General features: G+C 68.9%; 60 protein-coding genes and 5 pseudogenes (1 of these 65 cut by a window edge). 27 read left to right on the forward strand and 38 right to left on the reverse strand.

The annotated features are described in order from the left end of the window. The 3 genes from AB0I81_RS18540 to AB0I81_RS18550 all read left to right on the forward strand — a co-directional run. Positions 1–1355 carry the 3' portion of a serine/threonine-protein kinase gene (locus AB0I81_RS18540; RefSeq protein ID WP_360657936.1) on the forward strand. Its footprint begins 547 nt before the window's first position, so only the last 1355 of its 1902 coding nucleotides appear in the window; its start codon lies off the left edge, out of view; the stop codon is at positions 1353–1355. After that, a complete protein-coding gene (locus tag AB0I81_RS18545; RefSeq protein ID WP_360657939.1) occupies positions 1355–2947 on the forward strand; it encodes a serine/threonine-protein kinase in 1593 nt (530 codons plus the stop codon). Before AB0I81_RS18540 ends, AB0I81_RS18545 begins: the two co-directional genes overlap by 1 nt. A gap of 92 nt (positions 2948–3039) precedes the next feature. Beyond that, the gene (locus tag AB0I81_RS18550) at positions 3040–3459 is read left to right on the forward strand and encodes a VOC family protein (RefSeq protein WP_360657942.1); all 420 of its coding nucleotides are present in this window, start codon (positions 3040–3042) and stop codon (positions 3457–3459) included. 12 nt (positions 3460–3471) lie between these two features. Here AB0I81_RS18550 and AB0I81_RS18555 read toward each other — a convergent pair whose 3' ends face one another. Further along, entirely contained in the window at positions 3472–4113 is a 642-nt protein-coding gene (locus tag AB0I81_RS18555; RefSeq protein WP_360657945.1) for a hypothetical protein, read from the reverse strand. A 124-nt stretch (positions 4114–4237) separates the two neighbouring features. Beyond that, positions 4238–4672 (reverse strand): RidA family protein, encoded by a 435-nt coding sequence (locus tag AB0I81_RS18560; RefSeq protein ID WP_360657948.1) that lies wholly within the window; start codon positions 4670–4672, stop codon positions 4238–4240. Between the two features lie 124 nt (positions 4673–4796). Between AB0I81_RS18560 and AB0I81_RS18565 the strand changes: the two genes are divergently transcribed. Further along, positions 4797–5618: a hypothetical protein gene (locus AB0I81_RS18565; protein ID WP_360657951.1), complete on the forward strand. Its 822-nt coding sequence runs from the start codon at positions 4797–4799 to the stop codon at positions 5616–5618. On the opposite strand, the gene AB0I81_RS18570 is transcribed toward AB0I81_RS18565, so the two are convergent. Continuing rightward, positions 5590–5985: a hypothetical protein gene (locus AB0I81_RS18570; protein WP_360657954.1), complete on the reverse strand. Its 396-nt coding sequence runs from the start codon at positions 5983–5985 to the stop codon at positions 5590–5592. The two genes, AB0I81_RS18565 and AB0I81_RS18570, sit on opposite strands and share 29 nt — an antisense overlap. Positions 5986–6189: 204 nt before the next feature. Here AB0I81_RS18570 and AB0I81_RS18575 point away from each other — a divergent pair, with 204 nt between their 5' ends. Continuing rightward, the gene (locus AB0I81_RS18575) at positions 6190–8541 is read left to right on the forward strand and encodes a right-handed parallel beta-helix repeat-containing protein (RefSeq protein WP_360657957.1); all 2352 of its coding nucleotides are present in this window, start codon (positions 6190–6192) and stop codon (positions 8539–8541) included. 113 nt (positions 8542–8654) lie between these two features. Here the strand turns inward: AB0I81_RS18575 and AB0I81_RS18580 are convergent. After that, positions 8655–8906 (reverse strand): annotated as a pseudogene (locus tag AB0I81_RS18580) (SRPBCC family protein); the annotation flags it as partial. Positions 8907–8990: 84 nt separating this feature from the next. Between AB0I81_RS18580 and AB0I81_RS18585 the strand changes: the two are divergent. The 3 genes from AB0I81_RS18585 to AB0I81_RS18595 all read left to right on the forward strand — a co-directional run bounded on the left by AB0I81_RS18585 (position 8991) and on the right by AB0I81_RS18595 (position 12542). Then, complete coding sequence (locus AB0I81_RS18585; protein ID WP_360657960.1) at positions 8991–10127, forward strand: cytochrome P450; 1137 nt, start codon at positions 8991–8993, stop codon at positions 10125–10127. 287 nt (positions 10128–10414) lie between these two features. Continuing rightward, positions 10415–11644 carry a cytochrome ubiquinol oxidase subunit I gene (locus tag AB0I81_RS18590; RefSeq protein ID WP_360657963.1) on the forward strand — a complete coding sequence of 410 codons (1230 nt, stop codon included), beginning with the start codon at positions 10415–10417 and terminating at the stop codon, positions 11642–11644. A 7-nt stretch (positions 11645–11651) separates the two neighbouring features. Continuing rightward, positions 11652–12542: a cytochrome d ubiquinol oxidase subunit II gene (locus AB0I81_RS18595; RefSeq protein ID WP_360657966.1), complete on the forward strand. Its 891-nt coding sequence runs from the start codon at positions 11652–11654 to the stop codon at positions 12540–12542. On the opposite strand, the gene AB0I81_RS18600 is transcribed toward AB0I81_RS18595, so the two are convergent. Genes AB0I81_RS18600 through AB0I81_RS18620 form a run of 5 tightly spaced genes read right to left on the reverse strand, consistent with a single transcriptional unit; the run spans position 12502 to position 15209 of the window. Continuing rightward, positions 12502–12831, reverse strand: a complete 330-nt coding sequence (locus tag AB0I81_RS18600) for an antibiotic biosynthesis monooxygenase family protein (RefSeq protein ID WP_360657969.1) — start codon at positions 12829–12831, stop codon at positions 12502–12504. The two genes, AB0I81_RS18595 and AB0I81_RS18600, sit on opposite strands and share 41 nt — an antisense overlap. Before the next feature lie 8 nt (positions 12832–12839). Then, on the reverse strand, positions 12840–13151 hold the full coding sequence (locus AB0I81_RS18605; protein ID WP_360657972.1) for an antibiotic biosynthesis monooxygenase family protein: 312 nt from the start codon (positions 13149–13151) through the stop codon (positions 12840–12842). Next, on the reverse strand, positions 13148–13606 hold the full coding sequence (locus AB0I81_RS18610; protein ID WP_360657975.1) for a cupin domain-containing protein: 459 nt from the start codon (positions 13604–13606) through the stop codon (positions 13148–13150). The genes AB0I81_RS18605 and AB0I81_RS18610 overlap by 4 nt, the downstream gene beginning before the upstream one ends. 14 nt (positions 13607–13620) lie before the next feature. Beyond that, a complete protein-coding gene (locus tag AB0I81_RS18615) occupies positions 13621–13944 on the reverse strand; it encodes a TcmI family type II polyketide cyclase (protein ID WP_360657977.1) in 324 nt (107 codons plus the stop codon). After that, positions 13929–15209, reverse strand: a complete 1281-nt coding sequence (locus AB0I81_RS18620) for an NAD(P)/FAD-dependent oxidoreductase (protein WP_360657980.1) — start codon at positions 15207–15209, stop codon at positions 13929–13931. Before AB0I81_RS18620 ends, AB0I81_RS18615 begins: the two co-directional genes overlap by 16 nt. 399 nt (positions 15210–15608) lie before the next feature. Between AB0I81_RS18620 and AB0I81_RS18625 the strand changes: the two are divergent. Further along, positions 15609–15818 (forward strand): annotated as a pseudogene (locus AB0I81_RS18625) (NAD-dependent epimerase/dehydratase family protein); the annotation flags it as partial. A 583-nt stretch (positions 15819–16401) separates the two neighbouring features. Here AB0I81_RS18625 and AB0I81_RS18630 read toward each other — a convergent pair. Both AB0I81_RS18630 and AB0I81_RS18635 read right to left on the reverse strand, forming a co-directional pair. Beyond that, on the reverse strand, positions 16402–17976 hold the full coding sequence (locus AB0I81_RS18630) for an FAD-dependent oxidoreductase (RefSeq protein ID WP_360657983.1): 1575 nt from the start codon (positions 17974–17976) through the stop codon (positions 16402–16404). Positions 17977–18048: 72 nt separating this feature from the next. Continuing rightward, positions 18049–18555 (reverse strand): hypothetical protein, encoded by a 507-nt coding sequence (locus tag AB0I81_RS18635; protein ID WP_360657985.1) that lies wholly within the window; start codon positions 18553–18555, stop codon positions 18049–18051. Positions 18556–18662: 107 nt separating this feature from the next. Between AB0I81_RS18635 and AB0I81_RS18640 the strand changes: the two genes are divergently transcribed. Then, positions 18663–19307, forward strand: coding sequence for a TetR/AcrR family transcriptional regulator (locus AB0I81_RS18640; protein WP_360657988.1), 645 nt, complete (start codon positions 18663–18665; stop codon positions 19305–19307). A gap of 322 nt (positions 19308–19629) precedes the next feature. On the opposite strand, the pseudogene AB0I81_RS18645 reads toward AB0I81_RS18640, so the two are convergent. From AB0I81_RS18645 to AB0I81_RS18670, 6 genes and pseudogenes are all read right to left on the reverse strand, one after another. Further along, positions 19630–19851, reverse strand: a pseudogene (locus AB0I81_RS18645) (helix-turn-helix transcriptional regulator); the annotation flags it as partial. Between the two features lie 358 nt (positions 19852–20209). Beyond that, positions 20210–20557, reverse strand: a pseudogene (locus AB0I81_RS18650) (DUF885 family protein); the annotation flags it as partial. A gap of 257 nt (positions 20558–20814) precedes the next feature. Further along, complete coding sequence (locus tag AB0I81_RS18655) at positions 20815–21240, reverse strand: calmodulin-binding protein (RefSeq protein WP_360657991.1); 426 nt, start codon at positions 21238–21240, stop codon at positions 20815–20817. 200 nt (positions 21241–21440) lie between these two features. After that, a complete protein-coding gene (locus AB0I81_RS18660) occupies positions 21441–22400 on the reverse strand; it encodes a hypothetical protein (protein WP_360657994.1) in 960 nt (319 codons plus the stop codon). Beyond that, positions 22397–22714: a helix-turn-helix transcriptional regulator gene (locus AB0I81_RS18665; RefSeq protein WP_360657997.1), complete on the reverse strand. Its 318-nt coding sequence runs from the start codon at positions 22712–22714 to the stop codon at positions 22397–22399. The genes AB0I81_RS18660 and AB0I81_RS18665 overlap by 4 nt, the downstream gene beginning before the upstream one ends. A gap of 296 nt (positions 22715–23010) precedes the next feature. Further along, the gene (locus AB0I81_RS18670) at positions 23011–23139 is read right to left on the reverse strand and encodes a hypothetical protein (RefSeq protein ID WP_360658000.1); all 129 of its coding nucleotides are present in this window, start codon (positions 23137–23139) and stop codon (positions 23011–23013) included. Between the two features lie 528 nt (positions 23140–23667). Between AB0I81_RS18670 and AB0I81_RS18675 the strand changes: the two genes are divergently transcribed. Genes AB0I81_RS18675 through AB0I81_RS18685 form a run of 3 tightly spaced genes read left to right on the forward strand, consistent with a single transcriptional unit; the run spans position 23668 to position 26754 of the window. Then, positions 23668–24360: a response regulator transcription factor gene (locus tag AB0I81_RS18675; RefSeq protein WP_360658002.1), complete on the forward strand. Its 693-nt coding sequence runs from the start codon at positions 23668–23670 to the stop codon at positions 24358–24360. Next, positions 24341–26116: an ATP-binding protein gene (locus tag AB0I81_RS18680; RefSeq protein ID WP_360658005.1), complete on the forward strand. Its 1776-nt coding sequence runs from the start codon at positions 24341–24343 to the stop codon at positions 26114–26116. The genes AB0I81_RS18675 and AB0I81_RS18680 overlap by 20 nt, the downstream gene beginning before the upstream one ends. A gap of 56 nt (positions 26117–26172) precedes the next feature. Beyond that, complete coding sequence (locus AB0I81_RS18685; RefSeq protein ID WP_360658008.1) at positions 26173–26754, forward strand: hypothetical protein; 582 nt, start codon at positions 26173–26175, stop codon at positions 26752–26754. Between the two features lie 517 nt (positions 26755–27271). Here the strand turns inward: AB0I81_RS18685 and AB0I81_RS18690 are convergent. The 4 genes from AB0I81_RS18690 to AB0I81_RS18705 all read right to left on the reverse strand — a co-directional run bounded on the left by AB0I81_RS18690 (position 27272) and on the right by AB0I81_RS18705 (position 30142). Continuing rightward, positions 27272–28300, reverse strand: coding sequence for an alpha/beta fold hydrolase (locus tag AB0I81_RS18690; protein WP_360658010.1), 1029 nt, complete (start codon positions 28298–28300; stop codon positions 27272–27274). Positions 28301–28314: 14 nt separating this feature from the next. Then, positions 28315–28665 carry a hypothetical protein gene (locus AB0I81_RS18695; RefSeq protein WP_360658013.1) on the reverse strand — a complete coding sequence of 117 codons (351 nt, stop codon included), beginning with the start codon at positions 28663–28665 and terminating at the stop codon, positions 28315–28317. Positions 28666–28678: 13 nt separating this feature from the next. Continuing rightward, positions 28679–29179, reverse strand: coding sequence for a TetR/AcrR family transcriptional regulator (locus tag AB0I81_RS18700; RefSeq protein ID WP_360658016.1), 501 nt, complete (start codon positions 29177–29179; stop codon positions 28679–28681). A 390-nt stretch (positions 29180–29569) separates the two neighbouring features. Continuing rightward, a complete protein-coding gene (locus AB0I81_RS18705) occupies positions 29570–30142 on the reverse strand; it encodes a TetR/AcrR family transcriptional regulator (RefSeq protein ID WP_360658019.1) in 573 nt (190 codons plus the stop codon). On the opposite strand from AB0I81_RS18705, the gene AB0I81_RS18710 reads away from it, so the two are divergent. Next, positions 30104–30883, forward strand: a complete 780-nt coding sequence (locus AB0I81_RS18710) for an NmrA family NAD(P)-binding protein (RefSeq protein ID WP_360658022.1) — start codon at positions 30104–30106, stop codon at positions 30881–30883. The genes AB0I81_RS18705 and AB0I81_RS18710 overlap by 39 nt on opposite strands. Positions 30884–31405: 522 nt before the next feature. Here the strand turns inward: AB0I81_RS18710 and AB0I81_RS18715 are convergent. From AB0I81_RS18715 to AB0I81_RS18730, 4 genes are all read right to left on the reverse strand, one after another. After that, entirely contained in the window at positions 31406–31621 is a 216-nt protein-coding gene (locus tag AB0I81_RS18715) for an erythromycin esterase family protein (RefSeq protein WP_360658024.1), read from the reverse strand. Between the two features lie 42 nt (positions 31622–31663). Then, on the reverse strand, positions 31664–33457 hold the full coding sequence (locus AB0I81_RS18720) for an APC family permease (protein WP_360658027.1): 1794 nt from the start codon (positions 33455–33457) through the stop codon (positions 31664–31666). A gap of 142 nt (positions 33458–33599) precedes the next feature. Next, positions 33600–34193: a sporulation protein gene (locus tag AB0I81_RS18725; RefSeq protein WP_360658030.1), complete on the reverse strand. Its 594-nt coding sequence runs from the start codon at positions 34191–34193 to the stop codon at positions 33600–33602. Positions 34194–34315: 122 nt separating this feature from the next. Continuing rightward, positions 34316–34981, reverse strand: a complete 666-nt coding sequence (locus AB0I81_RS18730) for a class I SAM-dependent methyltransferase (protein WP_360658033.1) — start codon at positions 34979–34981, stop codon at positions 34316–34318. Positions 34982–35256: 275 nt separating this feature from the next. Between AB0I81_RS18730 and AB0I81_RS18735 the strand changes: the two genes are divergently transcribed. The 5 genes and pseudogenes from AB0I81_RS18735 to AB0I81_RS18755 all read left to right on the forward strand — a co-directional run bounded on the left by AB0I81_RS18735 (position 35257) and on the right by AB0I81_RS18755 (position 37500). Beyond that, the gene (locus tag AB0I81_RS18735; RefSeq protein WP_360658035.1) at positions 35257–35622 is read left to right on the forward strand and encodes a PadR family transcriptional regulator; all 366 of its coding nucleotides are present in this window, start codon (positions 35257–35259) and stop codon (positions 35620–35622) included. Further along, the gene (locus AB0I81_RS18740; RefSeq protein WP_360658038.1) at positions 35619–36383 is read left to right on the forward strand and encodes an ATP-binding cassette domain-containing protein; all 765 of its coding nucleotides are present in this window, start codon (positions 35619–35621) and stop codon (positions 36381–36383) included. Before AB0I81_RS18735 ends, AB0I81_RS18740 begins: the two co-directional genes overlap by 4 nt. 10 nt (positions 36384–36393) lie before the next feature. Continuing rightward, a complete protein-coding gene (locus AB0I81_RS18745; RefSeq protein WP_360658040.1) occupies positions 36394–37158 on the forward strand; it encodes an ABC transporter permease in 765 nt (254 codons plus the stop codon). Positions 37159–37235: 77 nt separating this feature from the next. Further along, positions 37236–37337, forward strand: a pseudogene (locus AB0I81_RS18750) (cytochrome P450); the annotation flags it as partial. After that, on the forward strand, positions 37333–37500 hold the full coding sequence (locus AB0I81_RS18755) for a hypothetical protein (RefSeq protein WP_360658637.1): 168 nt from the start codon (positions 37333–37335) through the stop codon (positions 37498–37500). The pseudogene AB0I81_RS18750 and the gene AB0I81_RS18755, both read left to right, overlap by 5 nt. Before the next feature lie 35 nt (positions 37501–37535). Here the strand turns inward: AB0I81_RS18755 and AB0I81_RS18760 are convergent, their stop codons facing one another. After that, positions 37536–37991: a hypothetical protein gene (locus AB0I81_RS18760; RefSeq protein WP_360658043.1), complete on the reverse strand. Its 456-nt coding sequence runs from the start codon at positions 37989–37991 to the stop codon at positions 37536–37538. Between the two features lie 783 nt (positions 37992–38774). Here AB0I81_RS18760 and AB0I81_RS18765 point away from each other — a divergent pair. After that, the gene (locus AB0I81_RS18765; RefSeq protein ID WP_360658045.1) at positions 38775–40169 is read left to right on the forward strand and encodes a TROVE domain-containing protein; all 1395 of its coding nucleotides are present in this window, start codon (positions 38775–38777) and stop codon (positions 40167–40169) included. A 260-nt stretch (positions 40170–40429) separates the two neighbouring features. On the opposite strand, the gene AB0I81_RS18770 is transcribed toward AB0I81_RS18765, so the two are convergent. The 6 genes from AB0I81_RS18770 to AB0I81_RS18795 all read right to left on the reverse strand — a co-directional run bounded on the left by AB0I81_RS18770 (position 40430) and on the right by AB0I81_RS18795 (position 45402). Next, positions 40430–41263, reverse strand: a complete 834-nt coding sequence (locus AB0I81_RS18770; RefSeq protein WP_360658047.1) for an ABC transporter permease — start codon at positions 41261–41263, stop codon at positions 40430–40432. Further along, positions 41260–42153 carry an ABC transporter ATP-binding protein gene (locus AB0I81_RS18775; protein ID WP_360658050.1) on the reverse strand — a complete coding sequence of 298 codons (894 nt, stop codon included), beginning with the start codon at positions 42151–42153 and terminating at the stop codon, positions 41260–41262. Before AB0I81_RS18775 ends, AB0I81_RS18770 begins: the two co-directional genes overlap by 4 nt. Before the next feature lie 125 nt (positions 42154–42278). Continuing rightward, the gene (locus AB0I81_RS18780) at positions 42279–42761 is read right to left on the reverse strand and encodes a Clp protease N-terminal domain-containing protein (protein ID WP_360658053.1); all 483 of its coding nucleotides are present in this window, start codon (positions 42759–42761) and stop codon (positions 42279–42281) included. Beyond that, positions 42758–42991, reverse strand: coding sequence for a hypothetical protein (locus AB0I81_RS18785; protein ID WP_360658056.1), 234 nt, complete (start codon positions 42989–42991; stop codon positions 42758–42760). Before AB0I81_RS18785 ends, AB0I81_RS18780 begins: the two co-directional genes overlap by 4 nt. A 383-nt stretch (positions 42992–43374) precedes the next feature. Continuing rightward, the gene (locus AB0I81_RS18790) at positions 43375–44004 is read right to left on the reverse strand and encodes a hypothetical protein (protein WP_360658059.1); all 630 of its coding nucleotides are present in this window, start codon (positions 44002–44004) and stop codon (positions 43375–43377) included. 165 nt (positions 44005–44169) lie between these two features. Next, positions 44170–45402: a hypothetical protein gene (locus tag AB0I81_RS18795; protein WP_360658062.1), complete on the reverse strand. Its 1233-nt coding sequence runs from the start codon at positions 45400–45402 to the stop codon at positions 44170–44172. Positions 45403–46140: 738 nt separating this feature from the next. Between AB0I81_RS18795 and AB0I81_RS18800 the strand changes: the two genes are divergently transcribed. After that, on the forward strand, positions 46141–47391 hold the full coding sequence (locus tag AB0I81_RS18800; protein ID WP_360658065.1) for a serine hydrolase domain-containing protein: 1251 nt from the start codon (positions 46141–46143) through the stop codon (positions 47389–47391). 361 nt (positions 47392–47752) lie between these two features. On the opposite strand, the gene AB0I81_RS18805 is transcribed toward AB0I81_RS18800, so the two are convergent. From AB0I81_RS18805 to AB0I81_RS18830, 6 genes are all read right to left on the reverse strand, one after another. Further along, on the reverse strand, positions 47753–47938 hold the full coding sequence (locus AB0I81_RS18805; RefSeq protein WP_360658068.1) for a hypothetical protein: 186 nt from the start codon (positions 47936–47938) through the stop codon (positions 47753–47755). Between the two features lie 133 nt (positions 47939–48071). Continuing rightward, complete coding sequence (locus AB0I81_RS18810; RefSeq protein WP_360658071.1) at positions 48072–48545, reverse strand: NUDIX domain-containing protein; 474 nt, start codon at positions 48543–48545, stop codon at positions 48072–48074. A gap of 25 nt (positions 48546–48570) precedes the next feature. Continuing rightward, on the reverse strand, positions 48571–48777 hold the full coding sequence (locus tag AB0I81_RS18815; protein ID WP_360658074.1) for an SDR family oxidoreductase: 207 nt from the start codon (positions 48775–48777) through the stop codon (positions 48571–48573). Further along, positions 48755–48985, reverse strand: coding sequence for a hypothetical protein (locus AB0I81_RS18820; RefSeq protein ID WP_360658077.1), 231 nt, complete (start codon positions 48983–48985; stop codon positions 48755–48757). The genes AB0I81_RS18815 and AB0I81_RS18820 overlap by 23 nt, the downstream gene beginning before the upstream one ends. Beyond that, positions 48921–49265 carry a hypothetical protein gene (locus AB0I81_RS18825; RefSeq protein WP_360658639.1) on the reverse strand — a complete coding sequence of 115 codons (345 nt, stop codon included), beginning with the start codon at positions 49263–49265 and terminating at the stop codon, positions 48921–48923. Before AB0I81_RS18825 ends, AB0I81_RS18820 begins: the two co-directional genes overlap by 65 nt. Then, positions 49148–49894 (reverse strand): helix-turn-helix domain-containing protein, encoded by a 747-nt coding sequence (locus AB0I81_RS18830; RefSeq protein WP_360658080.1) that lies wholly within the window; start codon positions 49892–49894, stop codon positions 49148–49150. Before AB0I81_RS18830 ends, AB0I81_RS18825 begins: the two co-directional genes overlap by 118 nt. A gap of 124 nt (positions 49895–50018) precedes the next feature. On the opposite strand from AB0I81_RS18830, the gene AB0I81_RS18835 reads away from it, so the two are divergent. The 6 genes from AB0I81_RS18835 (at position 50019) to AB0I81_RS18860 (ending at position 54417) form a co-directional block, all read left to right on the forward strand. Next, the gene (locus AB0I81_RS18835) at positions 50019–50327 is read left to right on the forward strand and encodes a hypothetical protein (protein ID WP_360658083.1); all 309 of its coding nucleotides are present in this window, start codon (positions 50019–50021) and stop codon (positions 50325–50327) included. A gap of 53 nt (positions 50328–50380) precedes the next feature. Beyond that, positions 50381–50671, forward strand: coding sequence for a DUF6355 family natural product biosynthesis protein (locus AB0I81_RS18840; protein ID WP_360658086.1), 291 nt, complete (start codon positions 50381–50383; stop codon positions 50669–50671). A 323-nt stretch (positions 50672–50994) separates the two neighbouring features. Next, complete coding sequence (locus AB0I81_RS18845; RefSeq protein WP_360658089.1) at positions 50995–51540, forward strand: hypothetical protein; 546 nt, start codon at positions 50995–50997, stop codon at positions 51538–51540. Further along, entirely contained in the window at positions 51540–53438 is a 1899-nt protein-coding gene (locus AB0I81_RS18850; protein WP_360658611.1) for an ABC transporter ATP-binding protein, read from the forward strand. Before AB0I81_RS18845 ends, AB0I81_RS18850 begins: the two co-directional genes overlap by 1 nt. After that, entirely contained in the window at positions 53435–53992 is a 558-nt protein-coding gene (locus AB0I81_RS18855; RefSeq protein WP_360658092.1) for a MauE/DoxX family redox-associated membrane protein, read from the forward strand. The genes AB0I81_RS18850 and AB0I81_RS18855 overlap by 4 nt, the downstream gene beginning before the upstream one ends. Further along, on the forward strand, positions 53989–54417 hold the full coding sequence (locus AB0I81_RS18860; protein WP_360658094.1) for a S26 family signal peptidase: 429 nt from the start codon (positions 53989–53991) through the stop codon (positions 54415–54417). Before AB0I81_RS18855 ends, AB0I81_RS18860 begins: the two co-directional genes overlap by 4 nt. Positions 54418–54671: the final 254 nt, after the last annotated feature.

A 54671-nucleotide genomic window follows, 5' to 3' on the forward strand; every position in this document is an offset into this window, starting at 1 on the left:
TGGGGGCGCCGGCGGACGTGTTCGCGTGGGCTTCGGTCATGGTCTGGGCGGGTACGGGGACGCCGCCGTTCGGTCAGGACACGCTTCCGGCGATCATCAACCGCATCCTGAACAACGAGCCTCAACTCGGCGACCTGCCGCAGCCCCTGCGCTCCATCCTGTACGCCTGCCTGGTCAAGGATCCGCACCGCCGGCCCACTATGCGGGATGTGATCCTGCAACTGCTGAGCGGCGGCAACCCGGCCCCTGCTCCCGGCTCGGCGCAGGGCCCGATGGCCGGTTTCGGCGCGATGCCGGGTCCCGGGCCTGGGGGGATGCCGGGTGGCTGGCCAGGGCCGGCGCAGGCTCCCGGAGCCGTCGGCGTGCCATCGCCTGGGCCGATGTCGGATCCCTTCCTCGGAGCGAGGACGGGTCCGGGAGCGGCACTGGGTCCAGGAGCAGGATCAGGCGTAGGACCGGGCGCAGGGCCGTACCCGGATGGAGGGCCGGGTCCAGGCGGAGCGATGCACCCGGGCGGAGCGATGCACCCGGGCGGAGCGATGCACCCGGGCGGAGCGATGCACCCGGGCTCAGGGATGGGTCCGAGTGGAGGGCCGGGGCTTGGGCCTGGTCCTGGGCCTGGGCCTGGCCCTGGGCCTGGGCCTGGGAGGGCGAGGGCTGGGCGGGGGCGGCGCGGGCGGGAGCGGGGGCCCGGGCGGGTTGGTGTTGCGGTGGCGGCCGGGGTGTCCGGGGTCATGGTGGCGGCGCTCATTGGTGGTGTCGTCTGGCTGGTTCCGAGGTCGGGTGAGCCGGATACGGTCTCGCTCGCCGGAGCCACTCCCACCCCGTCCTCCCCCACGTCCACCAAGAGCACCTCGCGGCCGAAGACGTCCACCCCGAAGCCCCGTGAGACCCCGCGTAAGACCAAGAAGCCCACTCAGAGAGCCACCCCGACGACGCCCCGCACCCGTACCCAAACCCCCACCCAAAGCCCGACCCGAACCACGAAACGGCCCGAACCCATCCGGACCACCAAGAAGCCGGCCACGAGCGCCAAGGTCAGCATTCTGGAGATCAGGCTGGTCGGCGGCCCGGGTCAGTCGAGTGCGAGCGGCTGCTACATGCCGCCGATCGGCTTCAGCACCGACATGGAATCGAGCCGGCAGGGCGTGTGGATCTCCTACGCGTGGCTGATCGACGGCAAGACCCGTCACAGCAACAGATCCTGGGTGCCGGAAGACGCCTACACGGCCCCCGCCCTGGCCCATCAGTACATGCTGGACCCGGGCAGCCACACCATCACCCTGCGCGTCACCTCGCCCACCTCCACCAGCAAGAGCGTCAAGATCAACGTCTGCGACATCGAGCAGTACTGATGACGCCCCAGCCCGAGGCCATCGGCCCGTACAGGATCGTCAAACCGCTCGGCGAGGGCGGCCAGGGGGTGGTGTACCTGGCCAGGTCCCCCGACGGCGCCCCCGTCGCGATCAAGGTGCTGCGTGAGGGCGTGGCCGGTGACGGGCGGTTCGCCAAGGAGATCGCCGCCGCGCGGCGGGTGGAGCCGTTCTGCATCGCGCAGGTGCTGGACGCCTCGCTGGGCGCACGGCCGTACATCGTGACCGAGTACGTCGAAGGCCCTTCCCTGCACCAGGCGGGCCTGCACGCGGGCGCCGATCTGCAACGCCTGGCCGTCGCCACCGCCACCGCCCTGGCCGCCATCCACCGGGCCGGGGTCGTGCACCGCGACTTCAAACCCGCCAACGTCCTGCTCGGACGGGACGGCCCGCGGGTCATCGACTTCGGCATCGCGCGGGCCATGGACGACGCGGTGACGCGTACCAGCACCATCGTGGGCACGCCCGCGTACATGGCGCCCGAGCAGTTCCTGGGCGCTCCCGCCGGGCCCGCGGTGGACGTGTTCGCGTGGGGGTCGGTGATCGTGTACGCGGCCACCGGCGCGCCACCGTTCGGCAACGACTCGCTGCCGGCGGTGCTGCGCAGGATCCAGTACGAGGAGCCGCGCCTCGACGGCGTACCCGAGCCGCTGCGCTCCATCGTGTACGCCTGCCTGGCCAAGAACCCCGCCGCCCGCCCCGCCATGCAGGACGTGCTCTTCCAGCTCATCGGCGGCGGCCCACCACCCGCCCGCGCCCCACACCCGGCCGCCCCCGCACCTGGCCATCCAGGAAGCCGGGCGCACTCCCCCACACCCGGCTTCTCCGATAACCCGGTGCGGTCCCCGGCCCCTGGTTTCCCCGGTGGCCCCGCCCATCGGCCCAACCCGGTCTCAGATGCCCACACCGGCCCTGCCGCGCCCCGTTCCCGCAACGGGCTGGTCCTCGCCCTGCTGGCCGGCGGCACGGCGATCGTCGTGACCGGCGGGGTGGCGGTCGCGTGGGCCTGGCTGCGTACCCCGCCCGGCGCCACCGGCACCACCGCCATGATCACCACGCCCACCTCCCCACCCACCACGGACAAGGCGAAGCAGTCGGCCAGGCCCCTCCAGCCGGGCAAGACCACCAAACCCCCACGAACCACCAGCCCACGCCCGACCTCCGCACCTACCAGAAAGCCCACCGCACAGCCCACCAGAACCCCGACGAGCACACCGACCAAGCGACCGACGAGGACCCCCACGTCCAAGCCCACCACCCGCCGGCCCACCACCGGCACGGGCGGCGTGACCTCGGTGGCGTTCACCTACGAGGGCATCAGGCTGGGCGACTGCTGGCGCTACGACATGAACATCTGGGCCAAGGTCTCCGCCACCGGCACCTACAGCTACCGCTGGCTGGTCAACGGCCAGAACCAGGGCAGGCAGCAGGGCACCTCCTCCGCCAAGCCCCTGCTGCCCAGCATCACGTGGAAGAAGGCCGGCACGTACCAGGTGGTCTTCGAGGTCATCACGCCCAGGCCCTCGCGAAGGAGCCTCACGGTGAAGATCTGCGACTTCGACAAGGGCTGGTGACGCGAACCCGCTTTCGCCCGGTACGTGTTCATCTGACGGCTTCCGGGTACCTAGCGATCGTCGGGCGCCGAACCACCGGAAGGAACTTCCCGATGACCACTCTTCCGCGCTTCCACCTCGCCGTCCCCGTGGACGACCTGGACGCCGCCCGCCACTTCTACGGCGAGCTGATCGGCTGCGCCCAGGGCCGCAGCTCCGAGCGATGGATCGACTGGAACCTGCACGGCCACCAGTTCGTCACCCATCTGGCCCCCACCCGCCAGGAGAAGGTGCACAACCCGGTGGACGGTCACGACGTCCCGGTGCCCCATTTCGGGCTGCTCCTGAGCATCCCGGAGTTCCACAAACTGGCCGATCGGTTCCGCGAGGCCGGCACCACGTTCGTCATCGAGCCGTACCTGCGCTTCGAGGGCCTTCCCGGCGAGCAGTGGACGATGTTCCTGCTGGATCCGGCGGGCAACGCCCTGGAGTTCAAGGCATTCGCGGACGACGCGCAGGTGTTCGCGGTCTAGCGACGGGACGGCTCAGAGTCCGAACGCCGCCCGCGTCCACCTGTACTGGGCGTCCAGCACCTCCGCCAGCAGGTCGAACAGCGTGCCCTCCGGATCGTTGCCGACCCGGGCCGGCCGGGCGTGCTCGCCGGACGGGCTCCGCTCGGCCATGAGCAGCACCCGGCCGTCCTCCCGGTCGACGCCCAGCCCCACGGACGCCTGCCGCGCCCCGGCGCACGCCTCGGCGTCGCCTTCGCGGTAGTAGCCCTCGACCAGGTTCTCCCACAACGCGCGGGCGGGCGGGCTCTGCTCAGGGCTGAACGCCCGCCCCGAGAAGACGATCACCATCGCGTCCGCCCGCATCGTGGCCGCCGTACGCCGGTGGGTCTCGTCGTACGTCCCCACCGGCGGCACCGGCTGCGACTTCAGCGACTGGGCGAGCAGGCGCAGCACGGAGGGCAGGTCTAGGTCGGCCGCTCCCGGGGCCATCTCGTACTCGATGAGACCGGTCATCGGGAACGGCGGGTCAGGCAGGGTGTTGTAGCCGAGGAAGAGTCGGGGTGTGCTCGCCTCGCCGGGTGATTCGAGCGGCGCCGTCAGCGCACCGTGCGCCACTCGCCCCAGTGCGCCGCAATTGTGTTCGGGCAGACCTTCGGCCGAGCGAAACATTTTCATAAGCAAATTGTGTCAGCTCGATTACCTTTCGTAACGAGGAATGCGGAAAGTCTCCCCTCGGCGCTAGACGCCCATTCCCGCATCAATCGCCACTGTGGCGCGATCTCCCGTTTCCCGGCGAACCTCAACCCCGGCCGGGCGCCTCCTGACGCCCTTCGGCGATCACCGCCACCGCCTCGACCTCGACGAGCTGGTCGTCGTAGCCGAGCACGGTGACGCCGAGCAGCGTGCTCGGCACGTCATGCTCCCCCATGGCCTCCTTGTACACCTTCCACGCCGTCACCAGGTCGGCCTGCCGGGTGGAGGCCACGTACACGGTGGTCTTGACGACGTCGGTCAGTGACGCCCCCGCGCCTTCGAGTGCCGTCACCAGGTTGCGCATCACCTGGTGCGCCTGGCCCGCGAAGTCACCGACGGCCACCGTGTTGCCGTCGAGGTCGAGGGGACAGGCTCCGGCCACCCAGATCGAACGGACGGGGGCATCCACGGTGGCGGCATAGGCGTAGTCAACGGTCTGGGCAAGCTGGTCATGGCGAATGAGTCGAACACCTGTGGTCATGTCCTGCTTCCTACCATTCACGAGGCGACGACCGCCTGCCTATTTCCGGCGCGACCCGGTGTCAACCAAGTGCCCGTCTGCCCCGTCTCCTCTTGTGGATCATCACTCACAAGGGGGAATCGCCGTGCGTGCCCTGCTGGCCGTCTTATCCATCGCCGCGATTCTGCTGTGCCGGCCCGCGTACGCCGCCGCCCACGACACGCGGCACGAGTTACGCGTCCTGACCACCGACGTGGTCGAGTACACCTGCGTGACCACCGCCACGAACGAGACGCAGAACATCAAGGTCAAAGTCACGCTGACGATGCCGACGAGCACCACCGTGGACTCCGAGCTGTCCATCGGCTGGCAGGGCGCCTACGCCGACGGCACCTCGTTGAAGACGCCCGCCACGGGGCTCGAGGACAACACCAAGCTGTACGCCTACGCCGGCATCAGCGACTTTTCCGGCCTGACCTCCGCCACCGGCGTCGGCACCCTGGACGCGACCACGCCAGGAGAGACGATCACCCTGCCGGCGGGCCAGGTGAGCCTGCTGACGACGCCGAACGGCGAGGGCACCGGCACCGTGCGGCCCGGCGCCATCAACTTCGGCACCACCGCGAACGAACCCGCCATCGAGTGTGACGTGGACAACCGCGAGGACCTGACCACCTACACGCTCAAGGTCCCGACGAGCGGCCAGGACACCGACCCGGACGACACGACCAGCCCGAGCCCCAGCCCGGACGAGACCGACGACCCCGACGACAACACCGGCGACGACACCAGTTCGACGCCGACGAGCACCGTCACCACGACCACCACCGAGACCCCGGCCGGCGGGGCGGACACCGGGGCCGGTGGGATGGCGGGGCCGGATGGGCGGGCGCTGATCCTGGTCGGCTTCGTGGTCATGCTGGCCGCGGCGGTGGGCCTCAGCCTCCGACGAGTGGCACGAGCTTGACGAACGACACGACCGGATCGGCGGTGAGGTCGATCATCTCCGAAAGGTCGTCGATCTGCCGGTCCCCCACCAGCAGCAGGAAGCCGTTGCGCTGGAAGGCCCGCTCCGCGATGTCGGCCTGGCGCTCCCAGTCGATGCGGCGGACGCCGGCCGGCATGCGGTAGCCGTTCAGTTCGACCTCCGCCTCCACCGGCCGCACCAGCCCCTGGAATCGGGCGGCCGGGGCGCTGTTGTAGCGGGCGACCTCCTCGCGTACGCGCAGCCGTACGAGCTCGCGCGCCGAAAACCGTTCCGGCAGGCCGGCCAGCGTGAACTCGTCCAGCGCCCGGCCTGTCGCGCTCTCGTCCCTGAAGGTGACGGTGGCCATCTGCGGCTCCATGGTCGTGGGTGGTCGGTAGGTGTCGACCCATGAATAACAGGCCGGTCCGACAGAACCGGGGAGCCGCGTGGTCAAACCATTGAACTCTGACGTCACCAGCGTTACGGTGCACCAACAAGGCACTTTTTCAGCCTGTAATATTGTATCGATTGCATCGAAGCGAGGCTCCGCCAGAGCATGCCGAAAAGAGCGATGATCCCCCTGGTCGCCGCGCTGCTGGTAACCACCGTCAGCACGCCACCGGCCGCAGCAGCCGCTCCCACGAAGAACGTGGTGTACGTGGCGAAGAACGGCGACGACAACGCGGCCGGAACCATAAAGGCCCCGTTCGCCACGATTGAACGCGCCCGCGACGCCCTGGCGGGCAAGACGAGCCGGCGCAGTCCCGGCACCGTCTACATCCGCGAGGGCGTCTACCAGACCGCCAAGACGATCGAGGTGACCGGCGAGCGGCAGTCGTACGTCATCTACGCCGCCTACCCAGGCGAACAGGTGGAACTGGCCGGCGTCACCACGCTGTCGCCGGACAAGTTCCGCAAGCTGAGCGAGGTCCCGGCGGACGAGGCCAAGTGGTCGTCGAAGTCGCGCGTCAGCGCCGCCGCGGCCCCGAACGTCCACGTCTACGACTTGGGAGCCGAGGGCATTCCCACCGGAAGCCTGAACAAGAACGGCTTCAACTGGAAACCGCAGCCCTTCGCCCCCGCGCTGATCACCGACGACGCCACGCAGACGCTGGCCCAGTATCCCAACGCCGACGCCAAACTCGGCCGCGACCACCTCACCGTCAAGGAAGCCCCCAAGGGCGCCCGCGACTATTTCTCGGACAAGACCCCCGACGGCACGACCATGCCGTACGAGGAAATGTTGCGACTCCCCGGCCCGGTGTACTCCATCAAGGACCAGGAGATCGCCGCCCGTTACGCCACATGGGCGAAGGCCACCGGCACGACGGAGACCGACCACACCAAGCAGGAGACCGACGGCTGGCTGGCGGGCTATTTCGGCAACAACTACGCCAACGACCGCGTACGCATCGACTCGGTCGGCGAGAACGACGTCAGAACGAGTTACCCCACCATGTACGTCGCCACCGACAAATGGACGTCGTTCGTGGCCCAGAACGTACTGAGCGAACTGGACGCCGAGGGCGAGTATTACATCGACCGCCACCAGGACCACAACACGCTCTACTACTACCCGCCGGGCGGCACGGTGGAGGGCAAGGAGATCAGCCTCACCTCCTTCGACGCCCCGTTCTTCCAGTTGGAGAACGTCAGGAACGTCACCCTCAAGGGCCTGAAGCTGAACGGCACCACGGGCACCGGCGTACGCCTGCTGGACGCCGAGTCCTCCGCCATCGACGGCCTGGAGATCCTCAACGTCAGCATGGACGCGGTGGCGATCGGCGAGGCGAACGACGCCATCACGGCCATCGCCGAATACCGCACCAGCCGGGGCGGCCACCGCAACCGCGTCATCAACAGCAGGCTGCACGACCTGGGCGGCGGCGGCGTCTTCACGGCCGGCGGCGACCGCGACTCGCTGGAACGCGGCGACCACGTGGTCGAGCACAACGAGATCTACGACTTCTCGAAGCTGGCCACTTACACGCCGGCGGGCTACATGTACGGCGTCGGCAACACCTTCCGTTACAACCACGTCCATGACGCCCCGCACATGGCCATCCAGATCATGGGCAACGACATGGAGATCAGCCACAACAGGTTCGAGCGGCTCGTCACGCACGCCTCGGACCAGGGCGTCATCTACGCGGGCCGGGATTACACGTACCTGAACAACGTGGTGTCCCACAACCTGTTCAGGGACATCGGCGCGGACGGCAACCAGGCCATCTACATGGACGACGGCATGTCGGGAATGGTCGTGCGGCACAATTTCTTCGACAACGTCCAGCACGGCCTGTTCTACCAGTCGGGTCACAGCAACGTGGCCGCGGACAATGTGTTCAAGGACGTGAAGTACATCGGCCACGACAAGCTCTACCACGAGGGCGGCAGGAAACTGCCGGTGGCCAACGCGAAGGTCGTCGTCGAGCGCTTCAACGACATGCTGAAGGCCGGCGACGGCACCGGGTTCACCAACACCCAGAAGAACATCGACAAGTGGTACCGCGCCTACGGCAGGCAGTACCCGAACATCCGCGACTGGTACGTCCCCGTCGATTCCCAGGGCCAGGTCTGCACCGCGGTCGGCACCGAGGAATGCACCGACGAATACGTCTGGACCAACCCGAACTCCGTCTACGTGCCCGCCGGCAACGTGCTGACGCGTTCGGTGAGCATCGGCACCGGCGACTTCGCCTACACCGACGACGCGGACGGGTCGAGCGTCAAAACGTTCAACCCGGACTTCGACTCCTTCAACGTGAAGAAGCCCACCTCCGCCGATTTCGCCTTCGACCCCGCCACGGGCAAGTTCGACGAACGCACCACCGCACTGAACTCGGCCGAGGGATTCGGCCGCAAGTGGGTGCGCGAGTGGAACAGGAACTTCACGCTGGACGGGATCGGGCCCAGGAAGTGAAGTGACGCGATCCTGATCGTCGTGGTCCTCGGTGACGGTCGCCATCGAGGACCACGGTTGGACCGGCGATCAGCGTCCGTACATGACCATGAGCTGTACTTGAACCAGCCGAACTCCAGCCGCCGGGCCCGCACGGTCAGCGAGGCGCGGTCCATGGTGCGTTCCGACACCCAGCTCCATCGGTTGCCCTGGTCGTCCGGCCGCATGGTGAGGCGGAACCTGACCGAGTCACCGTCGCGGGACAGGATCTCGGTGGCGGCGTATTCGCTGAAGAGCGCCGGCCAGGACGCGACGTCGTTGGTCAGTTCCCAGACCAGGTCGAGCGGGGCATGGATGACGATCTCATTGTCAGTGTGTCCGGCCATGGCGCGCAGCCTGCCACGCTCTGGTCGAGCCGCAATCGAGGCACGTTCGACGGTGACCCGAGCGCTCCCGGCGACGCTGGCCCGGTGACGAAGAAGACACTCGCCTTCCCGTTCCCCGCACTCACGGCGGGCGAGCCGCCCCCGCAGTTCGCGCTGCTGCGAGAGAGCGGGCCGATGCGGGTCAGCCTGCCCACGGGAGACCTGGCGTGGCTGGTGACGAGCTATCGCGACAACCGTACGGTGCTCAGCGATCCGCGCTTCAGCCGGGCGCTCACCACCAGGCCCGGTGCGCCGCGGCTGCAGCCGGTGCCGCCCGACCCCGCCGCGCTGTTCAGCATGGACCCGCCCGAGCACACCCGGCTGCGCCGGTTGGTGGCCCCCGCCTTCAACGCCGCGCGCATGGCCGCGCTACGGCCGGCCATCGAACGCTTCGCCGGCGAACTGGTGGCGGACCTGCTGGCCGCCGGGCCACCGGCGGACCTGGTCGCCGGCCTGGCGTCGCGGCTGCCCATCGCCGTGGTCTGCGAGCTGCTCGGAGTGCCCCCGGCCGATCGGGACCGGGTGGCCGACTGGGTGCAGCGCCTGCTCAGCTTGACCCGGTACCCGGTGGAGCAGGTCGCGGCGGCCCGGCGGGAGCTGAAGGAGTACCTGGCCAAGCTGGTCACCGACAGACGGTCCCGGCCGGGACCGGACCTGTTGAGCGAGCTGGTGGCGCTCCGCGACGCGGGCGACCTGCTGAGTGAGGACGAACTCGTCATGATGGGCGCCACCGTCATCACGGGCGGGTTCCTCAGTACGTCAGGCGAGATCGCCCTGTCCCTGCTCTGCCTGCTTCGGCACCCCCGGGAGCTGGCCGGCCTCCGCGACCGCCCGGACCTGCTGCCGGCCGCGGTCGAGGAACTGCTCCGCTACAACGCCCTGACGACCGGGGGCGGGCTGCTGCGCATCGCGTCGCAGGACGTACGGCTCGGCGGCGTGGACATCGCGGCCGGGGAGGCGGTCCTTCCGGTGATCTCGGCGGCCAACCGCGACGGCGACGTCTTCGACGACGCGGACCGGCTCGACCTGGCACGGGCCACAGGGCCACAGGGCCACAGGGCCACAGGGCCACAGGGCCACAGGGCCACTGCGAGGATCGCCGGCAGATGGATGAAATGTCAGCCCGGCTGCTCCGCCACATGCCGCACCGCGTGCTCCGGACCAGAAGGCAAATCTCGGTGAAGTGCTCCCGCCACGATGAAGGCGATGGAGCCGACTAACGCGCAGATTCCGCCTAACTTGATCATTCCTGATCTCCCTTGATCTGGATCACGGACCCCCGACAGTAACGTCCTGCCATTCAGGTGCCACTAGACGATCCTGACAGTTGCAGTCAAGGTCAATAAGCTGCGCACCGCAACGCATTGCCCGGTAGAGTCGCGGCCAGCGGTTCGGGAGAGGTCATCAGACGGAAGAATGCTCCAACCGTTCTCTAGCTCGGTTTGAGCGGCAATGGACATGGTGAGCACGTGATCGACGCGCTGTCGCTGCTGCGGATCCAATTCGCGGCCACGGGGTCCATTCATTTCCTGTTTGTGACGTTGTCGCTCGGCCTGGTGGTGTTCGTCGCCTCCATGCAGACGGCTTATACGGTCACGGGCAAACAGGTGTACGCCCGGATGACCGCGTTCTGGGGCACGATCTACGTGATCAATTACGCGCTGGGCATCGTCACCGGACTGGTGATGGAGTTTCAGTTCGGCCTCAACTGGGCGGGCTTATCTGACAAGGTGGGCAACGTTTTCGGCGTCCCGCTGGTGCTGGAGACCCTGCTCGCCTTCGTCGTCGAGGCGACGTTCCTCGGCATGTGGATCTTCGGCTGGAACACGCTCCCCAAGAAGGCCCACCTGGCCCTCATCTGGCTGGTGGCGCTCGCCGCCTACACCTCCGCCTTCTGGATCCTGGTCGCGAACGCCTTCATGCAGCACCCCGTGGGCTACGAATTGCGTGACGGCCGCGCCGTGATGACGGATTTCGGCGCGCTGGTCGGCAACGCCGGCCTCCTCGACACCCACGTTCACGTGGGCTTCGTGGCGCTGATGGCGGGCGGAATGGTGGTGACCGGGGTGAGCGCGTGGCACCTGATCAAGCGCAACGAGGTGGAGTTCTTCACCCGCTCCCTGCGATGGGCGCTGCCGGTGGTCTTCGTCAGCGTGCTGTTCGTGATTCATTTCGGCTTCAGGCAGGCCGCCGGCCTTCGTGACACGCAACCGGCGAAATTGGCCGCCCTGCTGGCGGAACCGGCCCCGGCCGTCGTGGCGGCCCCGCCCAGCTGGATCATCACCCCGTACCAGCTCATGCAGGCATGTGCGTTCATCATTCAGATCAGCACCTTTCTCTGTGTGCTCATGCTTTTCCGTAATGCGGTCGTGCGGTTACGGGCGCCGCTGTACCTGCTGGCCGCTCTGGCGCCCCTGCCGCTCGTCGCCGTCATTCTCGGCTGGCTGGTGCGCGAGGCCGGACGCCAGCCATGGGCGGTATACGGCCTGCTCACCATCCAGGACGCGGCGTCGGATATGTCAACGGCGCAGGCCCTTGTGTCAACGGTCGTCATCGTCCTGCTGATGGGCACAATCGCCGCGGTGAATTACTGGCTGATCCTCAGATTCGCCCGCCGGGGGCCGAACGACGGCCTATTCGGGCTGACTTTGGAGCGCGCCGGCCAAGAAGAAGACGCCAACCGTACGCTCGCCTTGTGAGAGTCGCGTGGAAGCTGAAATCCTGCTGTGGATACTGCTCGGTGTTTATTTCGTGACCGACGGCTGGACGATCGGCGCCGGACTGGTGTACCGCGGTGTCACCCGTGCCGCCACCGAACGCAGGGCCGTACTCACCTCGATCGGCCCGTTCTTCCTGGGCGGCGAGGTGTGGCTGGTGACCGTCGTCGTGACTCTGCCGTTCGCCTATCCCCTCATCGAGCATGAGGCGCCGTACCCCCTCATCGGGGTCGCCCTGCTCTTCTGGGTGACACGCGACGTGTCGATCTGGTTCAGAAGCCGCCTGTCCGCCACCCGCTGGCGCGCGGCCTGGGACTGGTCGTTCGGCGTGACCAGCGTGCTGTTCGCCCTGTCGTGGGGGCTCATCGTCGGCCTGGCCGTCGGCGGGCGGTCCGGAGCCTTCTCGCTGAGCGTGATTCTGTGGACCCTGGCGCTGCCCGTCCTGTGGGCCGCGCACGGTGGCCTGCTGCTCGTGCTCCGTCTGCCCCTCGAACTCGTGCCGCGTGCCGCCGCCGTGGCCTCCCGCCTGCTGCCCTGGGCGGCCACGCTGTTCGCGCTGGCGTCCGCCGCCGCCGTGATCCCGCGGTCCGGAGCGCTTTACCAGCAGATCTTCGCGGTACTGGGCACGCTCGCCCTCCTGGCCGCGTGGCGGACGGCACGGGCCGAACGGCACGGCCCGGCCCTGGGCCTGAGCTCGGCCGCCCTCGTCTGCTGCGCGGGCATGGTGGTCATCAGCGTCGCGCAGGCGGCGCCCGGCGGCGCGGCGAACCCCGGGGCGGGGCTCCTGCTCCTGATCCTGCCGGTGCTGGCGGTCGCGCAGGCGTGGATGTGGTGGGCCTTCAGGCGCCGCGTGGACGACCGGACACCGGTCTTCTTCTGAATGAGGTGAGGACGGCGAAGGTCTCGTAAGGGCGGTCCCTGCCGACGTCCAGATAGGGCCGGATCGGCGCGGTGTGACGGTGGCCGGGGCTGTTGATCCAGTCCTGGAGCTGCCGGTGGCTCTCCCATTCGCTGGTGACGACGACGGTTCCCGGGTCGTCGAAAGAGTGCAGGAACTCGTTGCTCACCAGGCCGGGCGCGTCCGCGATCTGCTCGCTGATCTGGCGGTAGGTCTCGGCGAGCGGCTGCAACTGCGCGGAAGGCACCCGATACCACAGGATCACGCGCACGCGGCCGGTCATCGCGGGCCGCTCAGCGTGTGGACGACGCGCATGGTCTTCATCGACCCTCCCGTTCGGTACGGCCGCAACAGGGCGAGGTTGCGCTGGTGGGCCTCGCTGGTCTCGAACTCGCGGAAGGCGGGCTCGTCGCGCCAGTCGCTGATCACGACGTAGGTGTCCGGTTCCTCCAGGCTGCGCAGCAGGCACTGACCTGTGTTGGCGGCGTGCCGGGCGATGCCTTGCGCGATCTCCAGCCAGGTCTCCTCGAAGGCGGGCGCCCTTCCCGGCCGGATCCGGATCTCCAGGAGCACACGGAAGGAGCAGCTCATGATCGGGGTACGGCCGGCGTACCGCTGACCGGCTCGGCCTCCGGTTCGGTGTCGACGTGCCCCAGCTCGGGCCTGGGCGCCAGCGGGCTGAGGGAGAAGACGACCTCGGCCGGGACGCCGCCGGCGTTCTCCGCCCGGTGGCGCAGGCCGATGGGGACCACGAGGCCGTGCCCGGCCCTCAGGGGGACGAAGTGGAACTCCCAGTCGTCCGGGCCCCCGGGTCCCGGCAGCGCGAAACGCATCCGCATCTCGCCCGAGACGACGTAGACGAACTCCTCCGAATAGGGGTGGTAGTGCTCGCGCACGTGCTCGCCGGGGCCCAGGAACAGCAGGCCCATGAAGCCCGTCGTCGACGACACCGTCTTGGGGCTCAGCAACGTGCGGATGTCCCCGCCGCGACGGCTGTTGGACGGGACCTGGTCGACCGACACGCTTTTCGGCAAACCCTTGGGCATGGCATTCCTCCGGATCAGCGCTGTGCGTCCCAGACGTAGAACGGCTCGGCCATGGAGTCCTTCGGCTCTTTCCAGCCGGGGTCGTAGGGCCGGATGAACTGGGCGAGCTTGCGGTTGATGTCCTGGTAGAGCGCGCTGGGCCGGGCCTTGTAGAGGTTCTCGGTGATGCCCTGCCGGGAGACGACCAGGTGGAAGTAGAGGTCGTGGAAGGAGAACACGACCCTGCGGTCCACGCCCACGCGATGGGGCAACTCGGTCGCGTCGGACTCGTGCCAGATCTCGGCGACCGCGTCCTTGTCGCGGGGGCTCATCCGGGCGACGATCAACGTCTGGTGCATGGGCTATCCCTTCTGTTCCTGATTCGCTCCAGCGGCAATGGGAAGATCGGGCGGGCTCCGGAGAGGCCGGAGATCAGGGTGACGAAATCCTGCCGGGCCGAGACCCTCCGCTCCGGGTCGATGATCCCTTGGGCGCGCCGGTAGTAATAGTCGAGGTCGCGGGTGCCGTCGTAGAAATGCAGGACGAAGGAGAGGATGGCGTCCAGGAAATTCCGGTAACCCTCTTCGTAGACCTGGAGCGCGGGCCCTTCCAGCTCCGGCTCCTTGACGACCAGATCGATCACGGTCGCGAGTTGCCGTGCCGCCAGGGTGGCCAGCGCCACGCCGGTGGAGAAGAGGGGGTCGATGAACGCCGCGGCGTCGCCGACCAGCGCCCAGCCGGGCCCGTGGAACCGGGTGCAGTTGTAGGACCAGTCGCGGGCCGACCTGAAGGCGCCGACCCGGCGCGCGCGGGCCGTCATCTTGACCAGCTCGGTGCCGGCCGCCAGCCTGTCCATGAACAGCTCGGAGAGGTCACCGTCGAACTGCGCGGCGTGGTCCGACGGAGTCACATAGCCGATGCTCATCGTCCCGTCGTAGAGCGGGATGGCCCAGAACCAGCCGCCGGGCACGTTCTCGATGAGGATGTTGCCCGCCTCGTCGCCTTTGAGGCGTTCGCAGCCCTGGTAATAGGTCCACACCGCCACGTTCTTCAGGCCCTCGTGCCAGGTGACGCCGGCGTGCCGCCTGCCGAGGACCCGCGCCTGGCCGGAGGCGTCCACGACCAGTTTGGCGCGAGCCTGTCGCGGAGTGTCCTCGCCGCGCAGGGCGTACTGGACCCCGACCACGCGCTCCCCCTCGACCAGCACCTCCTTCACCGTCGCCTCCTCCAGCACGCTCGCCCCCAGTTCGCGGGCGCGGGTGAGGAGCAGGGCGTCGAAATCGGCGCGGCGCACCTGGTACGAGGAGGGATACGGGCCGCCCTCGACGAACGCGAAAGACCAGCGCTGCTGCTGGCTTCCCCACACGAGGCTGCCGCCGTACTTCCGGACGAATCCCAGAGCTTCGAGGCGTTCGCGCACTCCCAGCTCTTCCACCACCGCTATCACGCCGGTGATCAGGGACTCTCCGATGTGATAGCGCGGGAACTTCTCCCGTTCGAGGAGGAGGACATCGTGCCCCGACTTGGCCAGCAGCCCGGCAGTGGACGCACCGGCGGGCCCGCCGCCGATGACCACGACATCATGGGTGTCGATGAGGTCATCTGTACTCGTCGTCGCTGTCATTTCGGAGCCCTCTGCTCGTCCCTGCGGTCGAGTCGATTCTTCTCACGCGACTCGAAAGCGATTCGAGACCGGAACGAGGCAGTGGTCGGCGGGATCCCTCAAACAACAATCCCCAGCACACCGTGGCGAGCTGGGGACTTCGTGCGCTACGCCGCCAGGGACCCCGGACCCCGCTGATCAAGAGTCAGTGGCACTCGCGTCGGACACGGTGTTCCCGGAAGGTCCCCTTGGTGATGACGAGCCTTGCCGCGGACACCGTTGAGCACGCGACCGCGACCTCATCACTCGCCTCGCCCGTCGGCCTGGCTGAGTTTCAGCCCACTTCGAGATACTTCTACACATCGGCGGCGGCGAGCCCTGTGAACGCCTGCGGAAGACAGCGGTGAAGGGACCCATGACATGCGTGTACTGATCCTGGGCGGAACCGGATTCACCGGGCGGCGCATCACGCACCGGCTGGCCCAGCGCGGCGACGAGGTCATGGTGGTGCACCGGGGCGGCACCCAGGCCGAGCTGCCACCCGGCGTGCGTGTCCTGCTGACGGACCGGCATGCGCTGGCCCGTCACGCGGCTCAGGTGAAGGACTTCGCGCCCGAGGCCGTCGTGGATGCCTACGCGCTGACCGCGGCCGACGTGGACGCGGTCCTGCCCGTGCTGCCCGAGGTGCCCGCGGTGGTGCTGTCCAGCATGGACGTCTACCAGGCATTCACCGGGCTCAACACCGGCCGCGAACTGTCCCCCATGCCGCTGGACGAGGACTCCGAGCCGCGCCGCGACCGCTACCCCTACCGGAAGGCGAACCTGCCCGGCGTCCCGGCCGACTACGACAAGCTCGACGTGGAGGAACGCTGGCTGCCGCGCGGCGCGGTGGTGCTGCGCCTGCCCATGATCTACGGACCGCACGACGGCCAACGCCGCGAGGACGTCATCCTGCGCCCGGGCCACCGCGCTGCTCGGCTGGACATCCGGCGATCCGGCGGCCAGGGTCGCCGAATCCGTCCGCTGGCACCTGGCCAACCCCTCGCCCAAGCCGTGGAGCGAAGCGGAGGCCGCCGCCGACGACGCGGCCCTGGCTCATGCCGGCAGCGGCACCCCGCCAAGCTGATCCGCGGTGACGACAAGCACCCGGCAGAAACGAGGTTGGCCGGGGCGCGCCACCATATGGCCGACGCCCTCGACATCCCACCCGGCTTCAGGGATTGCTTTCGGCTGCGGCGGGTTCGAGGGCGCCGAACCACCGCCGCAAGGCGTCCCGGAGTGTGCCGATCTCCGTCGGATCGGGCCGGGGCGATGCGGAGGCCCAGGCCACGTAGCCGTCCGGGCGAAGCAGCAGGGCGGTGGGCGCATGGGACTGGGGGTGTGCGGTGATGATGTCGACCTGGTCGTGCCGCAGGGCGGGTGTCCGCGCCAGTGATGCTTCTTCGGTCAGGTCTAGCAGCAGGGGGCGGGCGGTCCGGGTCAGCTCGGCGAGCCGGACCGGCCCTGCCGGGGTGTGCAGTTCCAGGTCTGGGACGAACCGGCCGGTCAGCGGGTGTGTCCCGCCTGTGCCCATGTCGTAGCGGATGTCGGCGCCCGCGGTGAGTTCGGCCAGGCGCTGTACGGTGCTCGGGTCGCGGAGCAGTTCGGTGAACACCTCGCGTAGTCCGGTGACATCGCCGCCGGGGGCGATCAGGGCCGCCTGCGCCTGCGCGTTCAGCACCATGCGCCGGGCGGCCGATCGCCGCTCGGTCTCATAGCTGTCCAGCAGCCCGGACGGGGCGTTTCCGCGGATCTGGGCGGCGAGTTTCCAGCCGAGATTGACCGCGTCCTGCAGGCCGAGGTTGAGCCCCGGACCGCCTCCCGTCGCGGCGTACACGTGCGCGGCGTCGCCGATCAGGAACACCCGGCCGTCGGCGAACCGTTCGGCGATCCGGGTGTTGCCGCCGGTCAGGCGGCGCAGCACGTGCGGTCCCGCACCGTCGGGCGGCCCGAGCGGGATCTCGACGCCGAGCACGCGGCGGATGCTCTGCCGCAACTCTTCCAGGCTCATGGGGGCGCCGGTCTCGGGCCGGTCCCACTCGGTGGTGCTGACCAGCGGCGGGTGGCCGGGCATCGGCGCGTAGGAGAACCCGCCGTGTTCGGTACGGTGCGGCAGGAACGGCAGAACGGCGCCGTGGCCGGGCACGTTCAGAGCACCGGTCGCGGGATCGATCCAGTCCGCCGGCACCGTCGCGTGCGCCGAACAGACGGTCATCCGGTCGTAGGTGATGCCGGGGAATTCGATGCCGGAGAGCTTGCGCGTGGTGCTGTGTGCTCCGTCCGCGCCGACGAGGTACCGGGCGCGCAACTGGTAGGCATCGCCCGGGCTCGCGACGTCGATGGTGACCGCGTCGTCGTCCTGCGACAGGCCCACCATCTCGTGTCCCCGCCGGATTTCCACGCCCAGTTCGAGGGCGCGTTCCTGCAGGACCTGCACAATGCGTCGTTGTGGCACCGGCAGGGCATGGACGGGGCTGTCCTGCAGCAGGCTCAGGTCCAGGCCCATCGCGCCGAACATGAAATATCCGGAGTTCGGCTGCGGCGGTAGTGGGCTGCCGCTGAGAGGTTCGTGCAGGCCCCGCTGGTCGAGCATTTTGACGACCTGGCCCAGCAGCCCGTTGGCCTTGGGTTCCTGGCTCGGCTCCGGGAGCCGTTCCAGCACGATCGGCCGGACCCCTGCCAGGCTCAGCTCGCAGGCCAGCATCAGCCCGTTCGGGCCGCCGCCGGCGATGACGACATCGGTGATCACATTTTCTCCTTGGTTCGTACGGAAACGGGGACGAAAGGTGGTGCGCTCCGGGGTGCCGTCCTGGGGACGTGCTCAGCCGCGGTAGTAGTCGGCGAGGGTGGTGAAGGCGGCCTTGGGATCCCAGGGCATGCCGGGGTAGGTGGCTCCGAGCCGATCCTCGTAGACCTTGACGATGCCGTAACTGGCCAGGTCCAGGTCGTCACGGGGATCGCCGTCGGGCCGGTGCACGTGGTCGTGCAGCGCGAAGGTGAACACGAACGTGCTGTCCACGCCGCCGTCGTCGAACGCCTCCAGCAGTTCCCGCACGTACGCGGCCTGACCAGGCTCGTCCCGGACGTACTCGCCGGTCAGCCGAACAGGGCCGTCCTTGCCGTACTCGACGATCTCCAAACCGAGAGCGCCCTGATAGCCGGCCGCGCCGAACTCGGTGATCGCGACCGGCTTCCCCTGCGCCGGCATCTCCTCGGCGGTCAGTTCGAGAGGGTAGGGCGAGAACCACACCTCCAGCCCCACATCGGCGGCGTACGCCGCCGCGAGCTCGACCCTCTCCGGGTCGTAACTGATGCCTTTGGCCCTCACCGTTCCGGTCCTTCCTGGCGCTGGCGGAGTGGCGACGCGACGCCAGGTTAAACACAAAAATGCGTGCACGCAAATTTGCGTGCACGCATCTAAGCTATGCTGAGACCGTGACGACGAGACGGACGGGGCTGCGCGAGCAGAAGAAGCGGGCCACCCGAGAGGCCCTGCGCGCGGCGGCCCTGCGGCTGGCTCTTGAGCGTGGCCCGGACAACGTGCGCGTCGATGACATCGCCGAGGCCGCCGGCGTCTCACCGAGGACGTACAACAACTACTTCTCCAGCCGCGAACAGGCGATCGTCGCCGCCGTCACCGGCGAACGGGAAGCGCGAGTCGCGGCGACGATGGCCGACCGGCCCGCCCACGCCGGCCTCGCCGACACCGTCATCGAAGCGATCGTGGATCAGTACACCGCCCCAGACCAATCCGGCCAGGAAGCACTGCTGCTGATCACCACCCGCCCCGCGCTACGGAACGCGTTCATCGACACCACCACCGCGATCGAAAATCCCCTCACCGACGCGATCGCCGAGCGTCTCGGCGACGACGAACCGCACACCGCACGGGTGCTCGCCGCCAGCGTGGCCACCGCGGTTCGCCTGGCGCTCGAACAGTGGCTGCAGACGACTGCCTCGTCCAGCGGGCTCGTCGTTCCGTCCGGCTCACTACCGGACCTCCTTCGCGCCACGCTCGCACCCCTCACCCCCGCACTCGACGCCGCCGAGCAACGAGCACTCCGCCGCCGGCATCAGTGAACCCGTCTCACTAAGCGCGCCCCGGCATCGCACCGTGGATCAGCGGACCAGAGCCAAGACGGGCCCAGAGCCACTGCGCACCTGGCGGACCATCGCGGGGCGGTCCGGGGAAACGCTTCGCGCTACTGGATCAACTCGGAGCTGAGGGAGGGCCGTCGCCTTCCACGACAGCCCCACCGTGTCGTCGCACGTCCACACCAGCAGCAAGAACCCGTCGACACCCCGCACATTCACACCGAACGACGCTGCCCCCATCGTCACCACGACGAACGACTCTCAACAACGGTGACGACGGCGAACACCAGGCTGCGCACTTGTGCGGTCACTGGGGGAAGGGGTCCGTACCCGGCCTGATGATGCCCGCCTCATAGGCGAAGACGACCACTTGGACCCGATCGCGCAGGCCGAGTTTGCTGAGGATCCGCCCGACGTGGGTCTTCACGGTCGCCTCCGCCACGTGCAGGGACTCGGCGATCTCGCTGTTTGAGCGGCCGCGGATCACCCCGGCCAGAACTTCGCGCTCGCGAACGGTGAGCCGGTCCAGGCGCTCGTCGGTCGGCGAGCGCCCGGTCGCCGGGTCGGGGAGGTGGTGGGCGAAGGCGTCGATCAGAGGTGATGCGGGCAGAAGGCTTGTGGCGGCCGGAGCCTGCTGGACGGTCGGGACGTCGTCGACACCGACGAAGCCGCCCATCCCGATGATCATGGTATCGCTGTTCAAGATGAACGCGGAGGCGAACATGGAGCCGCCCTCGACGGCAAGTTTGATCCGGGCGGCGCCGGAGTTCTGTACGGCGTAATTGAGGATCTTGCGCTGGTCGGAGGTGAGTTCGCCGCTGAAGTGCGGTCATCTGGTTACGCAGCTGCCGCTGTCGTCGATGGCGACCCGCGCCCACGGCATAACGTTCAGCCCCTACCCCATCCCGCTCTGTCGCCCCGGGCGCGGAGTCCGTGCGCAGGTAGCGAGCAGTCGCAGCGTAGGCCGCGTGCGCCGAGGCCGCCGCCTTGGCGAGTTCTCCGGCCAGTCGCCCATCGCCATAGGACGTCACTGGGGCGTCGTGAACCCCAACGAAGCGCTCGGCCTGGATGGCAGCCTCCAGTGCCTGCCTTCGAGCCGCCACCGGCCCCTTCCCCAAGCCGAGATCGAGGCTTGTGCGCCAGTTCGCCAGCATCACCGGCATGGCTGCCCGGCATGCGGCGACGTTGCTCCGCTGATCATCGTCGTCGCGCGGGTAGCAGGTCGCCTCACAGATATCTGGGGGTTCTCAGGCAGGTCAGGCATGTCAGGTGCACTGCCTCGGTACTACCGGCCTGAGCGGGCGGTGGTTTTCCCCGTCAAGTCTGCGTGTTGAAGCTTCTGCCGCCTTCGCTCGACAGTCTGATGCCCCGGCCGTGGAGTATCGCCGGAACGGAGGCCGACATCCTGAGGCTGCCGAGAACGGCTCAGCACATGCGGGCGGGCCCCCGGAGCGGTTCTCCGGGGGCCGCGATGGCAGACGACGTCAGGGGACTATGGCGTGAGTTCGCGCACGAGCCTCGTAGTCCAGCCGCACCAGACAAGACCAGGCAGGAACGGCCCGCCGGCCTCGTCGAGGTGATCCTCGACGTAGGGGATCGTGGCGTCGCAGATCTCGATCGCGTAGTCGAAGAAGTCGACCGTGTCGGGGTTCAGGTGGTAGCTCCAGCGCGGGTTGTAGGAAGCCTGGCGCTTGACGATGCGTCCGTGGACGTGCGGTCGGTCCGCGCTGGTGCCGCTGAGCAGATCGCGAGCGTGCTGGATCTTGGCGGGGTCCGTGAGCTGGACGACGAACTGTTCGCGGGTGATGTCGGTCATGACGAAGTAGGCTGTGGGCGCCGCCTGGGCGGGCGGTGTGGCGACGCTGAACATCGCGATGGCGGCGAGTGCCGCGAGGATCCTGGTCAGGATGCTGTGCATGGAGACCCTTTCAGCCGCGCGCAACTACTTTGAGTTGCTGTTGCATGCGCTAAGTAATCACGCGAAGATGAGAGGGGCCCCTAACGTCACAGTGACAACGCAGTCACCATCCGCAATATCCTTCTCGAGCTGAGCCGTGTGCGATCCCTCAGCGTCGCGAGGAACGGCGGAGCGGGGTGACGTTCGGTGCTGAGCCGGGGTCAGATCCTGGGAGGCCTGCGCCGCCGCTTCACGGTGACGTGCCACCGCTTGCGCAGCCATTCGACGCCCGCGTAGAACCCCACCATGCAGGGAATCGAGTAGAACGCCGACCCCCACCCCTGCACCCAGTACACGTTGTACGCCGCAGCCACCATGAACGGCCCGAGCAGCGTCCACGTACGCCACTCCGAGGCCAGCACCCACGAGGCGGCCCGCCGGACGTGGTACAGCCGCACCCGCCCCGACAGCGCCATCCGCAGTTCCAGCACCCGGCGAAGCTGGTGGACCGAGTAGATGATCTGCGCGGACGAGGTGGCCTTGGCGTTGGCCAGCTCGTACAGCTCGGCGTGCAGTTCCTCGGCGTAGCGGCTGCGGTGCCTGGCGGGCAGCAGCCGGGTCAGGGCGTCGACCAGGACCACGGCGGGGCGGGCGACGTTGGTCCGCTTGGCGGTGACGTGCGCGGGCTCGAACTGGTGCAGCCACTTGTCCAGCCGGCGGACCAGGCGGACGGCCTGGCCGAGGTCGCGGTCGAGCTCGCGGGCGCGGATCTGGACCTCGTCCAGCGTGCCTGCCAGGGTCCGGGCGGGCTCGAAGATCCGGTTGCAGGCGTTCATCACGGTGAGCGCCCTGACGCGGTGCCGGGCCCCTGCGATGATGCGCTCGTCGGCGATGCCGCGCGACAGGAGCCTGGCCTGGTCGAGGCTCCGGTCGAGCACGTTGAGCGGCGTGCTGGTGAGGTCGGGAATGCGGGCATCCTCCAGCGTCCCGGCCAGCCGCAACGCGCGCCCGCGTGCGCGGTCGAGCAGGATGACGGCCTCCAGGGAGTAGGCCAGCTCGCGACAGCGCTCCAAGTCCTCAACGAGGATCCCGGCGTGGACGCGGGCCCGCTCCAGGGCCCTGGTGAGGTCAAGGATCCCGGTGGTCTGGAGAACGTCGGCACTGCCGCCTAATTTGCTCACACCGCACCATCCGCGAGACCGGGCCGCCTGATCGGCAAGGTGCCGATCTTGGTGTGTGCCTTGGCGAGCGCCTGACGCGCTTGCTCGGCACCGTCCGCCGTGAGCCGGTAGTAGCGACGGCGGGGGCGGCCCTCCTCGCTCGGGTCGATGTCCTCGAACCTCGACTGCAGCCAGCCGATGCCTTCAAATCTGGCAAGGATGGGATGGATCGTGCCGCTCGGCAGCCCGGCGGCGTCACAGATCTCCAGCCCGTACATCTCCAGTGTGGGGCTCTCCAGAAGAGCGCGGAGCACGAGCTGGGTCGACAATGTCATGCGCGGACCACCCATACTCTAACTCTACCTAGGGGCTAGGTAGAGAACAAGCATCTACGCCGCCTCGGCGGCCATCCGCCGCCGGGCCGCCCGGCGAAGAACGGGGTCCGCGACCCCAGGGCCAGCCCCACGGCCGGCACACCAGCGGAATGGCCGGGATGACGTACCGCACATCGAAGGCCGCGGGACCACCAGGCGGCGAACTCCAGCACCATCCTTGCCAGTTGCTGCTCGACCGGTCAGCTGCTCGGCGTGCGTGGGCGCGTGCGAAGCGCGCCGCGGCCAGGGCAACAGGGTCACCGGTCCGGCCCACCGCATCCTGCGCCCGCTGAGCCGCGACGCGGGGTGGCCAGGAAGGCGTCGGCGGCCCCGGCGAGGCTGACGCCTCCGCCGCGCAGCGCAGTGATCTTCGGTGCGGTGCTCATGCCGGCCGCCGCGCGACACCTACGGGGATGTGCCGGAGTCGCGCACCGTTCGGGCGAAAGGTTCTCCTGGTCGCCGTGCCGCCATGATCGCTCATGTACGTGATAAGAGGCCATTGTCACGTACATCGCGTCTCCGGCGTGGATGCCTCCGGCTGTTCGCTGCGGTGGGCGACTCCTTCAGCGGCGATGTCGGAGTATGGAGCCGGCAAGCGGGTTCCTGGTGTTGATGTCCTTGTGCCCCATGACGGGTTGGCCCAGTCACGTCGGTGAGGCCGGCCTTCCGTAAGGTCTCGTTAAGTGCCTTGCGGATCGTGTTCGCTGATACGGCCCGGTGCCGTCCGGCGCTGCGCCATTGGAACAGCAGCGGCATCGGCGGGTTCCAGATGCGCTCATTCGCCAAAGGCCGAAGTACGGGAGAAAGGGACAGTCGTGCCTGAAGAAGAAGACGTCAGCCTCACGATGCCGGCCTGCCCTGCCTCAGGCGGTTTTCTGGCATCATGACGCGATGCTGGTGAGGAGGAATCCCACGTGTGTGCGTATGTCCTGGTGGCCGAGGACGATCCGAAGCAGGCTGAGCTCGTGCGCCGGTACCTGTGCCGGGAGGAGTACACCGTGCGGGTCGTCGCCGACGGGCGGTCGGCGATCGACGAGGTCCGGCGGGAGCGGCCTGACCTGCTGGTGCTGGACGTGATGATGCCCGGGGTCGACGGTCTGGACGTGTGCCGGGTGTTGCGGCGCGAGTACGACCTGCCGGTGCTGATGGTGACCGCGCGGGTGAGCGCCAATGACAAGCTGCTCGGGTTCGACCTCGGCGCGGACGACTACCTCACCAAGCCCTACGACCCGCGTGAGCTGATGGCTCGGGTGCGGTCCCTGCTGCGACGGGCACGACAGCCATCCGCGCAGCAGGAGCTGAGGGTCGGGGACCTGGTGCTCGACGCGGTGCGGCACGAGGTGCGGATCGGTGCGCGGCAGGTGCCGTGCACTCCTGCGGAGTTCCGGATCCTGGCCACCATGGTCGCGGCGCCGGAGCAGGTGTTCAGCCGCGGGCAGCTCGTCGAGCAGGCGTACGGGCTGGACGGCTTCATCACCGAGCGGACCATCGACGTGCACGTGGCGAACCTGCGCAAGAAGATCGAGGCCGACCCGCGCGACCCCGCGTACCTGCGCACGGTGTACGGCGTCGGCTACAAGGTCACCAATGGCCGGCGACACGGCTGAACCCCGCCGGCGGCACGGGCTGCGGATGCGGTTGCTGGCCGGGTCGGTCCTCGTGGCCATGTGCTCGATCGGGGCGACGGCGTGGCTGTCGGTGCAGAGCACGACCGGGACGATCCAGGCTGAGCAGGGCCAGAGCCGGGCGATCGTCGCGCGGATCTACGACGGGGTGCTCGCCTACGCCGCGACGCACCCCCGCTGGGACGGCATCGCGCCGGTGCTCGCGGACCTGAGCCGGGAAACCGGGCTGCGGATCGGGCTCACGACCGGCAACCGCGTGCCGATCGCCGGTGCGTTCGGGCCGGACGACCCGCCGCTGCCGGCCAAGCCCGCCGCGGTGGCCGATCCGCTCGCGGTCGACGTCACGCTGGCTCCTGGGGTGCGGGACGACCGGATCGACGCCCGCGCGGTGGGTCCGTTCCGGCTGCTCCCGGACGAGCGGGCCGGCCTGCGGGACGAGGCGGAGGCGACGGCGAGGTGCCTGCGTGCCAAGGGGCGGGCCGCCACGGTGGTGCAGACGGCGAGCGGGCGGTCGTTCGTGCACTCGACCGGCGGGCCCGAGCGCGACTGCGACCGCACCGGCGTCGCCGAGAACTCCCCCGTGCTGAAGCCGACCGTCACTGAGAAGCGGGCGCTGGAGGTCCTCAACACCTACCTGGAGACCTGCTTCAAAGACCGGGCGATGAAACCTTCGCAGGTCCGGCTCACCGCGTCCGGCGGCTTCGTGCCCACGAACTCGCGTGCCGACGGGCAGGTCTTCTTCGAGTGCCTGAGCTGGGGCAGGCACTTGCTGCTGAGCCCGTACGTCACGCCGGCGGCGCTGCTGTTCGTCAGCGCGCCGGCCGAACCGGCGGTGGTCGGGCTGCCCGCGGCCGGGACGGTGCGGATCGTCGTGGCCGGCGCGATCGTGTTGGTCCTCACGGTCGGTGTCAGCATGCTGCTCGCCGGTCCGGTGCTGCGGCCACTGCGTGCGGTGACCGAGGCGACCCAGCGCATGCGTGCCGGCGACCGTTCGGCGCGGGCACAGGTGCGGGCCAGATGGGAGGTCGCCGAGCTGGCCACGGCCTTCAACGAGATGTCCGAACACCTGGCCCGGATCGAGCGGCAGCGCACAGACCTGGTGAACGACGTCTCGCACGAGCTGCGCACCCCGCTCGGCACCATTCGGGGCTGGCTGGTGGCGGCCCAGGACGGAGTGGCTGACCTGGACCCGGAGCTCGTCGAGTCGCTGCTGGAGGAGACCCTCGTGCTCCAGCACCTCGTGGACGACCTGCAGGACCTGGCGGCGGCCGACGCCAGGGAGCTGCGATTGCGCCCGGTGCCGGTCGACGTCGGCGAGCTGCTCACCCAGGTCGGCGGCTCAGCGGACCGTACCACGACCATCCAGGTGGCAACCTCCGGCGATCTGCGCCTGCACGCGGACCCGGTGCGGCTGCGACAGGCCGTGAGCAACCTGGTCACCAACGCCGTCCGGCACACTCCGGCGGACGGACGGATCACCCTGCGGGCCCGCCACGCGGGCGACGAGGTGGTCATCGAGGTCAGCGACACCGGCAGCGGCATCGCACCGGAGCACCTGCCGCACGTGTTCGACCGCTTCTGGCGCGCGGACCGCTCCCGCAATCGTGCCACCGGCGGCCGCGGCCTGGGGCTCGCCATCACCCGGCAGCTGGTCGAGGCGCACGGCGGCACGGTGTCCGTGGCGAGCACGCTCGGCGCCGGCACGACGTTCACCCTCCGCTTGCCTGCCGACTTGTGAAGGAACCCGAACATCTTCCGAAGAGGATCTTCACAACCGGCGGCCATCCTGAACGCATGAACCCAATCCCCCGCATTGCCGGGCTCGCCCTTCTGGCCGTCCTGGCCGCCGGCTGCTCGACGCCACCCGCGCAGCAGGGCCGCGTGGCCGCCCCGGAGGCCACGGGGCCGTCCCCAAAGGCCGTGTCCGCGTCGAGCACAACGCTCACCGCGAGCCGCCCGAGGCAACGGCTCGACCTGACGGCCGACGAGATCCACGCGTTGACCGAGACCTACCACAAGTGCCTGGCCGACAACGGCTACGACACCGTAAAGGCCAAGGAAGCCGCCGCCGCCGGGAAGAAGGTGCCCGACGAGTCCAACCGGCCCGCGGCGGAGGCGGCCTGCCTCAGCAAGAAACCGCTGCCGCCTTGGGAGTACGACCTGGCGAACCCCGAGTCCCCGGACTTCGTGCGCGCTGTCGTGCAGTGCCTGCGTGACAAGGGCGTGCGGTACGTCGATGAGGTGCCGCCCTCGCCGGATCCGAATGAGGACCGCCGCAGCCAGATCGCGCTGGGCGGCCCGAACAACGACGCCCAGTCGGTCTCGAAAGGCCTCGACCTCCTCCCCATCTGCGAGAAGGAGCAGACGCCCCGGTGAGGCGATAGTTGCCGCCCGTCCTCGCCGCCGTGCTCACCACATGGATCTCCGCCTTCAGGCGGAGGAGGAGACAGGGTGCGGTCTGCAAGAGGCGCAGACCAAGTACGCCTGAGAGGGGCAGCCTCCTGCTCCCCGCAGGGGTGCCGTCCCCCATCCGGGGAGCCGCCGGTGCGGATTGTGTACTCCCGCTCGTCCACCGCCACCCAGTCCCTGCTACGGCAGCGGCACATCCTCACCGAGGCCGGGCTGCCGGTGCGGACCGAAGGCGTCGCCGAAGGGTTTCGCCCGGCCGAGGGGTGTGGACTACGACCGAGTCGCCGTCAACGCCGCCGTCACCCTCCCGTTCCACAACGGCGGCACCGGAGGCGTCAACACCAAAACGAAAATGATCAAAAGGCAGATGTACGGTCGAGCTGGCTTCGCCCTCCTCCGCCACCGCATCTTGCTCGGCTAACCACCGTCCGTCACCACCGAAAGTGGGCCAGAGCCAGTGACCGTACAGTCCCCTGGGATCACCTCAGTGTCGGACGAACCGGTTCAGGGCGTCGAGTAGGAGCGGCGTGAGCGTGTTCGGGTGGTCGGTGTCGTGCATCAGATGGTCCACTCCTGGCAGCGTCACTCGGCCCGGTCCAGCGGCATGCGCTCGACGCAGGGCGGTCATCAAAGGATTCGTTGTGGCACAAGGAACCTGGGCGTCGTTCGTGCCGCAGGTCAGCAGCACTTTGGTGCCCGGCCGGAGAGCGGCGGCGGTGTCCGGTGGGTAGACGGCGTCATCGCTTTGTACGAACCGGGCGTTCGGACCTTGGAACGCCTGGAAGAGCCGGGCTATCGCGGGGGGCAGATCGGTGGTCTCGACCGGTCGATGTTCGCGCAGGGAGGTGATGCCGGCATCTATGGCCGCGTTGATGGTGAGTTGCTGCTGCGGTGTGAACTGGCCCTGTCGCGTCGCTTCGGCGATCTGAGCCTTGAGCTGGAGCGCGACCAAATCCAGCATGCGGATCGCCTGCGGTTGCAGAAGCGCCAGGCCGGCCGGGCGTGGGCGGACGGTGCCGCCCAGCAGCAGTCCCGTCATCGCGCCCTCGCTGTGTCCAACGACAAGCAGGGCGTGCGGATCGATCTCCGGCTGATCGCGCAATGACTCGTAGGCGGCCCGTGCCTGGCGGACGAACGCCGGGTAGTCGAGTTCCTCTGGGTGGTCCTGGTAGGCGCCGAGCCCGGTGCGGCCGGTGCCGTACTTGTCGAATCGCAGTGTGGCGATTTTGTCCCTGTCGAGCGCGTCGGCCAACTGGGCCAGGGTGTCCGGCGAGGACCCGGGCGGTTGGTTGCCGTCGCGGTCCGTAGGTCCGCTGCCGGGCAGCAACAGTGCCGCCCGCAGTCGTTGCCCGGCACGGTGCTCGGGTACGTGCAGTGTGCCGTATGCGGTCGTACCGTCGGCCTTGAAGACGACCTCGCGGTCGGCGGCAGGCACCAGAGCGGGTGTTGCCTCGGCCGGAGTGACCGTAACGACGGCCAGCGTCATCACGACCGCTGCCAAGTGGCGAAACATTGGCCTGCCTCCTTTCAGGCCAGGGCGTTCTCGATCAGGGCAACAGTCGCACGAGGGTCGTCGACCTGGAGAACCAGGCGTATGTACTGCTCGTTGGCGAGTTCGACGACGAGAGCCTTCGACGGGTCCTTGACGTCCCAGAAGATCTTGTCGCCGTCCTGATGGAATGTGCCTGCGGTGATGACACCAGGCAGGTGGGTGCCCGGCGCGCGGATTCCCTTGGGGTCGGTGGCGATGCCGGGGTCGGCGGTCGCGCCACGGACGTTGGCCAGCGGGATGGTCAGGCTGCTCTTGAAGGCCCAGAGCTTGTCGAGACCCTCGAGCACGACGACGAGGTCGTCGCCGTCGATACGTACCAGTGCCACGTTGGTTTCCTTTTCAGGTGAGAGTGCTGAGGTATTGAGCCAGTGCGGTGGCGATGTTGTCGGGGTTGCCGCGCAGAAGGATGCCCAGCGCGGTGGCGGTGAGGGCGGCGGCCAGATCGGAGGGAACGCCGAGTGCGTCGGCGATCACCCGATCGATGGCGGCCAGCGCGGCCGTCACTTCGGCGGCCACCTCCTCATCGACCGGTGCGCGTTCGATCGCCGCGAGGAGAAGCAGGTCGAGGTCGGCCGAGGTGACGAGCCGCAGCGCGGTCGCGGCATCCGATGCGTCGGCAAGGGAGTCGAGCAAAGGGCGGACATCCTCGGCGAGGTGGCGGCGCAGAGCAATCAGGTAGAGGCCGCGCTTGCTGCCGAACGCCTTATACAGGCTGTTGCGGTGCACGCCGAGGTGGCTGACCAGATCGTCTACGGAAACCCCGTCATACGCGCGTCCGCCGAACAGAGTCACGGCGGCACGCACCACTTCGTCCTCGTCGAATGCTCTCGGTCTGCCCATGACCGCTACGCTAGCCATTGAGGAACGATCAGTCAAGAACGATCGTTCCTAAAACCGAATCGACCCTGTCCGGCCCGCGATCACCTGCGCGAACGGGGCGCATCACCGACACCGAAGTGCGGCTCCGACTCGGCAACCCGCCCAGCCGGTTCCCGAGCCCTTCGCCACCCTGCTCCTCCAGCTCGCCAAGGCCCGGCCGAACATGAACACCGCAGCCAACCCCGACACTCGCTGGCTCTTCCCCGGCCAGAACGCCCGCGAACTCCTCAACGCAGCCACCATTCGAGAGCAGCTCCGGTTGCTCGGCTCCTCGAGCGGTGCCGGCCGGGAAGCCGCCCTGCGGCAACTCGTGCTCCAAGCCCCAGCTCCGGTCGTCGCCGAGATGCTCGGCTACACCTCGCTGTACGGGCTCAGGCCCGCCACGGCCAGTTGGAACAGCCGGTCCGCGCGGGCGGCCGGGTCAGGGTGGTGCTCCGTCGCGAGGACGATGCCGACGATCAGCGCGATCAGGTCGGCGACGGCGATGCCTTCCGCCACCGCCCCGTCCCGCACGGCGCGCTGCAGCAGGGGGTTCCCCGCCTCTGCCATCATCGCCGAGCAGGTGTTCTCGTGTACGGGGTCGGGCTCAGCCCCGCCGTAGGCCAGTGCCGCCGCCAGCCCTCGGGCCGCGACGCAGTAGGCAACGACGGCACTGAGCCATTCCAGGAGCGCGTCACGGCTGTCGCTCTTGCCTGCCAGCTCGCGGGCACAGGCGGCCAGGGCCTCGATCCGTTGATGGGAGACCGCCTCCAGCAACGCCCGGCGGGTCGGGAAGTGGCGGCGTACGGTGGCCGAGCCGACCCCCGCGATGCGGGCGATCTGTTCCAGAGAGGCGCCGGCCCCGTACGCGGCGACCTCCTCCTCGGCCACGGCGAGGATGTGTGCGTGGTTCCGCCGGGCGTCCGCGCGCTGGCGGTCGGGCATGGCGATTCGGTGGTCCGGGCCGCCGAAGGCGTACGAGCCGTCTTCTCCGTTCAGATGGCCGCCCTGACCGCCGAAGGATTCGATTTCGACGGAGAGGTGGCCCAGGCCGTCAACCTCATCGAGGGCGCGAAGGCCGCAGGAGTGCCGCAGTTCGTACACACGTCCACCAGTGGCGCCGGTCAGCACACCGAGACTCCTGGCTGGATCGCAGGCCGCTGGGGCTCGTTGGACGGCAGCCTGGGAGCTAAGAGCACGATCCAGGACCGGGTTCGCGCGGCCGGCTTCCCCCGCTGGACGATCCTCAAGCCAAGCTTCTTCATGGAGAACTTCCTGCCGTCCATGGCTTTCCTGTTCCCGCGCGGTGTCGAAGGCGGCCTGGTGAGCGTCGTGAAGCCGGACACCCGGCTGTCCCTCGCCGCGGTGGACGACATCGGCAGGGCGGCCGCCGCGGCCATCGCCGAGCCGGAGCGGTTCCATGGGGTCGAGCTGGAGCTGGCGAGTGACTATCTGTCGATGACGGAGGTCGCCGAGGTTCTCTCCCACGCGCTGGGCACGTACCTGTCCGCGCCGGACATGACCGAGGAGCAGGCGCTCGCCGCCGGAATGCCGGCGATGGGCGTCTCACACGAGTGGATGAACATAGCCGGCCAGCCGGCCCGCCCGCAGTACGCCAGGGACTTCGGCCTTTCGCTCACCAGCTTCGAGGAATGGGCGCGACAGCACCTGCGGCCCGCGGCTTGACGCAAGGTCCGGACCTGACAGGTGGTCGAGGAACCCAGGAACCGCCGTTGGCGATGAGAATAGTCTTGCGCGAGGGTGGAAAGGATCTGGCCTGCCAGACTGGAGTGGAACGGCGAGCCGGGTTTAGGGTCACATCTGTTGACGCTGTGCCGGATGATGATCGGCGGCGGCCCGGTCGTGAGCTCTGGCGAGAGCCACTGACCAGCCAATATCTCTACAGGAGAGGTGTCTGATGGCCCTGCCGACGACGACGGCGGAGCAGCGTGCGCAGGCGTTGGCGAGGGCGGGCGAGACGCATACGGCGCGGCGTGCGCGGCCGGCGGAGGTGCCCTCGGGCGTAACTCCAACGTTTGGGCGATGGTCAGCGTCGTTGCCCAGGATCGAGCGGCGCAGCGTCTCTTAGCGCGCTGTGACCGGAGATGATCACCGCGGTGGCGGGTCGGTCGCTCGTGCCAGGTGGATGGTGCTGGACAAGCAGGAGGCAGGTCTGTGCGGCTGACCTGCGCTCCCGCCGGTGCGCCGCTACATGACCCGCCGCTTCATCAAAGGCTGAGATCGTGGGGCACCTGCCGGGCGGGCGGCCAGGTGCATGCCCATCGGGGTCGCCGGGCCCATGCCGGGGAGCACCACAGGCCAGCGCTGGACGTGGCCGTTGTGGGCGGCCAGGACGATCCGGTCCTCACGGCACCGGATCCATTCGAACGTGTCGGCGATCTCGGCGTCGCGGTTGTACACCACTCAGTAGAGGGAATTCCTCCGGTGCGGTCGCCGCGCAAGGGCTCATGAGACGCGAAAGCGCATCCGGCACACCACCGCGTCGGTACGCCGGCGCAGCGCCCTGGCCAGCACCGCCCCGCGCTGGTTCTGCAGCATCCGCTGCCACAGGTGCTCGGGCTCGACCTCGGCGATCAGGACGAACACGTGCGGCTCGGGCACCTGGGCCAGATAGGTGAGCAGCGGCTCGTCCAGCCGCCGGTGGGCGTCGAAGAGCTGCACCAGCTCCACACCCGGTTCCCAGCGCTCCCAGTCCTCCACGAACGCCCGCGCCTGTCGCTCGTCCTCCGGATGGGTCACGTTCACGGCGACCACCCGGTCGCCCAGGGACAGCGCCGCCGACATGGCGTCGCGGGTCAGCCGGGTGACCGCGTGCACCGGCACGACCACCAGCGAGCGGCGCGGCCGGGGCGGCATCGGGGTCTGGCCGAGTTCGAGCCGCGTGCCGATGCGCCCGTAGGAGCGGTTGACCCACTCCATGCCCGCCACCAGCAGCGGCAGCGCGATGACGATCAGCCAGCCACCCTCGCCGAACTTCGACACCGTCACCACGATCGCGGCCACGGATGTCAGCAGCGCGCCGAACCCGTTGAGCGCCGCCCGCCACCGCCACCCGGCGGGCCGGTCGGTGACCCAGTGCCGCACCATGCCGGCCTGCGACAGGGTGAACCCGACGAACACCCCGATCGCGAACAGCGGCACCAGCAGGTTCATGTCTCCCCCGGCCACGACCAGGAGCAGGCCGCTGGTGACGGCCAGGAACGCGATGCCGTACCGGTGGACCTGCCGGTCCGCGCGCAGGGCGAAGAAGTGCGGCAGGTTGTTGTCGCGGGCGAGCAGTTGGGCCAGCACCGGCAGGCCGCCGAAGGAGGTGTTGGCGGCCAGCGCCAGCAGCACCACGGTGGCGAACTGCACCAGGTAGAACAGCGGCCCCTCCCCCAGCGACGCCTGCGTGACCTGGGCCAGCACGGTCACCCCGTCAACCGGGGCGATGGCGAACTTCTCGATCAGCGCGGCGATGCCCAGCAGCATCACCGCCAGCAGCCCGCCCAGCGCCACCTCGGCCCGCTGTGCCCGGCGCACCCGCGGCCGCCTGAACGACGGCACGGCGTTGGCGATGGCCTCGACCCCGGTCAGCGACGCGCAGCCGTTCGCGAACGCCTTCAGCAACAGCAGCACCCCGACCGTCTGCAGGCTGCTCACCTGGTGCGACACGTCCACGGCGGGCTCGTCGCGGATCAGCCCGGCCACGATGACGAGCAGGATCGCGCCGACGTAGATGGCGGTGGGGACGATGAACGCGCGGGCGCTGTGCGCGATGCCGCGCAGGTTGATCGCCGTGACCACCGCCAGCACGACCAGGCAGATCCCCACCGTGTACGGCAGCAGCTCCGGGAAGGCGGAGGTGAGGGCGGCGGTTCCGGCGGCCACCGAGACCGCGACGTTGAGCACGTAGTCGATGACCAGGGAGGCGCCCGCGACCAGCCCGGCCCGCCGTCCCAGATGGCGCTTGGCCACCCCGTACGCGCCCCCGCCCTCGGGAAAGGCGGCGATGACCTGCCGGTAGGAGAAGGTCAGCACCGCGAGCAGGGCCGCGATGACGAGCGTGACCGGGATGGTGAAGCCGAGGCCCGCGCCGCCCGCGAGGGCCAGGACCAGCACGATCGCCTCGGGCCCGTACGCGACCGACGCCATCGCGTCCAGCGACAACGCGGCCAGCCCGCCGACGACCGAGAGCCGATGCCGTTCACCGGTATCGGCGGGCTCCTTGACCGCGGCGGGGCTTTGCACAGTGGACATCAGAGAAAGCTCCTAGATGGGGGTTTGCCCTCATGGTGAGCCCATCCAGAAGCCACAAATCTGACTTATACGCATTTTTCGCGCGAAATGCCCAAAAAACTACACGAATGATACGACGCGGCCTGGAAACGGGAACGGGCGATCACCGTCCAGCACCCCGGCGCTGCCGTTCGCGGACGTGGCGGAGCAGGCCGACCAGCCAGCGGTCCACCTCACTGGGCCAGTCCGTACGCAGGACCTCCTCGTGGCTCATCCGGAAACGCCCGACGGCGTCGGACGAACCGCGATCGGTGTGCTGATCCGCTTTCAACACCACGTCCAGGCCGTCCGGGTCCGGCACGAACACCAGCTCCACCTCGTGCACGGGCCCGGCCTGATGCATGGGCGGATAGAACTCGATCTCCTGGTAGAACGGCAGGTCCTGACGCGCTCCGTTCAGCCGGCCCTCCTTCAGGGCGGTGCTCTTGAAAGGGAAACCGAGCTGGGCGAACGCCCGCAGCACGCGTAACTGCGAGGGCAGCGGCTTGACGGTGACCATGACCGGGTCACCCCGGTCGAGCGCCGTGCCGCCGGCCACCTCGGTCCGTACGCCCAGCGCCAGTCCGGACAGCCGCCGCCCGCCGATCTCACTGATCGGCGTCTCCCACGGCACCTCGACCTGAAACTCCAGCACCCGTTCCGCGCCCCGGCGCAGGGTGGCCGGGCCCGAAACCTGAACGCGCGAGAACTCCTCCAACCGGCGTCCACCCGCGCGGCCAGGCTTTGCAGCCCGTACTCGAAAGGATCTCCAGACCGGGAAGCGGCGGCCGAGCCGATGCGGGCCCGTACTGGCTGCTTCCTGACGCGACGAACAGGAACCTATGCCTGGCCTGGCCGGGCGGTGCCGAGCGCGTGAGCGAAGTGGCGGAAGACGAACCGGTCCAGGGCCTCGATCTCGAAGCCCGCCCGCCGGATGGCGGCCACCGTGTCGCGGGCGGGATCGCATCCTCCGGCGACTCGCGACCAGAGCGGGGCGAGCAGGCTCTCCGCCAGGCTCACCACCGGATTGCTTGAGCGCTGGTGCTCGTAGAACCGCAGCTCGCCGCCGGGCGCCAGCACCCGCCGTACCTCCCGCAGCGTCTCCCGCACGGAGGTGGCGCAGCACAGCACCAGCGAGCAGACCACGGCATCGCAAGAGCCGTCACCGACCGGCAGACGCCGTGGATCACCTTCCAGGATCTCGACCGGGACCGTGACGCCGGCGGCGACGCGCCCGGCCGCCGCCCGCAGGAACGGGTCCGGCTCCACCAGGACGATCTCCGTCACGTTCGCCGGGAAGCAGCTGAGCTTCACCCCGTCGCCCGCCCCGATCTCCAGAATCCGCCCGCTCAGCCCTGCCACCAGTTCCCGGCGCTGTGGAGTCGGCACGCACCCGTGCGAGCGGCCGGTGCGCACCGGCCGGGGATGGTGGAATTGCTCCATGCCGCCGGCGAAGTAGCGCCGGTCGCTCGGAGGGCTGACGTAATCGCCCGTGCTTAGTGTCATGAGTTCTCCCGAGGAGCGCATCCCCCACTATCGGCCGGGCAGCTCTCTCCGAGAGGTTTCTCTACGCTTTCCTGACGGCCGCAGCGACAATTCATACGCCTTCTTGATGCGAAGGCCGTTTTCTCCAATGCGGGTCAGCGCACTTTCAGCCGTCGCGGGTCCTCAATCCGACAGACGCCGCACCCCCGCTATCCGGTGTTGCTAGGTACTGGTAGTCAGTGCTACTTTGTACCAGTAGCTAGCACCACCAAGTAGCTGGACAAGGGAGGCGTTCCATGAGCAAGCAGCTGACGGAGATGCTCAAGGGCACGCTGGAGGGCATCGTGCTGGCGGTTCTGGCCGGTCGGTCCGCGTACGGCTACGAGATCACCACCTGGCTGCGTGACCAGGGCTTCTCCGGCATCGCCGAGGGCACCATCTACGCCCTGCTCGTCAGGATCGAGCAGCGTGGCCTGGTCGACGCGCGGAAGGTCCCGTCGGAGAAGGGACCGCCGCGCAAGGTGTACTCCCTCAACGCCCAGGGACGGGAGTGCCTCGAAGAGTTCTGGAAGACCTGGGACTTCCTCGCCGAACGACTCGGACAGCTCCGCAGGGGAACTGCCCGCGACACCAACCCCCCACGAGACAGGACAGAGGGATGACGACCCAGCAAGCCCCGGCGATCCAGGTGCAGGGCCTGGAGAAGTCGTACAAGGAACTGCGTGTGCTGCGCGGCGTGAATTTCGAGGTGGCGCGGGGCAGCATCTTCGCCCTGCTCGGCTCCAACGGAGCGGGCAAGACCACCGCTGTGAAGATCCTGTCCACGCTGCTCAAGCTGGACGCGGGCACCGCGCGCGTCAACGGCTTCGACGTGGCCACGCAGGCCGCCGACGTACGCGAGTCCATCAGCCTCACCGGGCAGTTCGCCGCCGTGGATGAGATCCTCAGCGGGCGGGAGAACCTCGTGCTGGTCGCCCGCCTGCGGCACCTCAAGGATCCGGGCAAGGTCGCCGATGATCTGCTGCACCGGTTCTCGCTGACGGAGGCGGGCGGGCGGAGGGTGTCGACGTACTCCGGCGGTATGCGCCGCCGCCTGGACATCGCGATGAGCCTGATCGGCGACCCGCCGGTCATCTTCCTCGACGAACCCACCACCGGGCTCGACCCCCAGGCCCGCATCGAGGTCTGGCAGGCCGTCAAGGACCTGGCCGCCGGCGGCACCACCGTGCTGCTCACCACCCAGTACCTGGACGAGGCCGAACAACTCGCCGACCGGATCGCGATCCTCCACGAGGGCCGGATCATCGTCAACGGCACCCTGGCCGAGCTCAAGCAACTGCTCCCGCCCGCCAAGGTCGAATACGTCGAAAAGCAGCCGACCCTTGAGGACGTCTTCCTCTCCCTCGTCGGCACGAAAGCCTGAGGAGCAAGCGATGACGAAGCATTTCTTCGGTGACACCACCGTCCTGCTGGGACGGTCCCTGCGCCACATCACGCGCAGCCCCGACACCATCATCACCACCGCGATCATGCCGATCGCCATAATGCTGATGTTCGTGTACGTGTTCGGCGGCGCGATCAGAACAGGGTCGGATTCGTCTTATGTGAACTACATGCTGCCCGGCATCCTGCTCATCACGGTCGCCTCGGGCATCGCCTACACCGCGTACCGGCTGTTCATGGACATGCAGGGTGGCATCTTCGAGCGCTTCCAGTCGATGCCGACCGCCCGGTCGTCGGTGTTGTGGGCGCACGTACTGACCTCGCTGGTCGCCAACCTGGTCTCCCTCGTGGTCGTGACACTCGTGGCCCTGCTCATGGGCTTCCGTTCGGGGGCGGGAGTGCTGGCGTGGTTGTCGGTGGCGGGCATCCTGATCCTGTTCACCCTGGCGTTGACCTGGATCGCCGTCATTCCCGGCCTGTCGGCCAAGACCATGGAGGGTGCCAGCGCGTTCTCCTACCCGCTGATCTTCCTGCCGTTCCTCAGCTCGGCCTTCGTGCCAACCGACACCATGCCCGGCCCGCTGCGCCTGTTCGCCGAGAACCAGCCGGTGACCTCCATCGTCAACGCCATCCGCGCCCTGTTCGCCGAGCAGCCGGTCGGCGACGACCTCTGGATCGCCCTGGCCTGGTGCGTCGGCATCCTCGTGGTCGCGTACGGCTTCGCCATGACCACCTACCGTCGCAGGATCTCCTAGAAGGAACCGCCTTCGCCAAGCCCATCCCCGCCATCATGATCTGCGAGCTGCTGGGCGTGCCGTACGAGGACCGGGGCCGCTTCCCCACGCTGCGCCTGGCCGTACCGGCCGAAGAGGTCGCCCTGCGCCCGGAGATCGCCGGCATCTACGGAGTCAAGAGCCTCCCCGTCACCGATGACCGGGCCTGGCTCGTTCGGCCACCCGGGCTCCGGCGGCTCGATCGGCTTCGCCGGCCCCGACGCCGGTCTCGGCTTCGCCTACGTCACGAACCTCTGGAACTACCGGCCCGACGACCCGCGCGCGGCGAACCTGGCCAAGGCCGTCCGCTCCTGCCTTGATTGACAAGAGCCCGGCACCCGGACCGAGATCGAGCAGGGTCAGTCAGGCGAGCGGGTGAGAAGAGCGGCGATGAACGGGCGGCGCGGCAAAATCCTGTGCGGGCGGCGTTCCAGATCGGGCTCGGCCTGGCGGCGCTCGGCGCGGATCCGTTCGAGAAGCCGGCGGCGTGAGCGGAGCTCGCGAAACGCCTGCCCGCATGCGCAGCCCACGACCGCCACGACGATGAACGTGGCCAGCCGCACCAGGTCCTCCCGGCCGACCGTCAACTCCCCTGAGGCGTTGACCAGGAATCCCGTCGTGAAACACCATGCCATCACACCCGCGCATAAGGCGGCCAGGTAACGGACGACCCAGACACCGAAGGCGCCGATGCCGACTCCCATCACCACCACGCGCGCCGTGCTCTGGGGGAAGGCCACTGCCGCCACGGCGCACAGGCCGATCACAAAGACGAACCCGGCCGGGATCGTCCCCTCCAGCCCGCGTCCACGCATCGATCCGATCCTTTCATCAGCCAAACACTTCCATCTAATCTCCAGACGACTCGTCGAAGCGTTTTCTCTACGGCATTCCTACGCTTTCACGACTGCTTCCGACGCATTATTGACGCGCCAGGAAGGCGTCAACATTCTTGCTGCGGAATTCGGCGACCGGCATAGTCGGATGCGATCGGCCACGAAAGGAGGAAGATGACGGTGCGAACCCGCCGCAGTGTTCCGCATCGTCACGGCCCTCTTCCGCGTGTTCGATCGGCTTGTCCGCTGAGATCGGGCACGCCCCTCGTCCGGCGCGCACGGTAATGGCCGCGCCACACCGCTGACGACGGTGTTCCAGGGGCCTTCCGCCCACGCGGGCCGCCCGGATCAGGCGCAAAGGGATCCGGGAACCGCCACGGCGGAAGGCCCTTCGGTACGGAATGGAGCAGCCTGCCCTGTCCGGCGAACACCCTGCGTGCCGGAGCCTGGCCGCTCCTTTCTCTTTGAACTCTCTACATATTCGCTTCCATATGCGGAAAAGGCGTCAAGAAGCCGTCAGTCGTACTTGCCGGGGCACCGGCCAAAGGCCATAGTGAGCCCCATGTCCTTCCCGGACAATCGCGGCGCGGACCAAAGGGCAGCGGTCCGCGCGGTGCCGATCCTCATCCCCCGATGACCGGCACGAGGCCTCCCGGTGCGCCTTCGGCCCGCCGCCCGGCACGGACCGCGGTCCGTGCCACGGCAGGCTTCCCTTACTCGGGAGGTCTCCCCTGCCTTCCCCACCGACGGAGTTGAGACACCATGATTCTCCGCGCCGCGACGAGCGTGGACACCACGAGGAAGGAAGCCTTCCTGCTGGCGGCCAGGGCGCTCGGGGACGTCCACGCCCGTACCGCCTCCGGCCGCTACGTGGCGCTCGCCACCCGGCTGGCCAGGTCCGACGGGGCCTGGCTGACCCGCATGACCGCCTGGATGCGCCGCCACGAAGCGTTGCGTGAGCTGCGCCTGGCCACCGTGGCCGAGCTGGCGCAGGCCCGCGTCGAGGCAGGCTCAGCCGGTGCCCGCCAGCTCATCGATCAGTGCCTGTGCCGCGCCGACGAGCCGGGCGAGTTCCTGGCCTACTGGCTGCAGTGGTACGGCCGGGCACTTCCCAAGCCGGTCAAGCGCGGTATCGCGGACGCCGCCGTCCGGCTCTACGACGAGCGGGCGCTGGCCACGTACGACAGCCCCGCCGCCCCGCTGCGCTTCGCCGACGTGCTCGCCCTGACGCATCCGACGCCGCGCGACGCGGTGCAGGCGGCGGTCTTCCACCACGCGGTGGCGCGCCGGCGCGGCGACGTCCACCTGATCTCGAAGGTATTGCCGTTGTCGCGTGCGCGCCGCGCGCTCTACCAGATCCCGCCGACACGGCGCGCGGCTCTGGTCCAGCGCCCCGGAGGCGCCGCGAAGCTGGCCGAGGCGGCCATGGGGTGGGCGACCGTGCAGCGCTGGCTGCTCGGCAGGATGACCGGCCCGGCTTGGGCCGCCGTGGCGCCGTCCATGTCGTACCGGGAGCGGCTGGCCCTGCTGGCCGACTTCGACCGCGACGGTCTGCCGGACGGAACCGCGCACCGGCTGGCCGAAGAGCTCGCGGCGCCCGCTGAGGTGCTGCGCTGCGGGGTGACGCCCCTGGAGGTCTACGCGGCTGCACGGCAGGTGCCGGGCTCACGCTGGAGCCGGGCACTGACGGCGGCGCTCGAACTGTCCCTGGCCAACGTGCCGGCGCTGCCCGGCCGCACGCTCGTGGTGATCGACCGGGGGGACCTGATGGCCGGGACCGCGCACGGCCTCCCGACCCGGGCCGACCGCATGGCCGTCCTGGGCGCGGCGCTCGCCTGCCGCGCCGCCCACGCGCAGATCGTGCTCCTCGGGACGGCTGCCGTTTCCCTGCCGGTCAGGCCCCGGGAGCCGCTGCTGGACCTGCTCGGCCGCTTCGGCGCCCCGGGCGGCGGCGTGGCCGACCCCGGGCAGGCCGTCCGCGCGTACGCGGCCGGTTGGGACAGGGTCGTCGTGCTCACCCACCCCGACCGTGCGGCCGAGTCAGCGGAGGCCGTCACGGGGGCGGGCCAGGAACATGTGATCACTGACGTCAGCGTCGGCTGGTTCACCGCGATCCCGCATGTCGAGATGGCCCGCGCCGCCGACTGGCCCTTCTGAGCGTCAAGCTCCCGAAGGGGTGCGCCGGGTTCGCGTAGAGGTTGCGTCAGAGCGGCGCCAGGCCGGCCGGGTAGTAACGGTTGGCGAGCAGCCGAACGCCGTCGGCGGCGGAGATCTCCAGGTCATGCTGCACCGGCACCGCGTGAGGACGGCTGGGACTGTCCGGGACGCGGAAGCGCGTCCGGTACACCGCTGCATCACGCCCCGGGCCAGGTCCGGTGCCAGGGACCGGCCGGTCACCGTCGTGACGGTCACGGCATTCACCCGACCCGCTGCAGGGCACGCTCACGGCGTGCCGCCACCGTCGAGCCGGACTCCCCGCGGGCCATCCGCCGCAGCACGACCGGCGCCACGAGCAGGCCGAACACCGCCCAGGCGGCCAGCACGCCGGCGGTCTCCAGATGCCGCCACGACTCGCCGATCTCGACGGCGACCGCCGAGTCCGGCAGCAGGGCCGACCGCATGCCCAGGCCCATCCAGTAGATCGGGAAGACCTGGGCGATCCACTGCAGCCACTCGGGTAGCGCGGTGATCGGGTAGAAGATGCCGGAGATCCCGATCAGCGCGAGGAACGGAAGCTGGACCAGCCCCTGGGCGCGGGCGGTGGTGAACACCGCGCCCAGCACCGCGCCGATCGGCAGGGTCGCGACCAGGCCGAGCGCCAGCACCCAGGCGAGTCCGGGCCAGGAGCCAGGGCCGATCCGCAGGCCTTCGACGAGGAGCACGGCGGGCACGAGGAAGATCACCAGGTCGGCCAGCAGGCCGCCGGACACCGAGATCACCTTGCCGATCAGGTAGGCGGGCATCCCGTGCGGGGTCGCCTTGGCACGCAGCAGCGTGCCGTCCTCGCGGTCGGCGGTGAGCTGCTGGCTCATGCTGATCAGGCCGGTCGCGGCGTTCATGCCGAGAATGCCGGGTAAGGCCAGGGCGCCGAGCAGGAGAGCGCCGACCGACAGGTCCCGGATGAAGAACAGCGTGGCCACCATCAGCCCGGGCCACAGGAAGTGCGCGAACAGCTCGGCGCCGTTGGTGAACGACTGCCGCAGCTCGATCAGGCCCCGGGACCAGCCTGCGCGCAGTACGGTCGCGTTCATCGGGCCACCCCCTCGGCCTCGCGCACCAGCGCCAGGTACGTCTGCTCCAGCGAGGCCCGGTGGACCTCCAGCTCCCGGACGTCGTCGCCGTAGCGGGCGAACAACTCGCGGGCGAACGCGGTCGAGTCGGGCGTCCGCTCGGCGTAGCGCCGCCCGTCGCGCACCCAGCGCACCTCGTCCTCGCCGGTGATCCGCCGTGCCAGCTCGGCGGCGGTGCCGTCGGCGACGATCCGGCCGCCGTTCAGCACGAGGATGCGGTCGGCCAGCTTCTCGGCCTCGTCCAGGTCGTGGGTGGTGAGCAGGACGGTGGTCTCGCGGGCGCCGGCCAGGTCGCGTACGAGGTCGTGGAAGTCGGACCTGGCCTGCGGGTCGAAGCCGGTGGTCGGCTCGTCGAGGAACAACATCTCCGGGCGCCCCACGAGGCCGATCGCCACGTCGAGCCTGCGCCGCTGGCCGCCCGAGAGTGTCCTGAGCTTCTTGCCGGCATGCTCGGTCAGGCCGACCCTCTCGATCAGCTCGCCGGGGTCCCAAGGCCGCGGGATCCCCGGGGCGGTATAGGGGGCGTAGTAGGTGCCGAGGTGGGCGAGGAACTCGCGTACCCGCCATTTGCCGTGGTCGCGCCAGGACTGCAGCACGATCCCGAGCCTGGCCCGCCACCGCTCGTCGCCGCGCGCGGGATCGGCGCCGAGCACCGAGACCCGGCCCTGTGAGCGGATGCGGAAGCCCTCCAGGATCTCGATCGTGGTGGTCTTGCCCGCGCCGTTCGGCCCTAACAAAGCCAGGACCTCGCCGTGGCGGGCCTGGAAGGTGACGTCGTGCAGAACGTCGTGCGAGCCGTAGCGCATGCGCAGCCCGGCGACGTCGAGCACAATGCCGTTGCTCTTCGCCATGAGACGACCTCTCTTCGTGATCGGATGGCCTCGTGCCGGAACGCCTGCCGGCGAAAGCTCCGGCACAAGGGCATGGCGCATCGCGGCCCGAACCGGGCCGGAGCGTGGGGCAGGGGTGGTGCTGGTTACCAGCTTTCGCGCGCGAGCGTCTCCTCGGCGCAATCCATCAGGCCGGACCGGTCGATGCCGGCCAGGGCGAGCGCACGTGGCACGGTGCCGACGTCGGCGCTCAGGACGCCGAGCAGCAGATGGGCGGGACGCAGGTCCTTCTTGCCCTTGGAGGCGGCGAAGCCGCGTTCGATCGCGAGCCGGGCGGAGGCGCCGAGCTTCGGCTGATCCTTGGGATCGTGGAAGGGCTTCGGAAGGTCATAGGAGGAAAGGGACACTCCGACCGCGGCGAGGCTGTGCTCGAACTCCCGGTCCAGCGCGGCCCTGATCGCCTGCCGCCCGAGCCCCGCCGCCGTCAGCACGCGGTGCGCGGCGGTGTCCTCGATGACGGCGATGGCCAGCAGAAGGTGGTGGGCCTCGGTGGCGGCAGAGCCTTCCTCCCGCGCCTCGGCCGCTCCTCGCACGATGATGTCGTTGATGTAGTGGTCGATCGTGCTCACTGTCGCCTCCTCAGCGTCACGCCGGCGGCGATGAGCCGCTTGGCGTGCTTCTTGTGGACCGCCTGGCGGGTGACGCCGAGCGCCTCGGCGACCTCCGGCCATCCCCACTGGGCGCGCATGGCCTGCTCCACGGCGGCGTCCTCGATCCGGTCGGCCAGGCGCCGCAACGCCGCGACCGCCGCGAGCGCGTCGGCGGGATCCTGGGGAACGGGTACGTCTTCTACCGGCATGCAAGCAACCTTAGTTGACTAATTTGCCGATAGTCAACTGTGGTTGCTTATGCGCCCGAGGCTCGGCGAGCGCGCCATCGTGGGCGATCACGGCGACGGCCGACGGCGTGGAGAGGGCACCGACAGGGTCCTGCCGTCGGCCGGGTATTCCGCAAGCGCCACACGCAGCTGCGCATGCAGTGGCGGACGTAGTCCAGCCGAACTCGCGCACCACCATCGCTGATCGGGTAGCGGGGCGCAGCAATGCGTTCCTGCTACCCGATCAACCGGCCCTGGGGCCGGGTACAACTCCCGGCCGTGGCTTGCGGTTCACAAGAAACTGGCACTCCGATGGCCGGTGCGCGGCGTCGGCCCCGGCGGTAACACCTCGTCTGCGATGAGGGTTATGTGGGTGGTCGGCCCGTTGCCTTGCGGATCGCCTGGTCCAGCCGGTTCCTGGTCTGTTGTTCGGTTTGTTGCCGCGGCGCGGGCTCGGGCGGGCGCGGTGTCGTGGTGTGTGTCGAGCGCAGTCCGGCTCCGCACTGGTCGGTGGCCCGGATGAGTACGGCCGGTGCTGGTGGGGCCGGCCACAGGTGCAGGTGATACACCTCGGCGGGGTCGTGGTGGACGGCGTCGAAGTGGGTGTCGCGGCCGCGGACGAAGGCGCGCAGCCGGTACCAGCCGGGGCCGTGCCGGCTGAGCGGCGGCAGGCCCGGCACGGGACCGGTGTCCAGGGAGTCGAGGCGGAGCTGTCCGCGTGGGGCGTGCACGCTGGCTTCGACGATGTCCTGCCAGGAGGTTTCGGGGCTGGTCTCGTTGCCGGGGCCGGGGTCTGGGTTTTCGGGTGGGTGGGAGGCGAGGGTGATGGCGACGTGGACGAGGCCGGTGTCGATGCCGGTGTAGAGGAGTGCTCCGGCGGACATGACCACGATGAGGCCGTTGGAGTAGTCGGCTGTCTCGATGGGAATGTCGCCGCCGTCCAGGAGGCCGAAGGCGTGGTCGCTCACGCGGACGTCGGCTGAGGCGTCCATCATGGCCTGCTTTCGTTGACGAGGCTCGCGCACGGCGCCGGCCTGAACCTGAAGGGCACGTGCTTGTCTCTGTCTGCTACGGGTGCGGCTCACCCTGCCGCGGCGCCTCTGCGCGGGGCGGCGGGGTGAGCCGTCCGTGATCAGCTGGTCAGGGCTTGGCGGGATGGGTCATGCACCGATGGTGACACGGAAGGGGTCTGTGTCCAGTACGCGCTCGCGCCGGAAGAACTGGGTGTTGAGGCCGCCTTGTGCGTTGTTCTCGGTAGCGGTGATCATGCACACGGAGACGCCGGTCGGGCCGGTCTGGCGGGGCAGGTTGAAGTTGCAGTTGTCGAAGGTCCGCCGGGTGCCGCCCGAGCTCAGTCCTTCGTAGGAGCGGGCGATGGGGTATTCATCGCAGCTCAGCCCGCTGATGGACGGGGCGTCGCCGCAGGCGAGGTTGCGGTTGGTGTTGATGATCGTGTCGTTGGTGGTGCGGGTCAGCGGCGCGTCGAAGGTGGCGCCGGGCAGTCCGGAGGCCTGGGCCCGGGATACGTGCGAGGCCAGCGAGGGGTAGGAGCTTTGGCTGTAGATGAGTTCTGAGGCGTACCACGGCACGACGCAGCCGATGGAGGCGTTGCCGGCGGTGGCGTTGTCGCAGCGGATCTCGCTCATGCCGTAGCTGATCCCGGCCGGAGTGTAGGTGGCGTTGGTGAAGGTGAGCGACCAGGTGGTGGTGCAGTTGCCGATCGCGCCGGCGGCGGTGGCGGTGGTGCTGAAGTAGGACTCGCCCTGCAGCCAGGTGTTCAACGGGGAGATCGGCCGGGCCGGGAAGGTGGAGCCGGCGGTGGTGCAGGAGCCGCTGGCCGTGGTCGTTCCGGACAGGGTGGCGCGCAGGGCGTCTCCCCATCCTTGGTAGGCCGACAGCTCGATCTGATGGGCCCAGTCGGGCAGGCTGGTGGAGGAGTAGCTGTAGTTGATGACGTTGAACGACGCCTCGCCCGTGACCGTTCGCACGCCGTTGCGGATGACGAACGTCGTGTAGAGCAGCCCGGTGATCTCGCAGGCCTGGGTACGCAGCGCCCACACCCCGGTATAGGCGTTCTCGATGCACCAGTCCGGGATCGGTACGATGTCCTGCACCTGGGCGCGGGGGCGCTGCTGGGTGAAGGGGGTCTTCGGGGTGATCACCTGTATGCAGGCGCCCGTTTCGCCTTCGCCCGGTGTCTGGCAGGCGGGTGTGCGGTGCTGAGCCGCCTTCGTCCCCTTCTTGGGGGCGGGCTGATCGGAGCCGTCCGTGGGCTTGGGCGAGGTGAGCTGATCCGGTGGGGACGGGGGCTGGGCGGCCGACGCCGGGGTGACGACACCGCTCAGCAGGGCGGCAGCGCAGGCTAAGACGGCCACGATGGATCTTGCGCGCATCGGGGTACACACTCCCTGGTTGAGGTAAGTGGCCCACGGGCGGGCGTACTGGGCAGGTCGTTCCGCCCGTGGCTGCTGTGGCGCTCACGATTATGTGTTCGACTATCCGCACAGACAAGCCCTTGACGGTCTATCGCGCTCCAAGTAAGCGATAACCGTCATTTCCGGATTTGGCTTGGCGTTGTCGCAGGTCTGCGCATGTCGGCGATCGGATGGACATACGTGCCCTCGCGCTCTCGATTGCCGTTCGAGAGCGTCCATGCGGCCGATTTGGCGTATCGGGGTGATGAACTGGGTGTTGCTGCTTCTCTTGCGTGATCGGCCTTGTTTCCGGTGTCGGGACCGCCCGTCCGGGCAGGGGTGGATCGTGGCCATGCTGCGCGAGGGCCCCTGGCCGAAACTGCCGCCATACTGCAGGACCTGGGGGCACCGGCCCCGCCGAACCGTCAGCCGACGTCATCGACTACTTCCCCCGCCAGCTCACCGGCTGTCTGACCCAGACCGGCCTCACCCTCGACACCCCGACAAACCATGACCGGCTCTACGAATTCAACCCCGATTAAGGCCCAGGAGGCGCCCGCCCAGCGCCCGGCCGGGCAAGGCGGCTTGGACACCCGCCCTGCCCCGGCCTGGCCGACGACGGCCACGCCGACTTGGTGCGGTAGCTGACTTCTGTCATGCGGGAGCTGTGACGCAGCGCACTGACCTCCGCCGAGCGGAAGGCCCATGCTGAGCGCCATGACCATTCGTCGATTCAGCCCGCTCGCCTCCCGGCTGGGAGCCGCCACCCTGGCCGCCGTGCTGCTCGCGGCGGCACCCGCGGCCGCCGCTGAGGACGGCGGCCTCGACCGGCAACGGCTGCGCCAGACGCTGGACGCCGTGCACGAGGCCGGCATGTACGGCACCTATTCGAACGTCGTGGACGGCCGGCGGAGCTGGAAGGGCGCCGCGGGCGTCGCCGACATCGAGACCCGACGCCCGATGCGGCCCGAGATGGTGCACCGGGCCGGGAGCATCACCAAGTCGTTCGTCGCCGTGGGCGTATTACAGCAGGTTGGCAGGGGCACGATCGAGCTCGATGCCCCCATCGGCCGCTACCTGCCGGATCTGATCCCGGGTGAGCGCGGGCAGCAGATCACCGTACGCATGCTGCTCAACCACACCAGTCACATCGCCAACCACACCGAGGTACTCTTCCCGACGGTCGAGAGCCTGGACACCAACCGCTTCCGCGCCTTCCCGCCGGAGGAGCTGGCGCGGGCGGGGCTCGGCGCCCCAGCGACCGGGCAGCCTGGGGTGGCACCCGGGGCGTACTCGAACACGAACTTCGTCATCGCCGGCCTGCTGCTGGAGAAGGTGACGGGCACGAGTGCCGAGCGGTACCTCGCCGACCACGTCTTCCGGAAGGCCGGGCTGCGGCACACGTCGTTCCCGCGCACGCCGTACCTGCCTGGGCCGAGCTCCAAGGCTTACGAGGCGCTGTTCGGCTACTTCGACCCACCCAAGGACTACAGCGTCTACAACATGTCCTGGGCCTGGACGTCAGGTGCGGTCGCCTCGACGATGGAGGACCTCAACCGCTTCTTCCGGCTGCTGCTGCGCGGCGAACTGCTCGACGCGACTCTGCTCGCCGAGATGCAGAAGACCGTGCCCGTCCGGTCCTTCTCGGGCGCCGTGATCGACTACGGTCTCGGGATCTACCCCCTCGACCTGCCGTGCGGCAGATTCTGGGGGCATGACGGGAGCATCCCCGGCATGCAGACCTTCGCGTTCTCCAGCACCGGCGGCGGACGCCAGTTCGCCTTCGGCACCAACCTCAGGAACTACCAGCAGCTCGACGAGAACGGTAGTCCTGTCACGCACGCCATCGACTTCGCGATCGGGAACCACCTGCTGGAGGCGGCGTGCGGGCCCGACGCGGGCGCGGCGACCAGGGCGGCACCGCCGCTCCCGGCGATCGGCGTGGACGGGGGCACGGCCACACCGTGACCGGCAGCGCGGCGCGGGCGGGTCACCGATCTGCGGCCCGCCACAGCGCTGCCGCCCTGTCCCGGATGTTAAGTTCTCTCGCCCGGCAGGAAGACCTGAACAACACGGCTCGAAACCGTTCGAACCAAGGTGTCGCCCACCAGCGCGCAGGAAGGCACGCATACAGGCGTGCAGCCTGGCCAGCCATGGGCAAGGTGACCCGGGGAGGGGAAGGGGTATCGGCTGATCTCTGCAGGGGACGGTTGTGCCCTGCCGTGGGACGGTTTCGCCTTAACTGTCCCACGGCGGGTGGATGCCCGGACTAGGCATCGCCGGGGCGTTGTGCTGCGGGCCGTCACGGGGGCCGCCCGCAGTGATGGCTTCAGGCGGGCAGGAACCCTTCGTTGACCCTTGAGGGTGGTGCGTCGAGGGCGCGTTCAATCGTCGTCTCGCTCAGCTCGACGGCCGTGAGGAGTTCGGTCAAGAACGGGGCTGGGATCGAGCCGGCCCCGAGACCGGCAGCCTGTACGGCCGAGGCGAGCGCCTGCTTCTCAGCGCCGATGAACATCGCTCTGCATCCGTGGGCATGGCGCGTTCGCCCGGCTGACGTCCGCTGAGCTGCCTGCGGAGAATTGAGGTGAGGCAGGAGGACGTGTCCTTGCCGACCAGTGGTCGTCTTCGCCGCCACAGCGGCCGCGCCTTCACAACGATCTGGCTGTTGCGGTCCGCAAGTCTGGCAGGGCGAACAGATCCCCGGCCTGGGCCAGGCACGAGTGAAGGAAATCGGCGATCTGCGGCGGCTGCAGCGTGATGGAGCCGATGCCCTCGGTGGTGAGGGGAATGGGCTGCAGGACGTACTGGCCGCGGCCGGTTTCGGCGAACTCGGGGCCGGTGCGGTTGGCGAAGTTCCATTGCTGGATGCGGGCGAGGAAGAAGTGCTCCCGGCCGCGCGTGGTCACCAGGATGTGCACGAGGGCGTGGATGGCAGCCTCACCCGCGAGCTCCTCACGAAGTTCGCGGTGCAGGGCTGCCTCCAGGGAGACGTCGTCGGCTTCGATGCCGCCGCCCGGCAGCACCCAGTACGGGGTCTGGCCTGGTTTGATGCGTTTGATGGTGAGCAGGTGGCCATCATCGGTGATCAGGATGGCGCGGACTCGGTCGCGCATGGGGGACATCCTCTCAAAGGTTGGGGGCGTGCGGTCAGTGAAGTAGCCAGCCGCCGTCGACGTGCAGGGATTGGCCGGTGATGAAGGCGGCTGTGGGGCTGGCGAAGAAGACGACGGCGGCGGCGGCGACATCGTGCGGTTGGCCGCGCCGGGGGATGCATTGGCGGGCGATCTGTGCCGCGACGGGGGTGCGTGTGGGTGCCGGATATTGTGTCGTCTCACGCGACCTGGACGTACTCATGCAGGAGGCCACCGAGCCGGTCTCGTCGAGTGACCTTGATATCGGCGTCGACCGGATCGGGTAGCGCTCGCAGCGGGCTGGCCTGCTGCAGGGCCCGGTGCGGACGATGCCCATTGAAGTAGGTCTCGTACCCGGCAAGGACCTTAAACAGGTGGCGTTCGTTCATGACGAGGATCCGGTCGAGTAACTCGCGCCGTACGCTGCCCACCCCACCGCTCCATGATCGCGTTCATCCGAGGAGCCTGGGGTGCGGTGAGCACCACGCGGATGCCCTCGGTCGTGACCACCTCATCGAACAGAGCGGTGAACGTGCCGTCCCGGTCCCTGATCAAGAGTCGGAAGTCGCCGGTCCGATCCCCCAGGGCGAGTATCAGGGTGCGGGCTTGCTGGGCGGCCCAGCCGGCGTTTGGGTGCGCCGTGATCCCCAGCACGTGCACGCGACGGGTGGCGTGCTCGACCACGGCGAGGCAGTACAGTCGCGCGAGCATGACCGTCTCGACGCTGAAGAAGTCGCGGGCCAGGATCCTGGACGCCTGCGCTTTGAGGAAACTGCGCCCAGGTCGGACCGCTGCGCCGGGGCGCCGGATCGAAGCCGGCCCCTCTTCGAGACCGCCCGCACCGTGGCCGGGGACACCTTCCGGCCCAGCCCGGCGATCTGACCGGCGATGCGCCGATAACCCCAGCCCGGATTCTCGGCGGCCAGGCGCAGCACCAGGTCCCGGATGGTGGGTCGGATCCGTGGCCGTCCCGGCCCATGCCGGGGGTAGGTCCAGCGTCGCTTCACCAGATCGGCGTGCCAGCGCAGGAGCGTCCGCGGTGTCACGAACAGATGACATCGGCGGCGTCGGGGAAGGAGCCGCGCCAGCGCAGAAAGGATCGCCCGGTCCGCCCACGACGGCCGGGCAACGGCCACCTGGCGGCGAAGCACACCCAGCTGATGCCGCAATACCAAAATTTCTGCGTCCTTGGACGCCTGCGATCGGGCGAGCAGCGCGATCCACCCGAATACCCGTAACACGATCAAGTACAACAGCCGCAGAGCCATCCTGCCGGAGCCGAGCCATCGAGCACAGCAAAACCCCAGATCAGCCCCTGTGACGCAATATTCGGCACCCATCCCTACGCCGCCACGTTCCGCTCGGCCAGACCGACGTCAGTTCGAAGCCAGGGATGCGCCAGAGCGGTTGTGCAGAGTTTCGGTGTCGGCGCCGCTGTCGGGCGATACCGAAAGGAAGAAACGAGTGTCGAAGATCAAGAGAGGCGTGATTGTGGCCGTCATGGCCGCGGGGCTGGCGGGTGCGACGGCCGGCTCCGCGTCGGCCGCGACCGGCCACCTCGTCCTTCGTGACACCGCTGGGTACCAGCGGGTGATCGACAACCCCCAGGCCGGCTGCGGCCAAGCCCGCCCGGGTTTCACCCACGTTACCAACAGGACGAACGCTCCGATCACCGTCTATGACGGTCCCGCGTGCGAGGGGCAACCCGTGACGGTGCCGCCGGGCGCCTCCGCGGAAGTCGGCCTCCGTCACAGCTTCTCAGTGCCCTGGTGACAGCCGCCGAATTCAGTATCCGGTAATCCGGTAATCGAAGAAAGGATTCGCCAGTGTTCAGGAAAGCGCGAACGGCCCTCGTCGGCCTCGCCGTGGCCGCGGGAATGGTCGGCGTCGGTTCGGCCCCTGTGCACGCCGCCACATCGGCGGCGATGGACGCTCCGTGCGGCTGGTTCGTCTCCAGCGGCCTCGCGAAGTACAACCACTGTGATTACAACAACGTCATCATCTACGTGGACCGACTGGTCCACTCCGACTACGAGAAGTGTGTCGGGCCCGGCGTCATCACCCTGGGCATTCACCCCGCGGTTAAGGGGGCGTGGTACAACGGCAGGCTCTGCTGAGCCCAGCCGCACACGATCACCATTCAGCGGGAGGTATTCCATGTCCTTGCTCGCCCACATCGGTGACCGGCTGGTGCAGCTAGTCGCACCCCGTACCACCGCCGCCGCGGTAGTCGTCCAGTACTGCGGCTGCTGGAAACCCAATCCGTTCGAGCTCACCCAGCACTACAGGAGATGCTGGTGGGAGGGTCAGCCCGGGGCCGGAGGGGTCCTGAAGTGTGACAATTATTGCTTCGATTCAGGAATTAACTGCTAGTCGGCGATCGACCTGGGCGGTGCCGCAAACGCATCGCCCGGGTCGTCGTCCCACTGCGGAGGATCATATGACATATCTGGTCGTCGCCGTTATCGGATTAACCTTGTTGTGCGTCCTGAACCTCGTCTTCACCTATGGCGTCGTCCGGCGATTACGCGAGCACGGCGATGTGTTGGCGGCTGGCGTGAATCGCGGTGCGGGACCGGGGCCCCTTCTCGCGGTGGGGGAATTCGTGGGCGAGTTCTCTGCCTTCACCACCGAGGGCGAGCCGATCGACCGGGATTCTCTCGTCGGCCGAACCACGATCGCGTTCTTCTCAACAGATTGCGATTCCTGCCACGAGCAGTTGCCCGTGTTCGTCGACTGGGCGGCCGGGCGCTCCGATGGCTCAACCGGCCTGCTGGCCGTCGTCGAGGGGGCGCGGGCGAACGCCGCCGACATGGTGGCGGCCCTGCGACCGGTGGCCAGGGTCGTGACCGTGACGGATCCGGCGGCGGGAATCACCACCGCGTTCCGGGTACGGGCTTTCCCCAGCTTTTTTCACGTCGAAGACGGCGTCGTCAGGGGAAGCACCCTCGACGCCGCCGACCTGGCCCATACTTTCGCGGCGTGATGGGGAACGCACGCGGGCCCGCTTTGGCAGCGGCTCTCGCGATCTTCTGGCAGGCGGCGCCCTACACTTTGATCCTGCTGGGCGCGTGCCGGGTGGCGTCAGGCGCGCTGCCGGTCGTGGTGGCCTGGCTGACCAAGGAACTACTCGACCAGTTGGCCTCCGGTGTGACGGCGGGCGGCGTCCTTCCTGTCGCCTCCGGACTCGCCGGTGCGACGCTGGTCGGGACCGTCCTTCCGCGTGCTGCCCACTACTTGCGGGCTGAGTCCGATCGCGCGGTCGGTCTGCTGTCCCAGGATCGGCTGTTCGCCGCGGTCGACCGGTTCGCCGGGCTGGCCCGCTTCGAGGATCCGGCCTTCCTCGATCGGCTGCGCATGGCGCAGCAGTCCGGTGGCCAGGCGCCCGCGCAGATCGCCCACGGCGCGCTGGACCTGCTGGCCACGATCCTGATGGCAGTCGGCTTTGTCGGTTCACTCATGGCGGTCGGCCCATTCATGGCGGTGGTGGTGATGCTGGCCGCCGTGCCGGTCCTCTGCGCGGAGCTGAGCCTGTCGCGCCGCCAGGTGGCGATGTTGTGGCGGCTCAGCCCGGCGCAGCGCCGGGAGTGGTTCTACGCGAGTCTCCTGTCGACCATCCCGGCAGCGAAGGAACTCCGCTTGTTCGGTACCGGGCCGTTCCTGCGACGGCGGATGCTCGCCGAGCGGGTCGGCGTCAACCGGGAGAGTGCCAGGGCCGACCGGCACGAACTTACCGTGCACGGCGGGCTCGCGCTGTTCGCTGCGGCATTGGCCGGGGGCGGCCTTCTCTGGGCCGCGCTCGCCGCCCAGTCGGGCCGGATCGGCCTCGGTGACGTCTCCATGTTCGTCGCGGCGGTCGCCGGCATCCAGGGTGCGATCGGCTCGGCAACCTCGACCATGACTTCGGCGCATCAGCAGCTGCTGATGTTCGACCACTTCCTCACCGTCACCCGTGCCGGCCCCGACCTGCCGTCCCCGCCGTCACCTCGCCCGGTGCCCGCATTGCGTTCGGGCATCGAGCTTCGGGACGTCTGGTTCCGGTACTCCGACCAGCATCCGTGGGCCCTTCGCGGGGTCAGCCTTTTCATCGCGTACGGCGAGGCCACAGCGCTGGTAGGCCGGAACGGATGCGGGAAGAGCACGCTGGTCAAGCTTCTGTGCCGGTTCTACGACCCCACCCGCGGCCAGATCCTTTGGGACGGCGTCGACCTGCGAGAGCTCTCCCTGCCCGAACTGAGGCGGCGGACGGGCGCAGTCTTCCAGGACTTCATGCAGTACGACATGACCGCGGCCGAGAACATCGGACTGGGCGACCTGACGGTCATCGAGCACCCAAGCCGGATTGAACGAGCCGCCCGGCTCGCCGGTGTCCACGACCCCATCAACGCGCTGCCGCACGGCTACGACACCCTGCTGAGCCGGATGTTCGTCTCCGAGTCGGACGGGGAGGACACGGAGGCGGGAGTGCCCCTGTCAGGGGGGCAGTGGCAACGGGTGGCGCTGGCCCGCGCTCTCCTCAGAGACAGGCCCGACCTCGTCATCCTGGACGAGCCCACGTCCGGCCTCGACCCTATGGCCGAGCACGAGGTGCATGCCAGCCTGCGGGCGCATCGCTCCGGCCTGACCAGCCTGCTGATCTCTCATCGCCTCGGCGCGACCCGCGACGCAGATCGGATCGTCGTGATGTCCGAGGGGCGGATCGTCGAGGACGGCACGTACGACGAGCTCATGGCGCTCCCCGGCACATACGCCGAGCTCTTCCGCCTCCAGGCCAGCCAGTACCAGGACACGCTCCAGACCGTCCAGTACCAAGAGGAGCTTCAGGCCGGCCAGTGCCAAGACGAACCCGCCCTGCTGGCCGAGATGGGAGAGCGCGCCCCATGATCTACGTGGTTCACCTCTGCCGAGTCGTCATCGCCCTCGTCTTCCTCGCCGCGCTGGTGAGCAAGCTACGCGGCCCGGCCGAGTTCGTGTCGTTTATGCGTGATCTCGGCGTGTTTCCCGCTTCGGCGGCCCGGGCGGCAGCCATCACGATCGTGTCCGCCGAGCTCGCCGTCATCGTGCTGGTCCTGACGCCGGGGGCGGAGCGCGCTGGACTGCTCCTCGCGGCCGCCCTGCTCTGCGGGTTCTCCCTCGGCATCGCCGCTTCGCTGAAAGGAACCCAGGAGTTCGCCGCATCGCCGAAACCGACCCGCAAGGCCGCCGTCTGCCGCTGCTTCGGCTCATCGGGACAGCCGCTGGGCCGGCACCACATCGCTAGGAACATCGTCCTGGCCGTCATCGGGGCCACCGGCGCGCTCGTACCCGCTTCCGGCTCGGCCCTCACCCACCCCGCGGGAGTGGTCATCACGCTGTTCGCCGGTGCGCTGCTGGCATTCTTTGCGATCGCCCTGGACACACTCATCGCCCTCTTCCTGCCGCAGGCGGTCCGCCGATGATAGCCGCCGTCCTGGCAGGCGCCTCGGTCTGCATCGCGGCCGGTCTCCTCTACGCGCGCCGCCGCCTGCTCATTGTGACGGTGACCGGCACCAGCATGGAGCCCGCCTACCGCCACGGGGACCGCCTGCTGGCCAGGCGGAGTCGGCCGCGCCGCGTCAAGGTCGGCGAGGTGGTCGTCCTGAGTCCGCCGCCGACCGACTCATCCTCTCTCCAGATGCTGAAGAGGGTCGCCGCAGTGAGCGGTGATCCCGTGCCGCCCGAGCTGGCCGGGCGGCACGACACGACTCAGGGGGTCGTTCCTCACGGCTACCTCGCCGTGCTCGGGGACAACACCCTCGAAAGCGCCGACTCCCGACTTTTCGGATTTCTCCCGGCGAGCCGCGTTTCCGCCGTCGTACTCCGCCGCCTTGGCCGCAGCCCGTAGTCCTCGAACCACACCATTTGCGCTCGCCTTGAGCGTATTCACGCCAGCGTTACTGGAATTCAGTCCGACAGAGCGAAGTGGAGCTGACAAATGAACCTCGTCAAAAGGTTAGTGGTCGCTACGGCCATCGCTGCCGCGATGGCCGTACCAGCAGCACCAGCTACAGCGGCCGAAGGCGGCCGGCTTCGTGGAGCAGGGCCATCGGCCAGCGATTCTGCCCAAATCATGGGCGGCCGGGTGGGCCCGTTCCGGAC

Source organism: Nonomuraea sp. NPDC050404 (genome assembly GCF_040655495.1).
Lineage (GTDB): Bacteria > Actinomycetota > Actinomycetes > Streptosporangiales > Streptosporangiaceae > Nonomuraea.

Excerpts from the sequence above, each read along its gene's own strand:
- AB0I81_RS18775 (WP_360658050.1), bottom strand. The coding sequence starts at position 42,153 with ATGGCGAAGAGCAACGGCATTGTGCTCGACGTCGCCGGGCTGCGCATG.
- AB0I81_RS18680 (WP_360658005.1), top strand. The coding sequence starts at position 24,341 with ATGGCCGGCGACACGGCTGAACCCCGCCGGCGGCACGGGCTGCGGATG.
- AB0I81_RS18570 (WP_360657954.1), bottom strand. The coding sequence starts at position 5,985 with ATGGCCACCGTCACCTTCAGGGACGAGAGCGCGACAGGCCGGGCGCTG.
- AB0I81_RS18790 (WP_360658059.1), bottom strand. The coding sequence starts at position 44,004 with ATGATGGACGCCTCAGCCGACGTCCGCGTGAGCGACCACGCCTTCGGC.
- AB0I81_RS18815 (WP_360658074.1), bottom strand. The coding sequence starts at position 48,777 with ATGAGTACGTCCAGGTCGCGTGAGACGACACAATATCCGGCACCCACA.
- AB0I81_RS18610 (WP_360657975.1), bottom strand. The coding sequence starts at position 13,606 with ATGCCCAAGGGTTTGCCGAAAAGCGTGTCGGTCGACCAGGTCCCGTCC.
- AB0I81_RS18665 (WP_360657997.1), bottom strand. The coding sequence starts at position 22,714 with ATGACATTGTCGACCCAGCTCGTGCTCCGCGCTCTTCTGGAGAGCCCC.
- AB0I81_RS18655 (WP_360657991.1), bottom strand. The coding sequence starts at position 21,240 with ATGCACAGCATCCTGACCAGGATCCTCGCGGCACTCGCCGCCATCGCG.
- AB0I81_RS18560 (WP_360657948.1), bottom strand. The coding sequence starts at position 4,672 with ATGACCACAGGTGTTCGACTCATTCGCCATGACCAGCTTGCCCAGACC.
- AB0I81_RS18830 (WP_360658080.1), bottom strand. The coding sequence starts at position 49,894 with ATGGGTGCCGAATATTGCGTCACAGGGGCTGATCTGGGGTTTTGCTGT.
- AB0I81_RS18685 (WP_360658008.1), top strand. The coding sequence starts at position 26,173 with ATGAACCCAATCCCCCGCATTGCCGGGCTCGCCCTTCTGGCCGTCCTG.
- AB0I81_RS18670 (WP_360658000.1), bottom strand. The coding sequence starts at position 23,139 with ATGAGCACCGCACCGAAGATCACTGCGCTGCGCGGCGGAGGCGTCAGC.
- AB0I81_RS18765 (WP_360658045.1), top strand. The coding sequence starts at position 38,775 with ATGATTCTCCGCGCCGCGACGAGCGTGGACACCACGAGGAAGGAAGCC.
- AB0I81_RS18760 (WP_360658043.1), bottom strand. The coding sequence starts at position 37,991 with ATGCGTGGACGCGGGCTGGAGGGGACGATCCCGGCCGGGTTCGTCTTT.
- AB0I81_RS18550 (WP_360657942.1), top strand. The coding sequence starts at position 3,040 with ATGACCACTCTTCCGCGCTTCCACCTCGCCGTCCCCGTGGACGACCTG.
- AB0I81_RS18795 (WP_360658062.1), bottom strand. The coding sequence starts at position 45,402 with ATGCGCGCAAGATCCATCGTGGCCGTCTTAGCCTGCGCTGCCGCCCTG.
- AB0I81_RS18825 (WP_360658639.1), bottom strand. The coding sequence starts at position 49,265 with ATGCTCGCGCGACTGTACTGCCTCGCCGTGGTCGAGCACGCCACCCGT.
- AB0I81_RS18850 (WP_360658611.1), top strand. The coding sequence starts at position 51,540 with ATGGGGAACGCACGCGGGCCCGCTTTGGCAGCGGCTCTCGCGATCTTC.
- AB0I81_RS18810 (WP_360658071.1), bottom strand. The coding sequence starts at position 48,545 with ATGTCCCCCATGCGCGACCGAGTCCGCGCCATCCTGATCACCGATGAT.
- AB0I81_RS18785 (WP_360658056.1), bottom strand. The coding sequence starts at position 42,991 with ATGCCGGTAGAAGACGTACCCGTTCCCCAGGATCCCGCCGACGCGCTC.
- AB0I81_RS18740 (WP_360658038.1), top strand. The coding sequence starts at position 35,619 with ATGACGACCCAGCAAGCCCCGGCGATCCAGGTGCAGGGCCTGGAGAAG.
- AB0I81_RS18845 (WP_360658089.1), top strand. The coding sequence starts at position 50,995 with ATGACATATCTGGTCGTCGCCGTTATCGGATTAACCTTGTTGTGCGTC.
- AB0I81_RS18855 (WP_360658092.1), top strand. The coding sequence starts at position 53,435 with ATGATCTACGTGGTTCACCTCTGCCGAGTCGTCATCGCCCTCGTCTTC.
- AB0I81_RS18705 (WP_360658019.1), bottom strand. The coding sequence starts at position 30,142 with ATGCCCGACCGCCAGCGCGCGGACGCCCGGCGGAACCACGCACACATC.
- AB0I81_RS18730 (WP_360658033.1), bottom strand. The coding sequence starts at position 34,981 with ATGACACTAAGCACGGGCGATTACGTCAGCCCTCCGAGCGACCGGCGC.
- AB0I81_RS18555 (WP_360657945.1), bottom strand. The coding sequence starts at position 4,113 with ATGAAAATGTTTCGCTCGGCCGAAGGTCTGCCCGAACACAATTGCGGC.
- AB0I81_RS18615 (WP_360657977.1), bottom strand. The coding sequence starts at position 13,944 with ATGCACCAGACGTTGATCGTCGCCCGGATGAGCCCCCGCGACAAGGAC.
- AB0I81_RS18575 (WP_360657957.1), top strand. The coding sequence starts at position 6,190 with ATGATCCCCCTGGTCGCCGCGCTGCTGGTAACCACCGTCAGCACGCCA.
- AB0I81_RS18745 (WP_360658040.1), top strand. The coding sequence starts at position 36,394 with ATGACGAAGCATTTCTTCGGTGACACCACCGTCCTGCTGGGACGGTCC.
- AB0I81_RS18605 (WP_360657972.1), bottom strand. The coding sequence starts at position 13,151 with ATGAGCTGCTCCTTCCGTGTGCTCCTGGAGATCCGGATCCGGCCGGGA.
- AB0I81_RS18690 (WP_360658010.1), bottom strand. The coding sequence starts at position 28,300 with ATGTTTCGCCACTTGGCAGCGGTCGTGATGACGCTGGCCGTCGTTACG.
- AB0I81_RS18700 (WP_360658016.1), bottom strand. The coding sequence starts at position 29,179 with ATGGGCAGACCGAGAGCATTCGACGAGGACGAAGTGGTGCGTGCCGCC.
- AB0I81_RS18805 (WP_360658068.1), bottom strand. The coding sequence starts at position 47,938 with ATGTTCATCGGCGCTGAGAAGCAGGCGCTCGCCTCGGCCGTACAGGCT.
- AB0I81_RS18755 (WP_360658637.1), top strand. The coding sequence starts at position 37,333 with ATGACCGGGCCTGGCTCGTTCGGCCACCCGGGCTCCGGCGGCTCGATC.
- AB0I81_RS18860 (WP_360658094.1), top strand. The coding sequence starts at position 53,989 with ATGATAGCCGCCGTCCTGGCAGGCGCCTCGGTCTGCATCGCGGCCGGT.
- AB0I81_RS18800 (WP_360658065.1), top strand. The coding sequence starts at position 46,141 with ATGACCATTCGTCGATTCAGCCCGCTCGCCTCCCGGCTGGGAGCCGCC.
- AB0I81_RS18545 (WP_360657939.1), top strand. The coding sequence starts at position 1,355 with ATGACGCCCCAGCCCGAGGCCATCGGCCCGTACAGGATCGTCAAACCG.
- AB0I81_RS18770 (WP_360658047.1), bottom strand. The coding sequence starts at position 41,263 with ATGAACGCGACCGTACTGCGCGCAGGCTGGTCCCGGGGCCTGATCGAG.
- AB0I81_RS18735 (WP_360658035.1), top strand. The coding sequence starts at position 35,257 with ATGAGCAAGCAGCTGACGGAGATGCTCAAGGGCACGCTGGAGGGCATC.
- AB0I81_RS18620 (WP_360657980.1), bottom strand. The coding sequence starts at position 15,209 with ATGACAGCGACGACGAGTACAGATGACCTCATCGACACCCATGATGTC.
- AB0I81_RS18720 (WP_360658027.1), bottom strand. The coding sequence starts at position 33,457 with ATGTCCACTGTGCAAAGCCCCGCCGCGGTCAAGGAGCCCGCCGATACC.